The organism is Lysinibacillus sp. NPDC058147 (assembly GCF_042884205.1).
Lineage (GTDB): Bacteria > Bacillota > Bacilli > Bacillales_A > Planococcaceae > Lysinibacillus.
Map to the genome: position 1 here is coordinate 57672 of NZ_JBHVUJ010000008.1, position 57671 is coordinate 115342.

Annotated in this window: 57 protein-coding genes and 1 pseudogene (2 of these 58 cut by a window edge); 35 read left to right on the forward strand and 23 right to left on the reverse strand. The window is 35.8% G+C overall.

The annotated features are described in order from the left end of the window. Positions 1 to 74, forward strand: the 3' end of a protein-coding gene (locus ACFVT8_RS19930) for a hypothetical protein (protein ID WP_142510053.1). Its footprint begins 196 nt before the window's first position; the window shows 74 of its 270 coding nt (coding positions 197-270); the start codon falls outside the window, past its left edge; the stop codon is at positions 72 to 74. A gap of 237 nt (positions 75 to 311) precedes the next feature. Here the strand turns inward: ACFVT8_RS19930 and ACFVT8_RS19935 are convergent, their stop codons facing one another. Then, on the reverse strand, positions 312 to 803 hold the full coding sequence (locus ACFVT8_RS19935) for a hypothetical protein (RefSeq protein ID WP_387084819.1): 492 nt from the start codon (positions 801 to 803) through the stop codon (positions 312 to 314). 270 nt (positions 804 to 1073) lie between these two features. Between ACFVT8_RS19935 and ACFVT8_RS19940 the strand changes: the two genes are divergently transcribed. The 5 genes from ACFVT8_RS19940 to ACFVT8_RS19960 all read left to right on the forward strand — a co-directional run bounded on the left by ACFVT8_RS19940 (position 1074) and on the right by ACFVT8_RS19960 (position 5065). Beyond that, positions 1074 to 1223, forward strand: a complete 150-nt coding sequence (locus ACFVT8_RS19940) for a hypothetical protein (RefSeq protein WP_387084821.1) — start codon at positions 1074 to 1076, stop codon at positions 1221 to 1223. Positions 1224 to 1406: 183 nt separating this feature from the next. After that, positions 1407 to 1724, forward strand: a complete 318-nt coding sequence (locus tag ACFVT8_RS19945; RefSeq protein WP_387084823.1) for a hypothetical protein — start codon at positions 1407 to 1409, stop codon at positions 1722 to 1724. A 6-nt stretch (positions 1725 to 1730) separates the two neighbouring features. After that, complete coding sequence (locus tag ACFVT8_RS19950) at positions 1731 to 2126, forward strand: MerR family transcriptional regulator (RefSeq protein ID WP_387084825.1); 396 nt, start codon at positions 1731 to 1733, stop codon at positions 2124 to 2126. A 214-nt stretch (positions 2127 to 2340) separates the two neighbouring features. Next, on the forward strand, positions 2341 to 2757 hold the full coding sequence (locus ACFVT8_RS19955) for a nucleotidyltransferase domain-containing protein (protein ID WP_387084827.1): 417 nt from the start codon (positions 2341 to 2343) through the stop codon (positions 2755 to 2757). Between the two features lie 826 nt (positions 2758 to 3583). Further along, positions 3584 to 5065, forward strand: a complete 1482-nt coding sequence (locus ACFVT8_RS19960; protein WP_387084829.1) for a malate:quinone oxidoreductase — start codon at positions 3584 to 3586, stop codon at positions 5063 to 5065. A gap of 264 nt (positions 5066 to 5329) precedes the next feature. Here ACFVT8_RS19960 and ACFVT8_RS19965 read toward each other — a convergent pair whose 3' ends face one another. From ACFVT8_RS19965 to ACFVT8_RS20000, 8 genes and pseudogenes are all read right to left on the reverse strand, one after another. Beyond that, positions 5330 to 5611, reverse strand: a complete 282-nt coding sequence (locus tag ACFVT8_RS19965) for a hypothetical protein (protein ID WP_387084831.1) — start codon at positions 5609 to 5611, stop codon at positions 5330 to 5332. Next, complete coding sequence (locus tag ACFVT8_RS19970) at positions 5608 to 6264, reverse strand: hypothetical protein (protein ID WP_387084833.1); 657 nt, start codon at positions 6262 to 6264, stop codon at positions 5608 to 5610. Before ACFVT8_RS19970 ends, ACFVT8_RS19965 begins: the two co-directional genes overlap by 4 nt. Before the next feature lie 162 nt (positions 6265 to 6426). Then, entirely contained in the window at positions 6427 to 6840 is a 414-nt protein-coding gene (locus ACFVT8_RS19975) for a MarR family transcriptional regulator (protein ID WP_387084835.1), read from the reverse strand. 134 nt (positions 6841 to 6974) lie between these two features. Then, positions 6975 to 7130 (reverse strand): annotated as a pseudogene (locus ACFVT8_RS19980) (alpha/beta hydrolase); the annotation flags it as partial. Between the two features lie 51 nt (positions 7131 to 7181). Next, positions 7182 to 7841 carry a hypothetical protein gene (locus ACFVT8_RS19985; RefSeq protein ID WP_387084837.1) on the reverse strand — a complete coding sequence of 220 codons (660 nt, stop codon included), beginning with the start codon at positions 7839 to 7841 and terminating at the stop codon, positions 7182 to 7184. A 3-nt stretch (positions 7842 to 7844) separates the two neighbouring features. Then, entirely contained in the window at positions 7845 to 8252 is a 408-nt protein-coding gene (locus ACFVT8_RS19990; protein WP_370077861.1) for a permease prefix domain 1-containing protein, read from the reverse strand. Next, the gene (locus ACFVT8_RS19995) at positions 8249 to 8578 is read right to left on the reverse strand and encodes a PadR family transcriptional regulator (RefSeq protein WP_053482886.1); all 330 of its coding nucleotides are present in this window, start codon (positions 8576 to 8578) and stop codon (positions 8249 to 8251) included. The genes ACFVT8_RS19990 and ACFVT8_RS19995 overlap by 4 nt, the downstream gene beginning before the upstream one ends. Positions 8579 to 8812: 234 nt before the next feature. Further along, on the reverse strand, positions 8813 to 10003 hold the full coding sequence (locus tag ACFVT8_RS20000; protein ID WP_387084840.1) for a M14 family metallopeptidase: 1191 nt from the start codon (positions 10001 to 10003) through the stop codon (positions 8813 to 8815). Positions 10004 to 10243: 240 nt separating this feature from the next. On the opposite strand from ACFVT8_RS20000, the gene ACFVT8_RS20005 reads away from it, so the two are divergent. Continuing rightward, positions 10244 to 12991 (forward strand): ATP-binding protein, encoded by a 2748-nt coding sequence (locus ACFVT8_RS20005; protein WP_387084842.1) that lies wholly within the window; start codon positions 10244 to 10246, stop codon positions 12989 to 12991. Position 12992: 1 nt separating this feature from the next. Continuing rightward, positions 12993 to 13832 carry a CheR family methyltransferase gene (locus ACFVT8_RS20010; RefSeq protein ID WP_387084844.1) on the forward strand — a complete coding sequence of 280 codons (840 nt, stop codon included), beginning with the start codon at positions 12993 to 12995 and terminating at the stop codon, positions 13830 to 13832. A gap of 58 nt (positions 13833 to 13890) precedes the next feature. On the opposite strand, the gene ACFVT8_RS20015 is transcribed toward ACFVT8_RS20010, so the two are convergent. After that, positions 13891 to 15033, reverse strand: a complete 1143-nt coding sequence (locus ACFVT8_RS20015; protein WP_387084846.1) for a SpoIIE family protein phosphatase — start codon at positions 15031 to 15033, stop codon at positions 13891 to 13893. Positions 15034 to 15213: 180 nt separating this feature from the next. Continuing rightward, positions 15214 to 16209, reverse strand: coding sequence for a hypothetical protein (locus ACFVT8_RS20020; protein WP_387085035.1), 996 nt, complete (start codon positions 16207 to 16209; stop codon positions 15214 to 15216). A 352-nt stretch (positions 16210 to 16561) separates the two neighbouring features. Between ACFVT8_RS20020 and ACFVT8_RS20025 the strand changes: the two genes are divergently transcribed. After that, on the forward strand, positions 16562 to 17818 hold the full coding sequence (locus ACFVT8_RS20025; RefSeq protein ID WP_387084848.1) for a GNAT family N-acetyltransferase: 1257 nt from the start codon (positions 16562 to 16564) through the stop codon (positions 17816 to 17818). A 19-nt stretch (positions 17819 to 17837) separates the two neighbouring features. On the opposite strand, the gene psiE is transcribed toward ACFVT8_RS20025, so the two are convergent. Next, entirely contained in the window at positions 17838 to 18293 is a 456-nt protein-coding gene (gene psiE, locus ACFVT8_RS20030) for a phosphate-starvation-inducible protein PsiE (protein ID WP_387084850.1), read from the reverse strand. A gap of 507 nt (positions 18294 to 18800) precedes the next feature. Between psiE and ACFVT8_RS20035 the strand changes: the two genes are divergently transcribed. Continuing rightward, a complete protein-coding gene (locus tag ACFVT8_RS20035) occupies positions 18801 to 19022 on the forward strand; it encodes a phosphate-starvation-inducible protein PsiE (protein WP_387084852.1) in 222 nt (73 codons plus the stop codon). Positions 19023 to 19176: 154 nt separating this feature from the next. On the opposite strand, the gene ACFVT8_RS20040 is transcribed toward ACFVT8_RS20035, so the two are convergent. From ACFVT8_RS20040 to guaC, 3 genes are read right to left on the reverse strand one after another with little or no spacing between them, the layout of a single operon-like run. Further along, entirely contained in the window at positions 19177 to 20913 is a 1737-nt protein-coding gene (locus ACFVT8_RS20040; protein ID WP_387084854.1) for a methyl-accepting chemotaxis protein, read from the reverse strand. A gap of 59 nt (positions 20914 to 20972) precedes the next feature. Next, positions 20973 to 21488 carry a hypothetical protein gene (locus ACFVT8_RS20045; protein ID WP_387084856.1) on the reverse strand — a complete coding sequence of 172 codons (516 nt, stop codon included), beginning with the start codon at positions 21486 to 21488 and terminating at the stop codon, positions 20973 to 20975. Between the two features lie 35 nt (positions 21489 to 21523). Then, a complete protein-coding gene (gene guaC / locus ACFVT8_RS20050; protein ID WP_387084858.1) occupies positions 21524 to 22507 on the reverse strand; it encodes a GMP reductase in 984 nt (327 codons plus the stop codon). A gap of 353 nt (positions 22508 to 22860) precedes the next feature. On the opposite strand from guaC, the gene ACFVT8_RS20055 reads away from it, so the two are divergent. Next, the gene (locus ACFVT8_RS20055) at positions 22861 to 23280 is read left to right on the forward strand and encodes a VOC family protein (RefSeq protein ID WP_387084860.1); all 420 of its coding nucleotides are present in this window, start codon (positions 22861 to 22863) and stop codon (positions 23278 to 23280) included. Positions 23281 to 23336: 56 nt separating this feature from the next. Here the strand turns inward: ACFVT8_RS20055 and ACFVT8_RS20060 are convergent, their stop codons facing one another. Then, complete coding sequence (locus ACFVT8_RS20060) at positions 23337 to 25286, reverse strand: methyl-accepting chemotaxis protein (protein WP_387084862.1); 1950 nt, start codon at positions 25284 to 25286, stop codon at positions 23337 to 23339. Between the two features lie 349 nt (positions 25287 to 25635). Here ACFVT8_RS20060 and ACFVT8_RS20065 point away from each other — a divergent pair, with 349 nt between their 5' ends. After that, on the forward strand, positions 25636 to 26010 hold the full coding sequence (locus ACFVT8_RS20065; RefSeq protein ID WP_387084864.1) for a VOC family protein: 375 nt from the start codon (positions 25636 to 25638) through the stop codon (positions 26008 to 26010). Positions 26011 to 26093: 83 nt separating this feature from the next. Here ACFVT8_RS20065 and ACFVT8_RS20070 read toward each other — a convergent pair whose 3' ends face one another. Then, positions 26094 to 26840 (reverse strand): hypothetical protein, encoded by a 747-nt coding sequence (locus ACFVT8_RS20070; RefSeq protein ID WP_387084866.1) that lies wholly within the window; start codon positions 26838 to 26840, stop codon positions 26094 to 26096. A 270-nt stretch (positions 26841 to 27110) separates the two neighbouring features. Between ACFVT8_RS20070 and ACFVT8_RS20075 the strand changes: the two genes are divergently transcribed. From ACFVT8_RS20075 to ACFVT8_RS20095, 5 genes are all read left to right on the forward strand, one after another. Next, positions 27111 to 28274, forward strand: coding sequence for an acyl-CoA dehydrogenase family protein (locus ACFVT8_RS20075; RefSeq protein WP_387084868.1), 1164 nt, complete (start codon positions 27111 to 27113; stop codon positions 28272 to 28274). A 13-nt stretch (positions 28275 to 28287) separates the two neighbouring features. Continuing rightward, on the forward strand, positions 28288 to 29157 hold the full coding sequence (locus ACFVT8_RS20080) for a transporter substrate-binding domain-containing protein (protein WP_387084870.1): 870 nt from the start codon (positions 28288 to 28290) through the stop codon (positions 29155 to 29157). Positions 29158 to 29291: 134 nt separating this feature from the next. After that, positions 29292 to 29999, forward strand: coding sequence for an amino acid ABC transporter permease (locus ACFVT8_RS20085; RefSeq protein WP_387084872.1), 708 nt, complete (start codon positions 29292 to 29294; stop codon positions 29997 to 29999). Between the two features lie 12 nt (positions 30000 to 30011). Further along, positions 30012 to 30713, forward strand: a complete 702-nt coding sequence (locus ACFVT8_RS20090) for an amino acid ABC transporter permease (protein ID WP_370043935.1) — start codon at positions 30012 to 30014, stop codon at positions 30711 to 30713. 13 nt (positions 30714 to 30726) lie between these two features. Further along, positions 30727 to 31482, forward strand: coding sequence for an amino acid ABC transporter ATP-binding protein (locus ACFVT8_RS20095; RefSeq protein ID WP_387084875.1), 756 nt, complete (start codon positions 30727 to 30729; stop codon positions 31480 to 31482). Positions 31483 to 31651: 169 nt separating this feature from the next. Here ACFVT8_RS20095 and helD read toward each other — a convergent pair whose 3' ends face one another. Further along, on the reverse strand, positions 31652 to 33958 hold the full coding sequence (helD, locus tag ACFVT8_RS20100) for an RNA polymerase recycling motor HelD (RefSeq protein ID WP_387084877.1): 2307 nt from the start codon (positions 33956 to 33958) through the stop codon (positions 31652 to 31654). A 625-nt stretch (positions 33959 to 34583) separates the two neighbouring features. Here helD and ACFVT8_RS20105 point away from each other — a divergent pair. From ACFVT8_RS20105 to ACFVT8_RS20115, 3 genes are all read left to right on the forward strand, one after another. Beyond that, on the forward strand, positions 34584 to 34721 hold the full coding sequence (locus ACFVT8_RS20105) for an AAA family ATPase (protein ID WP_387084879.1): 138 nt from the start codon (positions 34584 to 34586) through the stop codon (positions 34719 to 34721). Positions 34722 to 35801: 1080 nt separating this feature from the next. After that, positions 35802 to 36887, forward strand: coding sequence for a YHYH domain-containing protein (locus ACFVT8_RS20110; protein ID WP_387084881.1), 1086 nt, complete (start codon positions 35802 to 35804; stop codon positions 36885 to 36887). Continuing rightward, positions 36877 to 37500 carry a hypothetical protein gene (locus ACFVT8_RS20115; RefSeq protein WP_387084883.1) on the forward strand — a complete coding sequence of 208 codons (624 nt, stop codon included), beginning with the start codon at positions 36877 to 36879 and terminating at the stop codon, positions 37498 to 37500. Before ACFVT8_RS20110 ends, ACFVT8_RS20115 begins: the two co-directional genes overlap by 11 nt. 57 nt (positions 37501 to 37557) lie before the next feature. Here the strand turns inward: ACFVT8_RS20115 and ACFVT8_RS20120 are convergent, their stop codons facing one another. Then, positions 37558 to 38748: a coenzyme F420-0:L-glutamate ligase gene (locus ACFVT8_RS20120; RefSeq protein ID WP_387084885.1), complete on the reverse strand. Its 1191-nt coding sequence runs from the start codon at positions 38746 to 38748 to the stop codon at positions 37558 to 37560. Between the two features lie 124 nt (positions 38749 to 38872). Here ACFVT8_RS20120 and ACFVT8_RS20125 point away from each other — a divergent pair, with 124 nt between their 5' ends. Continuing rightward, positions 38873 to 39793: a LysR family transcriptional regulator gene (locus tag ACFVT8_RS20125; RefSeq protein ID WP_387084887.1), complete on the forward strand. Its 921-nt coding sequence runs from the start codon at positions 38873 to 38875 to the stop codon at positions 39791 to 39793. 213 nt (positions 39794 to 40006) lie between these two features. Here ACFVT8_RS20125 and ACFVT8_RS20130 read toward each other — a convergent pair whose 3' ends face one another. Then, positions 40007 to 40894: a LysR family transcriptional regulator gene (locus tag ACFVT8_RS20130; protein WP_387084889.1), complete on the reverse strand. Its 888-nt coding sequence runs from the start codon at positions 40892 to 40894 to the stop codon at positions 40007 to 40009. 113 nt (positions 40895 to 41007) lie between these two features. On the opposite strand from ACFVT8_RS20130, the gene ACFVT8_RS20135 reads away from it, so the two are divergent. Continuing rightward, the gene (locus ACFVT8_RS20135; RefSeq protein WP_387085037.1) at positions 41008 to 42027 is read left to right on the forward strand and encodes a YeiH family protein; all 1020 of its coding nucleotides are present in this window, start codon (positions 41008 to 41010) and stop codon (positions 42025 to 42027) included. Positions 42028 to 42144: 117 nt separating this feature from the next. Here ACFVT8_RS20135 and ACFVT8_RS20140 read toward each other — a convergent pair whose 3' ends face one another. Continuing rightward, positions 42145 to 42480 carry a heme oxygenase gene (locus ACFVT8_RS20140; protein WP_387084891.1) on the reverse strand — a complete coding sequence of 112 codons (336 nt, stop codon included), beginning with the start codon at positions 42478 to 42480 and terminating at the stop codon, positions 42145 to 42147. A gap of 272 nt (positions 42481 to 42752) precedes the next feature. Here ACFVT8_RS20140 and ACFVT8_RS20145 point away from each other — a divergent pair, with 272 nt between their 5' ends. The 13 genes from ACFVT8_RS20145 to ACFVT8_RS20205 all read left to right on the forward strand — a co-directional run bounded on the left by ACFVT8_RS20145 (position 42753) and on the right by ACFVT8_RS20205 (position 55852). After that, positions 42753 to 43439, forward strand: a complete 687-nt coding sequence (locus tag ACFVT8_RS20145) for a response regulator (RefSeq protein ID WP_387084893.1) — start codon at positions 42753 to 42755, stop codon at positions 43437 to 43439. Then, entirely contained in the window at positions 43423 to 44850 is a 1428-nt protein-coding gene (locus tag ACFVT8_RS20150) for a HAMP domain-containing sensor histidine kinase (RefSeq protein ID WP_387084895.1), read from the forward strand. Before ACFVT8_RS20145 ends, ACFVT8_RS20150 begins: the two co-directional genes overlap by 17 nt. A 122-nt stretch (positions 44851 to 44972) precedes the next feature. After that, positions 44973 to 45836: a peptidylprolyl isomerase gene (locus ACFVT8_RS20155; protein ID WP_387084897.1), complete on the forward strand. Its 864-nt coding sequence runs from the start codon at positions 44973 to 44975 to the stop codon at positions 45834 to 45836. A 12-nt stretch (positions 45837 to 45848) separates the two neighbouring features. Beyond that, on the forward strand, positions 45849 to 46550 hold the full coding sequence (locus ACFVT8_RS20160) for a polyphosphate polymerase domain-containing protein (RefSeq protein WP_387084899.1): 702 nt from the start codon (positions 45849 to 45851) through the stop codon (positions 46548 to 46550). A gap of 14 nt (positions 46551 to 46564) precedes the next feature. Next, entirely contained in the window at positions 46565 to 47248 is a 684-nt protein-coding gene (locus tag ACFVT8_RS20165; protein ID WP_387084901.1) for a DUF4956 domain-containing protein, read from the forward strand. Between the two features lie 45 nt (positions 47249 to 47293). Next, positions 47294 to 49120, forward strand: a complete 1827-nt coding sequence (locus ACFVT8_RS20170; RefSeq protein ID WP_387084903.1) for a CotH kinase family protein — start codon at positions 47294 to 47296, stop codon at positions 49118 to 49120. Between the two features lie 86 nt (positions 49121 to 49206). Continuing rightward, positions 49207 to 49809, forward strand: a complete 603-nt coding sequence (locus tag ACFVT8_RS20175; RefSeq protein WP_387084905.1) for a class I SAM-dependent methyltransferase — start codon at positions 49207 to 49209, stop codon at positions 49807 to 49809. Positions 49810 to 50261: 452 nt separating this feature from the next. Further along, positions 50262 to 51485, forward strand: coding sequence for an ABC transporter substrate-binding protein (locus tag ACFVT8_RS20180; protein ID WP_387084907.1), 1224 nt, complete (start codon positions 50262 to 50264; stop codon positions 51483 to 51485). A gap of 374 nt (positions 51486 to 51859) precedes the next feature. Beyond that, entirely contained in the window at positions 51860 to 52735 is an 876-nt protein-coding gene (locus tag ACFVT8_RS20185; protein WP_387084909.1) for a branched-chain amino acid ABC transporter permease, read from the forward strand. Positions 52736 to 52748: 13 nt separating this feature from the next. Then, positions 52749 to 53684: a branched-chain amino acid ABC transporter permease gene (locus ACFVT8_RS20190; protein ID WP_387084911.1), complete on the forward strand. Its 936-nt coding sequence runs from the start codon at positions 52749 to 52751 to the stop codon at positions 53682 to 53684. Then, positions 53684 to 54463 (forward strand): ABC transporter ATP-binding protein, encoded by a 780-nt coding sequence (locus ACFVT8_RS20195; protein WP_387084913.1) that lies wholly within the window; start codon positions 53684 to 53686, stop codon positions 54461 to 54463. Before ACFVT8_RS20190 ends, ACFVT8_RS20195 begins: the two co-directional genes overlap by 1 nt. Then, entirely contained in the window at positions 54463 to 55170 is a 708-nt protein-coding gene (locus ACFVT8_RS20200; protein ID WP_387084915.1) for an ABC transporter ATP-binding protein, read from the forward strand. Before ACFVT8_RS20195 ends, ACFVT8_RS20200 begins: the two co-directional genes overlap by 1 nt. Before the next feature lie 187 nt (positions 55171 to 55357). Further along, positions 55358 to 55852, forward strand: a complete 495-nt coding sequence (locus tag ACFVT8_RS20205) for a cupin domain-containing protein (protein ID WP_387084917.1) — start codon at positions 55358 to 55360, stop codon at positions 55850 to 55852. A gap of 376 nt (positions 55853 to 56228) precedes the next feature. Here the strand turns inward: ACFVT8_RS20205 and ACFVT8_RS20210 are convergent, their stop codons facing one another. Together ACFVT8_RS20210 and rluF are read right to left on the reverse strand one after the other, a co-directional pair. Then, the gene (locus ACFVT8_RS20210; RefSeq protein ID WP_387084919.1) at positions 56229 to 56948 is read right to left on the reverse strand and encodes a DUF6904 family protein; all 720 of its coding nucleotides are present in this window, start codon (positions 56946 to 56948) and stop codon (positions 56229 to 56231) included. Between the two features lie 22 nt (positions 56949 to 56970). Beyond that, positions 56971 to 57671, reverse strand: the 3' portion of a protein-coding gene (rluF, locus tag ACFVT8_RS20215; protein WP_387084921.1) for a 23S rRNA pseudouridine(2604) synthase RluF. It continues 1 nt past the right edge of the window; only the last 701 of its 702 coding nucleotides appear in the window; only part of the start codon is in view: it crosses the right edge, with 2 bases visible at positions 57670 to 57671; the stop codon is at positions 56971 to 56973.

The window sequence follows — 57671 nt, forward strand, 5'->3', positions numbered from 1 at the left end:
ATACAGTCCAACAAAATAAAGAATACTTAGAGCAGATTAAGCAGCAATTACACGAAATGCAAGGTAAACAGTAGATAGAAGAAATAAAAATAATGCTTTAAGCGGTTTAAGCCCTAAATCTAAAGGATTTAAGCCGCTTAATTTTATTCCTTTTGTTTGCTTTTATATAATGCACTGTTGGTCAATTTTTTATGTGAAATGTTCTACAGATGAGGAAACACAATGTTTTGAATAACAGAATGTAATCCGTCGAAAGAGCGTAACGTGGACGATTGAAACCTTTCCTGGGAAATATTTTCTATTGTTTTTAGTTAACACCAAACAATTATTGTATACGGCGTAGTTTGTGCAGGAATGCTTCTTGTAGTAGGGCCATAGATAACAATTAGGTTTCGATTTGCCGGGCTTTTTGAAAAAGGTTGCCCATTTTTAAGCAAGATAGGCGTATAAGTAGAAAGATTTAGTTGTAATTGGCCATCACTATTCACTAATTGGCTATTAAAAAAGTCGACTTTGACATTTTGATAGTTATTTTCCTTTACGACGACGAGTGCTCGATATTGAGGTGGATATATTAAAGGGACAGGCGCATCTCCATCATAATATCCAGTAATCTGATCACCGATTGTTACAATTTCTTGGTTTACAAAATAAGTAGAAGGTGAGATGACAAAATTGACGATGCCACGAGTACTATCTTCTATCGTCATAAGTTTATAACAACCTTCCTTTTCTCCGTTTTGCCCGATTGGAAAATCATCAATCTGGGTGACAATCCCGCGAAACGATTTAAAATTTACCATAGCCATTCCTTTCTTTATAAAATCTAAATTGATCATTGGTGAGACAAAAGCTTTGATAATTGTTTACCCAAAGGAGCTGATTTGAATTTAATTACTAAAAGAAAACCAATTTTATAATATAGTACAGCGTCATTTTAATTTATGTAACATCTCCAATTTGGGTGACAGAGAACGATTTTATTTATCAAAGGTTAGGTTTCTATATGACATGAATCAATATATACTTAATTTGCAAACTATAATGTTCATTTTTCAAAGGAGGGGAGCCTATTGAAGTGGATTTCTAAAAATAAGAAACCCCTTTTGCTATTCATCATCATTATTATTGCTATAGCTGGGATACTCGATATCAAATATGAAGGATTGTTCTTTCAACTATTGCCAGAGTCTATTCAAAACTATTTAGCTGATATTTTTTAAATAAGTAAAATAGTATTCTATTCATAGTTGTAATTGGCTTTTAGCAAACAGCAGTACATTTCTTGTACTAAAGATAAGTAGTAGTTCCAAAAGACTGATTGTGGCCCTTTCGATTTTAATCTGTTGACATGGAGTTAACTCCATCTTTTAAAGTGAAGGTATTAAAAGGATGGGGTGATGTAAATGGACATTATTGCTTATGTATTGATAGGGGTATACGCATTATTAACAGGGATTGCTTGCTTACATCAATGGAAAGAGAATGGCTTTCAATTACGAACATTCTTATTTGTGGTCTTATCTGTCGGTATGCTTGTAACGATATTTTTACCAAACAAAACTCTGGTACTAATGATATTAATCCTTGAATTTGTTCTATTACATGTTTTAGCAATTGCGGAAGGGCTTTTAACAAATAATCAGCTTAGATACAGTCACCATATCGTTCGCTTCATATTCCATTGTATACTGCTATTATTGGTTTATAAATTTATAGTGTAGTAGGTGATGATCATAAAAATTGGTGAATTTGCTACATGTACGGATCTTAGTAAAGATACGATCCGTTATTACGAAAAAATGGGTTTATTACATCCAGAAATAAAAAACAAACATCGTGAGTATAATGAGGATCATATTGAAATCATTAGTACAATTCTTAAACTAAAACAATGTGGTTTTTCACTTCAAGAGATTAAAATGCTTTTTGAATGGTCGCAAGATACTGATGAAAATGATGAATTGACTGAAGCGGAAATTCAAAACGTTCAACAGCTGAAAATATTATTTCAAAATAAGTATAAGCAGATGGTTCAAAGAGAAAAAGAGATTAAACAAATAAAGCAAGTCTTACTACGTGCTGATCATAAAATGGAGCAACTACTAGAAAAAAACAAAGGTTAGATGGGTGTTCTAATAAGAATTTTAAATTCTAAAAACGACGAAAATATTTCCTTATATGCAAAGAGAGCAACAATAAAAAAGATAACATTTTATAATTTAACGCAGCTAATTTGGGCTGTGTTTTTTTATATAAAAAGTTAAAGGTTTTCTTGAATTAATCTTGAATATATTGTGATATTCCAAAGAGATTTTTAAGGAAGGTGATGATAATTTTATGGAAGAATGGAGAACGGCACTAGAAGAGTTTTTAAAAGATTGGAAGAACCGAAATGATGTTGTTGGGACACTTGTTTGCGGGAGCTACATAACGGGAAATCCTTCACAGCGTTCTGATATAGATGTACATATTATTTTATCTAATGATGTTGATTGGCGGGAGAGAGGGAATAGAATTATTAATGGTTTTCTTATAGAATATTTTGCTAATCCACCAAAACAAATTCGCAAATACTTTCAACAAGATTTTCAAATCCAAAGAACAATGTCCATGGTTCAATTTATTACTGGAAAGATTCTATTTGATAACACGGGAATACTTAATGAATTAAAAATCGAAGCTGAACATTGGCTAAAAAATGACTATGAAGAACTAAATAAAACAGTTTTAGAAATAAAAAAATATTCACTATGAGATTCATTAGATAATTTAAAGGATTGTTTTGAACAAAAAAGAGTGGATTTCCCCTTTGTATATTTTAATTCATTAGCTAATTTATTTTCTGAGTACTGTCAGTCTTTACGGTTAGAAAGCATTCCGTACAATCAAGTACACTCGTATCTTATAGATCCAGCATATATAAATAAATATCTAAAAAGTGTTTTTCCTGATTCAATATTTAAAGAAATGTTTTTAAAAGCATTAATTGAAACGGACAAACAAAAGATGATGGAGGCATATGAAGAGTTAGTAAACCATGTATTTAATCAGATAGGCAGTTTTAACTTAGATGGTTGGAAAATAACAAGCCCTGTCGAAAAATAGGATGAGATTTAACTTTATTGGTTAGAATAAAAAGAAATAATTTTAAAATAACACTAGAAAATATTAAGAAAATTCGGTATATTTTTATATGTAGTGGAGCTGGTGTAAAAACAAGACTGGTTCCATATTTTTATGTTATTATATAGATATAATAATTAAAAAACCTCATTATTATATGAAAATGCTAGCCAATTTTAGGTCAATTATTCCATAAAACTTAAATGAAAGTTAGTTTTCATAATGAGGGAATAGGAGGTTTTTCTCTTGATTTATTAAGGGGAAGTCTCGAAAAATGCACATAACTCTCATATAGATAGTTGATATTTTAATCTTAATGTAATTATGATACACTGCAATAAGGTAATAATTGATACAGAAAAGGTGTACTCTTAGGTTACTCCATGGCTTACTGAGATATCTAAGCAGGAGAGCTATACATCCTTTCTGCAAATCTTAATATATAAGGAAGGTAAAAATGAGTAACAGACAAATTAAATCAGATGTTATCTTAATTGGTGCCGGAATCATGAGTGCGACTTTGGGGACAATGCTCAAAGAATTAGCACCAGATTGGAAAATTACAGTGTTTGAGCAGCTTGATAAAGCTGGTGAAGAAAGTTCTCACGAATTAAATAATGCGGGAACTGGACATGCTGCACTTTGTGAGCTTAACTACACTTCAGAGAAAAAAGATGGATCAATCGATATTAGCAAAGCGATTAAAGTTAATGAGCAGTTCCAACTTTCGAAACAATTTTGGTCTTATCTTGTGAACAACAAACTGATCAGTAATCCACAAGACTTTATTATGCCTTTACCTCATATGAGTTTAGTACAAGGGAAAGACAATGTAGAGTTTCTAAAAAAACGTCATGAAACAATGACAAAAAATCCTTTATTCCAAGGCATGGAATTTTCTGATAACCCAGAAAAACTAAAGGAATGGATTCCTCTTATTATGCAAGATCGTCCAGCAGATGAAGCAATCGCTGCGACAAAAATTGACACTGGTACAGACGTTAACTTTGGTGCATTAACACGTATGTTATTCGACAACTTAAAAAATAAAGACGTTGACATCAACTACAATCATAGTGTTGAAAGCATGAAACGTACTAGCGATGGCTCATGGGAAGTACGAGTGCATGACAAAAATGGCTGTAAAATGGAATACCATTCAGCAAAATTTGTCTTCCTTGGTGCTGGTGGAGGAAGCCTAGAATTACTACAAAAATCAGGTATTCCTGAAGGAAAACATATTGGTGGATTCCCAATCAGTGGATTATTCTTAGTATGTAAAAACCAAGAAGTTGCTGAACAACATCATGCGAAAGTATACGGAAAAGCTAAAGTTGGTGCTCCACCAATGTCTGTTCCGCATCTTGATACACGCTATATTGATAACAAAAAATCATTACTATTTGGACCGTTCGCAGGTTTCTCACCTAAGTTCTTAAAAACAGGTTCAAATATGGATTTATTCGCTTCTGTAAAACCGCATAATATTACAACGTTATTAGCGGCAGGAGTTAAAGAAATGGGATTAACAAAATATTTAATCCAACAACTTATGTTATCTAAAGAACAACGTATGGAAGAGCTACGTGATTTCATCCCGAATGCTAAGAGCGATGATTGGGATATTATTGTAGCTGGTCAACGTGTACAAGTTATTAAAGATACAGAAGCTGGTGGTAAAGGAACGCTTCAATTTGGTACGGAAGTTGTAAGTGCTTCTGATGGCTCAATCGCTGCATTACTTGGAGCTTCTCCTGGTGCTTCTACTGCTGTTCACGTTATGCTTGAGGTAATCAATAAATGCTTCCCTCAACATGTTAACGAATGGGAATCTAAAATTAAAGAAATGATTCCATCTTATGGCAAGTCATTAGCAGAAAACCCAGAGCTTCTTAAGGAAGTTAATGAATCAACAGACGAAGCGCTTCGTTTAAAATAAAATCTGATGTAGAAACAAATTTAAGTATTTGTTTCTACAAAATATAATATAGAACCTTCATTCTAATTTAGGGTGGAAGGTTCTATTTTTTTATTTCACAAATGGAGTTGCAGTGAGAATTTTTATCCTTAATATCTAATATATATAAATAGGCATTAATTAATGACAAAACCGCAATGATTTAACGAAAAAATATTTATTTATATAAGAGCAAAATAAATGAAGCACACCTTTTGCTAGCAAACAAAAGGTGTGCTACTAATTTTAAAATTTAAGCTTGGAATAACAAAATTGGATAGAGCGTTTGATATACATTGAACAAAAAAATAGCAACAATGAAACCAAGAGTGCTAGCGGAATGCTGAAAGCGATCGGAAGCTCAATGCCACTCCAAATGCTCATTTGTATTTGTTCCAAGCCGAATGTTCGCAAAATGCCGGCTACTATTGATATTAATGCACTGATAATCAGCCCTGCATAGAGGACAGATAGTACGAGAAGGGCTAATGAGCAAAAAAAGCCTTGAATAATTTTTATGAATGTCATTCCTTTTCCCTCCGTATAATTTGTTGCACCTTGGCGTTTTTAGCAATCGAATAGCTTTTTGTATAATAAAGTGTTTGTATGTGACAATTATCACCTACTGCTACAATATCTCCGTCAACAATTTCTGCATCTGTATAAGAAAGATGTATTTGTTCACCTTTAATACATTTACAATTTAGCTTTTTCTTTAGAAAAGATATAGATAACGTATCTTTTTCTACATTTATCACATCTGCAATAAGCTTTTCAATCTTATTTCCACCAGACATTTTTAATTGAAAATGTTTAGCCTCTATTTCATTCGCTTTAACAAAACCGACTGCATGAAACTGTTCTACTTGTAAGTTTTGTTCAATGGCCAACTTCCCAGAACTATTCAATTTTATTACCCGCCCATTCCGCATATTTAAGCTCCCGGCGCTTTTAACCTCATTAATTTCACAAAAATCTCTTATAGAGCATGATCCTGTACTATTTAAAATCTGCGCTTCAACGCGGGAATGAAAAGAGCTATGACCATGAGTAGAGATTTTTTTTACGCGTATTTCTTGATGTAAAGTAACAGAGCCACGGATATTTAATTGCTCACAGTCTGCTGCTAAGTCTTTAATAGAGCCGTTAGTAAGGGTTACTGTACGTAGTTTTTGAATCACGGATAACCACCTCATTATAATTTAATTAATATATATTTTAATAATTAAAATATATATTAATTAAATTATATGTCGCTTTGTTTTGTCAAGAACAAAAAACTTGTCATGAGCTTTTTATGGATTTTTTAGGCAATAAAAAAAGGATTTCAATTTTATGAAATCCTAAAAAATTTTTTTCATTAACTGATTAACCTCACGCAATATTGTTGCCATGTCTACCAGTTTTTCTTGTGGAAACTTTAAAAATAAATCTTGAACCTTTAATTCACCGCTATTTGTTAAAATCATTTTTACAACACGACGATCTTCTTTCTCTCTAATCCGCTCTACTAATTCCAACTTTTCTAGTTTATCGCACATTGATGTAACGGCTCCAGGTGTTACACTAAAGAACTCAGCAATTTCTGTTGCTTTCATACCACCATTAATCTTTAGCTGAAGTAGGAGGATTAGTTGGTTTTGAGATAATGATTCTCCCTCAGATAAAAGATTTACAAACATTTTCGATGTATGCTGTATTTCAAGCATCTCTTTCATAATGATTTCTACATTTTGCAATTGATCATTTTTTAACATAGTATCACAGCCCGTTAAAATATTTAATGATTAAATTATATAGCAAATAAATAATGTGGGCTACTTTCGATATCCTTAGGGACATTGATTTCTTGTCATTGTAAAACAAAGAAGCGACTAATAGGACCCCCAGCACGTATCATAACTTCATGGTTACTTCCATTTATCTTTACTTGCTCTAATGTACTTACACTGTTATTACCTTTAATATTGGAAGTCCATGTAGGGAATAAAAGCGCTGTTATGAGTAATACGATTGTAATCAATCCGGTATATTTTATAAATTTCATTAATCTTTTTCATCTAATTCCCTCTGCGAACGTGAATTTTAATCAGAATTTTTAGACTCTTTTAGAGAGAGTTGTTGAATTGTACATTTTTCTTTTATAAACATAAAAGTACATGCTTAGAGGCCACCATAGGACTACGAAAATTGGATAAAACGCCCATATTACTCCCGGTGAAGAGACAATGTTTACTGTAATAAAAAAGATACTGATAAGAATTGTAGCGGTAACGGAGAATGCTACAAATGTTTTTCTTTGCGCGTGGTATAAAGCTAAGGGCCACCAAATTACTAAAAATGCTGGATAGATCGCCCAAGGGTATGGATGGGACAAAATAATATTTAATAAGGAGTAATAAATAATGGTACTTGCACAGCCTATTAGTGCGATTTTTAATGTTTTTGCTTTTTCTTCTAAATACATAAGAATTGGCCACCAGATGATTGGATAAATCGCATAAATGAACCATATATACTCGGGTGAGTATAAATAATTTTCAATGATAAGAAAAGCAATAATCATGGCACTGCAAACAAGAGAATATTGTTTATACATTCTTTTAGACATAAAGAATAACGTAATTGGCCATAGAAAAACTAGGAAGCAGGGGTATATAAACCAAATCGTCTGAGGTGATGTCGTATAATTGACGATTCCTAAAAAAATCATTGTCATTATACTGCCAACAATCGAAAAGCTAATAAAGTTCTTCATGTTTTATTCACTCCATTTCTTACGTGACCAAACGAAGTACATAGATAATGGCCACCATAATATTGCGAAGATCGGATAGATTGCCCAAATTGTATTTGGTGTATAGTAAAGATTAATAAAAATAAAAAATGCAATAATTAAGCCACTACCCCATATAGAGAATTCTAAATTTAATTTAGACATGTTTTTCTTTTCGGGCTCCTTAACGCCTAATTCCTTTTTTAAATCCTCAATATCTCCAAACTCCACGATGGCTTTGTTGATGGCATCCTCTTGTTCTTTCCCTTGATCCATCAAATAAAATACTTTTTCTTCAAGGTTTTGAATGATTTCTTGCTTTACCATCTCTGTTTCTTTATTACGAGGAATGTCTTTAAAAAGCTCATCAATATGATTTTTTATTTTTTTCATTCTAAGCCCTCCATAAATAAGTCGATAATTTCTTTTACTTCCGACCACTCTTTTACTAGCTCATTTAAATAAGCTTTACCTAATGGGGTAATACGGTAATACTTTCTTTTGCCTCCGTGTGAAACATCACCATAATAGGCTTCAATAATTTCCTTTTTCTCAAGACGCTGAAAAACTGCGTATAAAGTTGCTTCTTTAATTTGAAAACGATTATTTGTGCGGATACTTATTTCCTGAGAAATTTCATAACCATAACGATCTTTCTCTAAAATTAACCTTAAAATAATGGAATCCAAGTGTCCGCGGATGATGTCACTTCGAACCATAAGTCACCTACTTATTTTTTATTGCTCTATCTGTTAGAGTAATATTAGCAAATATTACTCTACCTGTCAAAGTAATTTTTCCAAATACGTCCAGATTATTGGCCGTGGCGTAAATATAAGGGTTAAAAAATCCCCATTCACTTCAGAAGTAAAAGGGGATTGGGGATATTTATTTAGCATTGAATTAGGATGAAAAATCCTCAAGGAGAACTATTCTTAGATTATCGATTTCGATTACATATACAATGCTGCAAGGAATATACCTAGTGTCTCTTCATAGATGTCGTCGAATTGGCTGAGTGGAAGTGGATTGGTACCACTACCTAACTCAACTGTAAAGCCAGGTCTACGCCAATCTTGAATGAACCAATCTTTATAGCCCGCATAACTGCCTGCCGAATTGATGGGCTCGTAGCCGCTGACCCGGCTAAACTCATTAACAAGGATTTCTGACTCTGGCGGTTCGAGATTTTCGAAGCCCCAATAAATCACTCTACCTTGTGTATGAAATGCAAGAACTCTGGCAAAACCGCGTTTCTTTGTTAAGTCAGCCATAGCAATGGCCTCTGGCTCGGACAAAGGTCGTTGTCCACCAAAATCTCTTGGTCCAGGTGTTTTTGGATTTCGTGCATTTTCGAGTTCCCATTTTGCAGGAAACTGATCGTTCAAATCGACACCATTTATATTAGCCTTCCAACCCGAGAAATCGGTGCTATCGTTATTCAAACTAATAAGCTGATTTCTTAATACTTCGTCATTAGGTGGTCCTTGTAATACTAAATCGACGCCATCGGGATTGACCATCGGAACTATAGAAAGGATTGTTTGCTGGTAAAGTGGAAATGGAGATAAACCGCGAATTGTACTTTGATTGGTGAGAGAAAGTAGATAGTCGTTTATAAAAGTTAAAATAATTGGAGTTGTAATCCATTCATTCGCATGAAAGGAGCCGTTATAATGGACACGCTTAGTTCCGTTCCCGATTAGAAGTTCTGGAATTTCATGCTGTAAAACAGAGTGTCCAATCGTAGAGCTTTGTAGAAATGGATAAGCATCGAGTAGTTTTTTGATATCATTCATCATGATAGCGTAAGTATAATTTTGTTTACCATTGACGAGTCTCCATGTGATCCGTTGGGGAATACGAATTGTCTGTCCAATTTGTAATTGATTTGGATTAAGACCGGGGTTAACAAGCAAAATGGCTCCTAATGGGAGATTTCTGCTTTGGGCTATTTGCCAAAGGGTATCTCCTAGTTTTATTTGATAATTGATTGTCACAAATCCCGGAATTCGGATGCGCTGTCCAACCCGTAAAAATGAAGGTTTAATATTTCGGTTCGAATCTATAATTAGTTGAAGAGGTATTTTAAACACTTCACTAAAATGCCAAAGAGAATCCCCTGGTCTTACGTAAATGTCCACAATTGTTCTCTCCTTATTATCAATTATGCCTCTGCAAAATTGGCCAATATAATATATATGAAAAGAATATGGGGTTTATTAACTTTTAAGGCCCATTATCAAAAGTTGTGGATGTGAACGTTGTTAAGTATTTCTCGGAAAGAGATTACTCTCATAACTTATGAGGGAGAATATTAGTTACTTTTTGATGTACAATAATACTAGTTATAGAGTTTATGACAGATAAAGGTAGGAAAACAAATGTTAAATAAATTAAAGATAGGTATACGAACGAAAATTACGTTAGGCTATGTTGTTATCATACTTTGTTTACTTGCATCAGTGATCATCTTAAATAATCAAATTACCTCTCTACAAAAAGAAAGAAATTATATTATCCAAAATGACTCAAATATACATGCTCTAAGCAATCGCATTGAAAAAAACATTTTAGATATGGAATCGAGCCTTAGGGGTTTTATTATTACAGATGAATCAAGCTATTTAGAGACTTATAACAAAGCTTGTGAAAGTTGGGAATCCGATTTTAATGAACTTTATCAGCTTTTAGAAAATAAACCAAAACAACAAAAGAAGTTAAATGAGATAAAGACGACGATCGAGCATTGGATTACAACGTCAGGTGACCCTTCCATTAAATTAAAAAAAGAGAACAATGCAGACGCGTTATGGGAACTCTATAAAGTAGATATAGGTCGTAAAGACATGGAAACAGTACGAGAGCAGTTTGAAACCCTCCGTTCAGAGGTAATTACAACTAGGCAAGCCAAAGTAAACGGATTGGACACAAGGAATGGTATTGTAACACTTACACTGCTTGGCATACTTGTATTTATCTCAGTTGTTGCGATTACTATTGCAGGTAGTATTTCTCGTTCAATCGTAAAAACGTTAACAGAGGTTACAGGAACGATTCAAGAAATAGCTGCTTCCAAGAGCAGTCAAAAAGGAAGGATTCATGTTAGAACAAATGATGAGATCAATGATCTGGCAGCTGCTACAAATGAATTGTTGGATACGCTTGAGAGAAGAGAATGGCTACAGTTGAATATCGCAGAAATTGTCACAAAATATCAAGGCATTTCTGCCATCACCAAATTAGCTGAAACTTTCCTTTCAGAAATAGCGAAAAAAACGCAGTCTTCCCTTGGTGCCTTTTATGTTCGTGAAACTACTGATAATAACATACAGTTTGTAAAAAAAGCTGCTTTTGCAGATGCAAGGGATGATGTAGGAATCGAGAGCTTTAAACTGGGGCAGGGCCTAATTGGGCAATGTGCTTTAGAAAAAAAGATTTTAATTGATAACGATATTCCAGAAGATTTCCGTTTAATAGGGACTGGTTTAGGGGAGGTATCACCAAAAGGTATTTTTATCGTCCCCATTATATTTGAAAATGACGTAATAGCTGTCGTTGAATTAGCTACAATAACTGGCTTTAATGAGCTACAGCAGGAATTAGTGAAACAAGTTATCGAAACCTTTGGCTTAACGATCAATAGTGTCCTAGGGCGTATGGAAATTGTCCGTTTATTGAATGAATCAAGAGCTTTGACAGAGGAATTACAAGTACAGTCTGAAGAGCTTCAGGCACAATCGGAAGAATTGCAAATACAAACAGAGGAACTGACAATGACTAATGAACAATTGGAAGAAAGAACAAAAGAGGCAGAGTTAAAGTCGAGAGAATTAGAACAAGCTAAAAAAGAATTAGAGGAAAGTGCGGAGCAGCTGTTACTAAATTCAAAGTATAAATCTGAGTTTTTAGCCAATATGTCACATGAATTGCGTACACCACTGAATAGCATATTAATTTTATCTGAAATGTTAGCCGAAAATAGCCAAAGCAATTTATCAGAAGAGGAAGCTGAATTTGCAAAGGTTATCCATTCTTCTGGAGAAGATTTGCTTGCATTAATTAACGATATTTTAGATTTATCAAAAGTTGAGGCAGGCAAGCTGGATATTAGTTTTGGTGAGATGAATATGAGTGAGATTCCTGTACAAATCGAGCAAACCTTTGCACCTGTAGCAACGAAACAAAATCTACAATTCCATATTTCGAAAGACAAAAATGTAGTAGATGTTTTCTATACGGACGAAAAAAGATTCCAGCAAATATTAAAAAATTTATTATCAAATGCCTTTAAATTTACAGAGCAAGGCTCAGTTAATCTTGATATTAAACAGCTTGGCCGAGAACAGTTAACAAATAATATGCAGGATGTTAGTCCCGACTGGTTAGAAATCACTGTTTCAGATACGGGTATAGGTATTCCAAAGGACAAGCATCAGCTTATTTTTGAATCATTCCAACAGGCTGATGGGGCAACTGTGCGAAAATATGGTGGAACAGGTCTTGGCTTGTCCATTTGTAAGGAGCTTGCGAGATTACTTGGTGGCTGGGTTTCTTTACAAAGTGAAGAGGGGCAAGGGAGTACATTTACACTGACAATCCCAAGCTTGCCAAATGGAATCAAGGAGCAAGAATACCTTGAACTTGCTATTCTAGAGATAGGGGCTACTAATGAAGTACATCAGTTAGAAGAGGAAGAGCAGCTATCAGAAGTTCAGGAATTCTCTCAACATGAGGTAGAAGTTTTTCAAGGGAAAAATATTTTAATTGTAGACGATGATTATCGGAATATCTATGCATTAAAAAATGCACTCGAAAAACGAGGCATGAATATCTTAGTTGCAAAAGATGGAGTAGAGTGTTTAGATATTTTGCAAGCTAATGATGAAATTGATCTTATACTGATGGATATTATGATGCCAAATTTGGATGGTTATGAAACGATGTCGATTATACGAAAACAAATGAAGATTACAGATCTACCGATTATCGCTTTAACAGCGAAGGCCATGATAAATGACCGAGACAAATCATTAGATGCTGGTGCTTCAGATTATATAAGTAAGCCATTAAATTTAGATCAATTAATATCCGTTTTAAGAGTATGGCTAGTTTCTAAAGGGAGTTCATAAGATGGATCAATTTCCGTTGCAGCATAAAACGCAGACAGATTTAGAAATTGATTTATTACTCGAGGCCATCTATCGTTTATCAGGATTTGATTTTCGACAATATAATCGTTCTTCTATATCGCGAAGAATTGTTAATAGGATGAGGATGAATGATATCCCAACGATTTCTCGAGTACTTGAAAAAGTAATTCACGAAGACAGTTTTTTAGAGCAATTATTAAACGATTTTTCTATAAATGTTACTGAAATGTTCCGTGACCCTAGTTTTTTTAAAGCTTTTCGCCAAGAGGTTGTACCGTATTTAAGAGATTACCCTGAAATTCGGATCTGGCACGCAGGATGTGCCACGGGTGAGGAAGTATACTCCATGGCTATTTTGCTACAGGAAGAAGGGTTAATGGATAAAGCAGTAATTTACGCAACGGATATGAACGAGCAAGTATTGGAAAAGGCAAAAAAAGGAGTATTTCCGATTAAAAAAATGCAGGCATATACTAAAAACTATATGCTTGCAGGTGGTATTCATGCTTTTTCCGAATACTATAAAACAGATAATCAATATGCTTATTTCCAGCCGTCACTGTTAAAAAACATTATATTTGCACAGCATAATTTAGTAACGGATCAATCGTTTAATGAATTTCATGTCATTATGTGCCGAAATGTTTTAATTTATTTTTCATCAGAGTTACAAAATCAGGTTCATTATTTATTTTCCGAAAGCATAAGTAATAATGGTTTTTTATGCTTAGGAGATAAGGAAACAATACGATTTGAAGATATTATTCCAAAATATAAAGAAATCGTAGGTAATGAAAAAATATATCAGAAGATAAAGTAAGATAAAAAATGGGCTGTTGCCTAAGTTTCTCTCTAGATGCTTAGACAACAGCCCTATCTTATGTAGCCTGTGCTTGAATCATTAATACACACATATCATCTGGTTGATTCTCTTGTTTTTCCTTAGGCAGTAAGTTGTCGATTAGACGTTGAGAATAATCCCATTTCGTAGATAGTAGCGTTTGTAAATGCTTCTCTGACTCTATTTCATCCGGTCCCATTGCCTCTAAAACACCATCCGTATATAAAACAATTTGCACATCCTCATTGTATTGAATGAATTGCTTTTGTACGTCGATCTCATCGAAAAAGCCGATTGCACAGCTTCCTCTATTGAATGGTACGAGCGTTTTCCCATCAACTAAAGCATAACCAGAAGGATGACCAGCATTTACATATTCAATTGTTTTTTGTTCTGTATCCATCACTAAATAAATAGCTGTGAAATAAAAAAGATTGTCCTCTTTCCCATTTCGCAATAGTGTCATATAACGGTTTAACTCTTTTATAACTAATTCAGGATCTACTAATTGTTTAACGGCTTCTCTTAGGACAGAGGAGATAAACATACAAACAAGTGCTGCAGGGATACCATGTCCCATCATATCAAGCAAAATGATGGCATAGCGGTGATCATCTATTTTATGCCAATAATACATATCCCCTGCTAAATTAGAAGAAGGAAGATAAGATACTTCTATTTGAATATTAGTGTCGTTTAAAGGAGCGTTTAAAAGACTCCTTTGTACGTGTGTTGCTAAATCTAATTCGTATTGTATTTTCTTTTCTTGCTGAGTATGCCAATCTAATTCAGCTTTCAATCGTAATGCAACTCGAATTCTAGCAAGAAGCTCGGTTTTATTAATCGGCTTTGTAATATAATCTACTCCTCCGACATCAAGTGCTTCTGCGAGTTTGTTTTTATCTTCTAGAGCTGTGACAAAGATAATTTGAATATCTTTTAATCGCTCATTTTGCTTAATACGTTTGCAGGCCTCAATACCGTCGATTTCAGGCATCATTATATCTAATAAAATTAAATCCACTGAATTTCCTGTTGGATTTGGTGCGTCTAACTGTAAATAATCAAAAAGCTCATAGGCAGATGTTAGAGAAACACAGTTATCATAACCTGCATTTTTTAATACTTTTTCAATTACAAATAGATTGACCTGATTGTCATCTACAAGAAGAATAGTCATAATTATTTCCCCTTATTCTGTTTGCATTAGTGCAGATTATTTATGAATGTATTTCAACTATATTATTATACAAAACATTAGAGAATAACGGTATTTTATGAGGTATCTTAGTAGGTGATAAATACATGAATAAGTAAAGAGCCAACAGGAAAGAGTCAGCTCTCAAAACTAAATTTCTTTTCAAATTTTAGCCTTTTTAAAGCCACTATATATATCAAAAGCATTTGCGATGATGGCAATAGCAATGCTTACAAATAATATTCGGTCTATAGCAAACAAAATCTTAGCTGAGGTCGTTTCAGTTATAGCCGCGATATAAGGTACAGCGGGACTGTGTATGAGATCTGGGTGAATAGCCATGAGGATAAAAACAATGACCCCTGTGCATTGAAGGAGTGCATTAGCTACGGCGATTAACATTGTCCATTGACCAGTCTTTAATTTCCAACATGTTAAAGCTACACTTAAAATGATACAAACTAAAATGATTGGCGCAAAGGACAGTAAAACATTCTGATTGAATATAGGCATAACAAATTTTAAGCCGCCTTTATTGTGAGACGTATAGATGCCTAAAAGGCGATTAGCATTGAAATAGACAAAGGTGAAAATAGCAATGCCTAAGAAGCTAAAAATATTATCATTCAGTGAAATAGTTTTTTCTTTAGGGATTATTTTAATTTTTGCTAAATCATCAGGTGTCCATTTTGGATGTCCCTTTATAAGGGGGATTCGAATATTTCCTTCAGAACGTTCAATGACAATGAAAGCAACTGTAATCCAGAACAGTACGTATATAATTACGGAAATAATATTAGCGATAGTTAGAGAAATAGTTTTAATAATTGCAGTCAGGAGTGCACCTTCTCCGTTATAAAGCACAATACTTTCTATCATCTGTACAATAATTGTAATTAAAATTGCCCAGGGAATAACTAATTTTATTGTCCTAATATAAATGTCAAACGTTTTTGGGCCGATTAAAAATCGTGGTGTATCTTGATACCTTGCCGCAACTTCTACAGGATTTCCAAGCTTTTTAAGCACATCTTTTATATCTGATTCTGAATAATCTTCAGGTAACATATCTTCAATAGTAGATTTTAGTTCTAGACTGGTTTTATCACGCTTATCTCTGCTTATCCTTTTGGTTACTTCATGAATATATGCATCCATCAGATTCACGCTTTCCGTCTCCCTTCAATAATTCATGCACTCCATTCCTCTTTGAGCCATATGTGTGCTCAAATACATCATATTTTCGAGCGCTACCTTTAGTTGTATCTCCCTTTGTAATAACCTCCTGATGCCCTAATCAACGAGCCAACGAGAATAGTGTACTAAGTTACTGCACGACTTGCTCGAGAAGCAGAATAAGGGTATAAGGAACCTAGCTCAGGTTTTAACACTGACAACATACAGCATCATTTGTACGTGGTAATATATGTTATTATCAAGAGCTGAAAATAATGTAAAAAAAATTATGTAGTGAAGCTTAAAATAAATTTAGTGTAGGAGGGGGATGGATATGAAAGTTGTTGAAAAAATATTGAAAGAAGAAGATTTTATACATTTTGTTGATATTGTGGTTGGTGCTTATCCAGGAAGGATGGGTAGTTTACAGCCCACAAAAGAGCAACTAAAGGTACTTTTTATGCATAATCAAAACAATGACACCTCCATTCATTACTATGGCCTTTGGGAAGAAAACAAACTAGTTGGTGGCATGCGACTTCATGATTTTAGAATGAATCTTTTCTCTAAGATGATTCCAATCGGGGGAGTCGGGCTAGTTGCAGTTGATTTGCTCCATAAAAAAGAAAAAGTCGCCAAAGAATTAATAGATCATTTTATTAAGGTTTTTTTAGAAAAAAATGTTCATTTTGTTGCTTTATATCCGTTTAGACCTGACTTTTATAAAAAAATGGGCTTTGGATATGGTCCGAAAATGCATCAATATTTAGTGGAACCATCTAGCTTTCCGAAGGGGCCAACAAAAAAACATCTTACTTTTTTAACAGCGCAGGATCAGCATAAATTAGCAGATTGCTATAAAAGAGTTGCGTCGAGAAAGCATGGTATGTTTTTGAAAACAGAATCGGAACTTTCATCAATTTTTAAAAACCTTCAAAACTATATTATTGCTGTTGAAAAGGGAGATTCCATACAAGGTTATATGGTATTTTCTTTTAATAAGCAAAGTGAAACGAATTTTTTACTCAATAATTTAGTCATTAAAGAATGGATCTATGAAACACCAGAGGCTTTATTAGAGTTCAGTACATTTTTAAATAGTCAGGTGGATCAAGTGAACCGTATTGAATGGAACACACAGGAAGAAAATATTCACTTCTTTTTAGGAGATGTTCGAAATGGAACGAATCATTTAATCCCAAGTGTCTATCATGCAAGTGCTGTTTCAGGTGTTGGCTTATTGTATCGCATTATTAATGTTCAAGGTTTTTTTGAGGAACTCACAACACACAACTTTAGTGGTCAAACACTAACCTTTATGTTAACCGTGAAAGATTCGTTATTAGCTGAAAATAATCTACAAATCGTTATCGAGGCTATCGATGGTAATATAAAAATTTCAAATAATACTCACTATGATGTGGAAATGGTGATTGATATCGCAGAGCTTTCTTCTCTTGTCATGGGAGTTGTGACAGTACAAGAATTATTTATGCTCAGCAAGGTGAAGATTAGTGATGAACAATACGTACAGTTATTGCATCATTTTTTCTTTGTCCTTGAGAAACCAACTTGCATTTCAGCATTTTAGGAAGGTTAATAGTATAAAGCTATTGTTCTTTTTTTATAAAAAATGATGAACGAACAGGTCGTTCCAGCGGCGTAATGTTAATAATAAAATAGCTTATAATTAATATTAAAATAATAAGTGAATAAATTAAGGTGTTAATGGGATGGTCATGTTCTACGATAATTAATCGAACCATGGCCGTAATTCCTATATATATAAAGTACCGTAGTGGAAAATGATAATTCTCTTTAAAATACTTAATAATCATAGTGATAAATTCAAAATACAAAAAGAAAATAAGAATATTAGCGAGGAAAAGCTTATAGTCTCCGCCATCGTTGTTGAATATTAGAATTTTAAGGAATTGGATAAGTTCTTTGCAAAGCAAGAAGGATAAAATGAGCGCTAGAAGTACAAGACAAATATTTAGAAACAATTGTAAAAATTGCGGTACAGCCCTTATTAATTGTAAATAAGTCGAGTTCTTTTGATTCATCGAATTCCCCCCAATCTTATAAATCGTTCTAAGTGAATATGAATAACTAAATAACACATAATCATATGTTTGAACGTCTTCGTTTTATGATTTGAATATAACATTTTATCGTAAATGTATTAGGTTTAATTTGTAAATTCTTAGTATATATTGGATTGTCGCCAAAAGCTGTGGATGATATTTGTTAAAACGTATGTTATGTATATAGGTTGACTGGAGTAAAGGCCGGGTGACTCCTTGGGGCTCATCGGACGCCCCAAGGAAGCTCTGCTCTGCGCGAAAGCGAAGCGCCAGCGGCAAATGTTTTCAGTACGAAAGCGAAGCGTCAGCGGCAAATGTTTTCAGTGCGAAAGCGAAGCGACAGCTACAAAGCGCCCAGTCGGAACGGAAATCAACCACACGTTATGGTGATGGGCCTATATATTCGCGAAAGAAAGTTTTCAAAATAAATTAGCTGTATGCTAAAATAGATGTGCATGAATATAAAATTCAAAAGGGGTTTTTAAAATGGCTAAAGCAGCAAAAACAGGGAAAATTACACCGGAGCGTTTAGAGGAAGCATTAAACGTACGTGATCGTCTTATTATCGAGTTACTAGTACAAGTTCTTGATGAAAAGCTTGTAATTGAACGTCCAGTATTACGTGAGCGTGTTGCAAACCTTGTAGACCTTTCTGATCATGATGCAGAATTAAAAGAAACAATCCACGCTGTTATTAACAAGCTATAATTTTAAGGGAAATGCTACGCTTAATTGGTAGCATTTTTTCTTTTATTGAAAAGGTACATATTGAATACATTCATACTTATAAAAATATAAAGATCCCTTATAATTGGCTGTAAACTATTTTATAAGGGATCTTAAATTTTTGGTAAAGAGGACATCACGTAAAACGATCGACTAAATCATGCATGCGCTCTGCTTCTGTATGTAGCTCTACCGAGGAATGCATAATAGATGTTACTGCCGATTTTTGTTCATCAATCGAAGCATTAATTTGTTCAGTGGCTGCTGCTGATTGTGTCGCCACGCTAGCTATTTCATTAATGGCATTAATAACGATTAAACGATTTTCATCCATTTCATGCATACCTTGATCGAGGGAAACAAGGTGCTCTGTAATATCTTGTATAGAATCTGCTAATATAGTAAATGCATGTTTTACTTCGTTAATTGAAATAGCCTGTCCCTGCGAGAGCTGGAGCGTGTGCATCATCTTTGAATCTGAATTGGCAGCATCTATTTCGATACGCTTTAATAAGTTCCTCACACGGCTAGTAGCTTCATTTGTATCCTCCGATAGATTACGTACTTCTTCTGCTACTACAGCAAAGCCTTTCCCATGTTCTCCTGCACGTGCGGCTTCAATACTTGCATTTAAAGCTAGAAGATTAGTCTGTTCAGAAATGGACGTGATTGTTTGTACAACATGATGAATTTCTTCCATTTGGCCGGTTAAACTTGAGAAATTTGTTCTCAGCTCTTCGATTACATTCGTAAATTCATTCGAGTTTTGCTGTAATACTTCTACTTTTTGTCTACCATTTTCCTGAGATATATGAATAGCATTCATATTTTCAGTAATATCTTCGTATTTTTCAGTTGCATTTGAGATGAGTGACGACAATTTTTCAACCATACTACTCGCCATTTCAGCTTCTTCAGCTTGAATAACGGCTCCTTTAGATATTTCTGTAATAGCTTGGTGAATTTCATCCGCTGAAGCTGTCGTTTCTTCTGTAATGGCGCTAAGCATTTCTGAAGAAATTCTCATTTGAGTAGCACTTTCTTTCGTATTATGAACCATTTCATGTAAGCTATGTTTCATATTATTTACATTGCTAGCGAGTACCCCTAATTCATCTTTTGTCGTAATCGGAATGTCTTCACCAGTTAATTTTCCTTTTGCAATATCTGAAGTCATCACCATAATTCGGCGTATGTATGAAGTCATCTTACCTGAGAAGAACCAATATAGTGTTACACCAATGATTGTTGCAAAAGCAGTCATAGCGAGTGAGTAGTAAAGGACCTTTTTAGTGCCTGCATTAAAATCCATTTCATAGGTACCAGCAGCTATAATCCATCCCCAATGCTTGTCCTTGGCTACATAGGTAATTTTAGGAGCTACAACATCAGGGTTTGACGGTAACGCCCAATCATATCGGACATATCCACCGTCTGCATTTGCTTCATCGATCATTTCGCGTACAAAATAACGACCGTCACTGGTTTGTAAGTCGGAGATATTTTGTCCTTCAAGGGATGGGTGAGTTTCCACTGTTCCGTCATCTTTAAATGCATAAAAGTAGAAGTTTTCACCGTATTTAACTGGGTTATCAATGGATCTTTTATTATCTTTAAGTTTATGCCCAACTATCTGTGTTCGGGCGCGTTCCTGGGCTTCTTCTAGCGTAAGTTTCCCCTGTTGAACCTCCTCATCCAATTGAGCAATTAATTCAATAATGCCTAATGTACCGTTTCTAAGACTTTGTCGACCGACCTCATCAATTTCATTTTTTGCCAAAAAGTAATTGACTGTTCCGACCAGTGCTGTTGGAATCAAAATGACAATAATAGCTAGAAGGACAAGTTTGTTGCGGACTGATGATTTGATCATAGGCAAAACCTCCGTTCTTTCTTGCTTACAAAAGTATTGTAAACTTATTAATAGTTTAATTATAATATAAAGTTTTCTAATAAAATAGAAAATTCTGAAAATAAATAGGAAATATGTCCAGATTGTTGAATGGCTTGGTTGTAGTTGGTTAGAGGTGGGGATACGCCGATTGGAGAAGAGTGAACCTGCTCGGAAAGCATGAAGAAGTGATCGGGTAAGAGCCGAATTTGATCGGGTAGCGTGAAGAAGTGATCGGGTGAGAGCCGAACTTGATCGGGTAGCGTGAAGAAGTGATCGGGTGAGAGCCAAATTTGATCGGGTAGGATGAAGAAGTGATCAGGTGAGAGTCGAATTTGATCGGGTAGGATGAAGAAGTGATCGAGTGAGAGCCGAATTTGATCGGGTAGGATGAAGAAGTGATCGGGTGAGAGCCGAATTTGATCGGGTAAGAGTCGAAACTGCTCGGGTACCCCAAAGAATTGCTCCACGAACCGCCAATATTCGATCCTCTCGATCCTACATAACACCCAAATTGCATGTGGAAAAACGGAATCAATTAAATAAGACCCAAACAAGAATTTCTCCATTCTTGTTTGGGTTTCACTAGTTTTTAATATACTTTATCTCCATTAAAAATAGAGTTTTTTACAATTACATAATCTACATTTCGAATGGCATCTAGTTTATTGCCACCTGCATAGGAAATAGATGATTGAAGGTCTTGCTGCATTTCGATTAAAGTATCTTTGATGCTGCCTTTATGTTCAACATACATCTTTTTACCTTCAACATTTTTACGTTCGCCTTTTTGGAATTCAGAAGCAGATCCGAAATATTCCTTCACAGTTTTGCCGTCGACTTCGATTGTATTGCCAGGTGACTCTTCATGGCCTGCAAATAATGAACCAATCATCACCATTGAAGCACCAAAGCGAACAGATTTTGCAATATCACCATGTGTTCGAATACCACCATCAGCGATAATTGGCTTCGTTGCAGCTTTTGCACACCAACGTAGTGCAGCTAGTTGCCAACCACCTGTACCAAAACCAGTTTTGATTTTAGTAATACATACTTTACCTGGCCCAATACCGACTTTTGTTGCATCGGCACCAGCGTTCTCAAGTTCACGTACTGCCTCAGGTGTACCCACATTACCAGCAATAACAAAGCTATTTGGTAAGTATTTTTTAATATGTTGAATCATACGAATGACAGCATTTGAATGACCATGTGCAATATCTATTGTAATAAAATCAGGTACTAAATTTGCAGCTGCTAATTCTTCAATAAATGTGTATTCTTCATCTTTTACACCAACGCTAATTGATGCGATTAATCCACGGCCTTGTAGATCTTTGATGAAATCGATACGTGTCTCAGGCTTAAAACGGTGCATGATATAAAAGTAACCGTTTTCAGCAAGTTTCACAGCAAGACTTTCGTCGATAATTGTTTGCATGTTTGCCGGTACTACAGGAAGTTTGAATGTACGACCGCCTAAAGTTACAGAAGTATCACATTCTGAGCGACTTTCTACAATACATTTTGCGGGAATTAGTTGAATATCCTCATAGTCAAATACGTTATCCATTATAAACACTCCTAAAATACGAATATTTTTTAAGTTTTGATTTAAATCGTTCGTCATTTGGTAATTTACATTATTTTTGAGTAAATGTCAAAGCTTTTATCCAAATAAATAAAAAAATAGCAGGAAAGAACAGGAATTAAGCGAAATATAAAGATATACCATTTTTCCAAAACATAGGATTTAGCTATTGTTAAAAAGATAAAAGCTAAAATCTAGCAAACTCTATGGAGAAATAAGCTATTATTAATAAAAGAGGAAAAGTAATTTTTGATCGGTTTATCTAAGATTTGTATTATTATTTGTTATCCATGTAAAATAGAATTGTTTCGAAAATGACAAAGGGAGTGTTGGAAATGGCAGTAGAGGTTTACTTAATTTTAAATGGAAATTGTCGAGAGGCCGTATCTTTTTATGAGAAAGTTTTTAATACGGAAAAGCCTGAAATTATGACATTTGGAGATTCACCACAAAATCCAAGTTATCAATTACCGGAGGAAGCAAAAGATCTTGTGATGCATACGCGACTTTCGATTTTTGGCAGCACTGTAATGTTCTCTGATACATTCCCAGGTAACCCATTCACGATTGGAAACAATATTACTTTAGCTGTAGTCTCAGACGACGAGGCCCAGATGCGAAAAGCTTTTGACGGCCTTAAAGACGGTGGCGAGGTTAAAATGGAGCTTCAAGAAACGTTTTGGAGTAAATGTTATGGCTCCCTTACTGATAAATTCGGTATCGAATGGCAGTTTAGTTATGAGGAAAATAAATAAAGATAATATTGAAGCACGATGTTTGGAAAATCTCCATTAACATCGTGCTTTTCTTTTTAGTATTTAAAACGATTCACATAGCTTTGTAATTCATCAGCCATATCGAGAAGTACTTTTGCGGCTGTAGCCATTTCCTGCATCGAGTTTAATGTTTGTTCAGTTGAAGCGGCAACTTCCTCTGACGCTGCTGCATTTAATTTAGCATGATCAGTTAACTCGATAGCAGTTGCAGAAACTTCTTCGACTACTGCTGACATCTCCTGAGCGGATGCGGATATATCCTCCATTTTGGGAGCAATATCGTGTAGACTCTTAATAATGTTTGCGAATTTTTTACTTGTATCTTCTGTTAGCTGTAAACCATCCTGGACATCAGCTGAAGCCTTAATCATTGTTTGAACAGATTTAGCCGTATCTTGTTGAATACCAGTAATCAGTGCAGAAATTTGCTCTGCTGATTGATGGGATTGCTCTGCTAACTTTCGCACTTCATCGGCAACTACTGCAAAGCCTTTTCCGTGCTCTCCAGCTCTCGCTGCCTCAATAGCAGCATTAAGGGCAAGCAGATTTGTTTGATCTGAAATAGCACTAATAATTTCTAAAATAGAACCGATTTCTTTTGTTCGATCATAAAGTGATTTAATCATCGTATCTGATTGTGTCACAGATTCATGAATAGAGATCATTTGATTAACAGTTTGTTCAACTGCTTGGCCACCCTCTTCGGCCAATTTTATAGCATGGCTAGATAAATCTGAAACCTGCATAGAGCTATCAGCGACCTCGACGACTCCTTTTGCGATTTCCTCAATAGAACCAGCATTTTGGTCAATGCCAGTTGTTTGTTTTTCTGTACTGATAGCAACTTGTTGCATAGCGTTAGTAACTTGTTCTGAAGCTGCTATATTTTGATCGGCGTTCGCTGATAATCCATGCGCGGAAGTCTGTACGTGTTGGGAACTTTGATCAACGTTACGAATAAGATTTTTTAAGTTAACCTTCATTGCTATAAAGGCTTCTCCGAGCTGTCCAATCTCGTCTTTAGAATGAATGTCAATAAACGCTGTTAAATCACCATCGCTAATTTTTATAGCGCTTTGTTTAAGTCGATTGATTGGATTAACGATCGATTTTATCATGAATAGCATAAAAATAATGCCAACAATAATAGAAATAGCAATGATTATTAAGTTGATATTAAAGGTTGAAGCAGCAGCTTTTGCAGCCTCGGCTGTAAACATTGTGCCAACAACTTTCCAACCTGTTAGCTTATTTGTAACAAATTGTAGCTGACGATCTTTTTCTATAATGCTACCACTATCTTGTTCATAGATTTTAGTAATATAGCTTTCTGTTGCTTCAGCACCGCTTTCTTTATCTGGTTGGGCAATATAAATTTTATTACTATCTAAAAGCGAAGCAAAGCCAGTTTCTCCAATGTGTATATCATTCGTGATAGTACTAAGTGTAGAGATATTTAAATCTAACCCTATTACTCCAGAGCCATCTGGTAAAGCCTGAGTAATCGTAAGAACGATATCACCTGTAGACTGTGTAATGTATGGAGCTGTAATAGATATTTGGTTTTTGTTATCTAAAGCTTGCTTATACCAAGGTCTCGTACGAGGGTCAAACCCACTAGGGTATTTTTGAGCAGGCTCATCCAGTAGTCTACCATCAGAGGTTCCGATATAAATTAATTCTACCTCTGGATGCATGTTCATGTATTCGTGGAAAAGAGATTTAAGTTCTGTAATTTTACCTTCTTGTAAATAAGATTGATTGAGCTTTTTTGAAAAATATTGAATGTCCTTCACTTTTGGCTCAATCGTGTTAGTAATATTCGTATTAAGCATGCGCACGCTTTCAGTTGCACTTGCTTGTTGTTCTGCTGAAATTTGCTTTCCAGTACTTTGGTAAGACACAATTCCAATTAACAGTGTTGGGATGAGAAGCATTGCTAAAAATGAAAAAATGAGCTTTTTCCTTAAACTTAGTTGTTTCACTTGAATTATCCTCACTATAATTTAGTATTTGATACTTTGTCCTATCACCGAAGATAGGATGTAATAACACCCTCAAGACCAACCTCCTATTGTCCTAAGAGGTTCATCGGATAATTGACACCCTATGTATGGTGAAAAGTATATACTTTACCGATTAAGGCAAATAATAGACGACTAGGCTCATTTTATCAAAAATAAAATAAAAGTTAAGTATTTTGTAATAACTGTTCATTAATTGTAGATATCAACAACTAATACGTTGAAATTCTCCAAAAACAATAACCATTAGATGACATACAAAGCTACCTTTTGATGTATACTAATGCTCAAAAGAGGAGGGAATTATTTCATGATTCAACAAATTGGACAGGTAATGTTATATGTAAATGATCAGGATACTGCCGTGAAGTTTTGGACAGAGAAAGTTGGATTTGTAGTAGTTGCTGACCAGGAAGAGGACGGAGTACGCTGGATTGAAATTGCTCCAACTAAAGAAGCTCAAACTACCTTTGTTCTTCACAATAAAGAAATCATTGCAAAAATGCAGCCGGAGTTAAATTTAGGAACACCTTCTATTATGTTTTATGCCGATCATATAGAAAATTTATATCAGGATTTTCAAGCAAAAGGCGTTAAAGTAGGAGATTTAGTAATGATGCCAATGGGTAGGGTTTTTAATTTCGCTGATCACGAAAATAATTATTTTGCATTAGTAGAGAAATAAACCTTTTCCTATCAGTATTAAAAGCAAATTCGAATCTGTCCGATTTCGATTGTTCTATGCGAAAATCGGGCAGATTTTTCAATTTACTTTAAATCTTCTCCAAAAATCCCTACAGTTTGACGGTCAACTTTAAATTCATGGCCATCCCATTTCAAAATATTTTCTACATAACCTAATCCATCGGCATGAAATCTTCCCGCTATAGCCTGATAAGCTAAAATCTCATATATTCCATCACGTTCATAGTCTACTGGATATAATCCGCTGATTGGATCCACCCATCCTTCAATAGGCTGCTTTAGTGTACCGTCTGGATTATAAATTTCCGCTAAATAATCCGGACCCTTGTATTGTAAATCGATGATATATTGCTTTTTTGGATTCATACTTCGAACGGCTACTTTATATTGATTTTGATAATTAACACTGTACTTTAGTTTATTATTAAACGATTCTGCATCAAAAATTGAGCGTATTTTGCCGTTTATTGAGGCAAATATTTCACCGTTAATAATACCTCCACTACCTCCTGTGTCAGAAATGGCTAAAATATCTTCTTGATGATTGCCGGTAAAGTCACCTAAAAATATTGTTGGGTTGTAGCCGACGCTTTGTTTTAACATTATTTTTTCGAATTGGTGCGATTGTCCGTAAAAAATAGCAAGCGTTAGGTTTTTCCACAAAGGGCTATCTGGAGTTTTAGTCCCCATCAGAAGAACAGTTTCAAGTAAGCCATCTCCATTAATATCTCCAAATTTCGTTTGAATAACCTGAGGGGTCATAGGTGAAATAGCCATATTATTCAAAGATGGATTCATATTATTAGTCATACCATGCACCTCTTTCTTTAGTTTTAGCATATGCTATAAACATGGCTAGGTGAAAAGAAGGCGTGTTAGTAATGAATATAAAACTTATAAAAAAACTTGTAATTAACCCATTGACATTTTTAAATGCGAAAAGTATCATAAATGTCAACGAATCAGAAAATTCAGTACCAATCATCATCTCTCTACTAAAAAGTAGGTAGAGATCTTTTTACAACATTAATTCTTAGTAAATATATATGTTTTATACATTTTAGGAAGAAGGAGATTTTCTTGAAAAATTTATTTATTAAAACAAAGCAGCAGCAGTATTGGCTAGATCAGCTAGCATCTATTTCTGAGCCAATCAAGGTTGAAGCTAAGGAGGTAGATGAACAATCTCGTTTTCCATTCGAAGCACATAAACTACTTTTGCAAATTGGTTATCCAAAACTAACTTTACCGAAAGAATATGGCGGTGAAGGATTATCAGTCTATGATATGGTACTCGTTCAAGAAACGTTAGCAAGCTATGACGAGAATGCTTCACTCTCACTAGGATGGACATTAGGGGTTGTTGGGGAACTATATGAGGAAAAGCTATGGGCAGACGATATGCTAAGTTCTTTTGCCCGGGAAATAATGAACGGTGCCATTATAAATAGGGCTGTAAGTGAAGCGGCAACTGGGAGTCCAACGCGTGGAGGGCGACCAGGAACAAATGCTGTTACAAAAGAGGAAGGATGGCTCTTAAACGGACGCAAAATCTTTACGACAGCCTCACCGGTGCTTGATTACTTTTTAACATCAGCGTGGATTGAGGAAAAAAATCAAATTGGTTTCTTCCTTATTCATAAAGATGCTCAAGGGCTTTCCATTGAAGAAAACTGGGAAATGTCTGCAATGCGAGGCACAAGTAGCCACGACCTAGTTTTAAAGGATGTAGTTGTCCCTTCAAATCATTTAGTAGAGTTACCGAGTCACCCAAGTGGTGGCAAGATAAATGGTTGGATTCTACATATACCAGCAACATACTTAGGTATTGCGCAGGCAGCTCGTGATTATGCATTGCATTTTGCGAATCATCATCAACCTAATAGCTTGAATGCTCCTATTAGTACATTACCGAATGTGCAGCAGCTTCTAGGCGATATTGAATTGAAGTTACATCAAGCACGCTTTGTACTGTATGGGGTAGCCGAGGCTTATGATGACCCGGCTAGACGTAAACTTTTAGCAAATGAAATAGCTGTTGCTAAGCATACCGTAACAAACTTAGCTATCGAAATCGTCGATAAAGCAATGCGTGTAGTTGGTGCGAAAAGTCTACAATTAACAAATCCATTGCAGCGCTACTATCGAAATGTTCGCGCAGGGCTTCATAATCCACCAATGGATGATATGACAATTATTAAATTGGCAAATGCCGCAATTGAACAGCAAAAATCGCATGAATAAGGGGAAATGATATATGTTTAAACAAAAGAAAAAGATTTTCCAACTAGCAGCAATCGGGTTGGCTTCACTTGCTATTTTAGCAGGCTGTAATTCAGGTGAAGCTTCAGATAAAGACTCAGAAGATGGCGTAAAAGTACGTACAGTGAAGGTTGCATTTGATCAGGCGTCTAAGCCTATTAGTTATATTGATGATAACGGAAACCCAACAGGCTACGATGTGGAAGTTATGAAGCTAGTGGATGAGATGTTACCTGAATATAAGTTTGAATTTGTAGGGACAACTAGTGATGATTTACTAATTGGTGTTGAGCAAGGGAAATATCAAGTAGGAATAAAAAATGCCTTCTTTACGCAAGAACGTACAGAAAAGTTTATTTTCCCTAAAGAATTTTTAGGCTTAAGTAGTGCTGGTTTAGTATTACGTAAAGAAGATGAAGGTGTAAAAACATTAGCTGACTTTGCGAAAAAAGGTTATTCATTAGCACCAATCGCTGCGAATAATGCTCAATACACAATTATTGATGAATACAATAAAGCCAACCCAGACAATCAAGTGAAATTACAGGCTGGAGATGCGTTCACTGTCGATGTCGTGCAATGGGTAAATGAAAAACGCGTCGATGGCGGTATTATGATTGAAGGTCCATTTAAACAACAAGTTTTAGCAGAAGATGGCCCATATCATAATTTAAAGGATGACGTAGTTTACAACGAATTTGCCGTTATTAAAACATGGCCGTTGTTCAATAAAAAGGAACAAGAATTTGCAGATGCTTACGATAAAGCTGTAGCAAAAATTAAAGAGCAAAAGAAAACAAATGAATTAAGTACTAAGTTTTACGGTCGAGATTTATTTGAAGTGTTAGATTCTGTGAAGCGCTAATAGGCGGTAGCTGATCAAAGAAGACTCCTCTTTAGAAGAGAAAGTGCTAGCAGCTACTACTAAATGAAAGGCTGTTGAGTCAGTATACTCAGCAGTCTTTATTAATACTTATTTAAATAAAAGTTGGTGAAGAAATGGAGAAGTATTTTGATGCATCATACATTTGGAACTCAATTCCTGTATTATTGCCGTTTTTAAAAGTGACCTTCTTAATTGCAGGGTCTTCCATTGTACTAGGCACATTATTTGGCTTACTATTAGCGGCTGCCAAGTTAAGTTCAATAACATTGCTGCGAAAATTGGCGAATTTATATACTACGATTATGCGCTGTACACCATCTATCGTCTTATTATTCCTCGTATATTATGGTGTCCCAGCGTTAGCGGAAAACTTTGGCATAAATCTCCATTCAATTGATACGGCCATTTTCGTAGTCGTAACATTCACCTTACAGTTTGCGGCGATTATGTCAGAGGTTATTCGTTCTGCCTATTTAGCCATTAATAAAGGGCAATTTGAAGCGGCTGTTAGTGTGGGATTAACGCCATTTCAGGCCTATCGACGTATTATTTTCCCACAGGCACTCGTTATCGCTTTACCGAACTTTGGGAATGGAATGATCGCCTTATTACAAGAAGGAGCGCTCGCTTATACAATAGGCTTAATTGATATTGTCGGAAAGGCAAATTTAATTATTGCAAGTAATATTAATGCACATGCATTAGAAATATATATTGCTTTAGCCATTGTTTATTGGGTGCTGTCGATTATTATTGAAAAATTCTTCGCTATGCTAGAAAAGTTCTTTGGTAAGGGGAAAAAGACATTAGAAACAACGTAAGGAGGCGAAACCATGAATTATCAATTTTTAGTTGAAACATTTTTTGTTGCATTATCAGGTGTACCTATCGCACTCCTTGTGACAATTGTTGCTATGCTTGTTGCTCTACCACTCGGCTTTCTACTAGCACTAACACGGGTTAATAAAATCCCAGTAATCCATCATATAGCAAAAATTTATGTCTCCTTTGTCCGAGGTACACCTATAATCATTCAAATCTTTATTATTTATAGTAGTATCCCATTACTACTTAAAATGATTTTTGAAAAATATAATATTGCCTATGATATTTATAAGATCAATCCGATTTGGTATGCATTTATCGTCTTCGCATTTAGTACGACGGCAATTTTAATAGAGGTATTTCGTTCTGCTTTAAGTACGATTGAAAAGGGCCAGTTAGAGGCTGCCCATGCAGTAGGCTTATCAACATTTCAAGCTTATCGCCGTATTATTATTCCACAGGCTTTAGTAGTAGCTATGCCAAATATTTGTACGGCTACAGTCAATCTCATTAAAGCGACGTCTTTAGGCTATGCAATGTCTTTACCTGAAATTACATTAAAGGCTAAGGTAGCCGCAAATGTTGGCTACAATTACGTAGAAGCATATATTGATATTTTCATTGTGTACTTAATTTTATGTAGTACGGTTGAATACATTTTTAAACGATATGAAAAACATTTAAGTAAATTCAAAGTGGCAAAAGCCTAAGGGGTGAACGAGTATGTTAGAAATTAAAAATATCCATAAATCATTTGGTGACAATGAAATTTTAAAGGGTGTCGATTTAGCTATTGATAAAGGTGATGTTGTTGTTATTTTAGGTCCCAGTGGCTCAGGAAAAACAACATTATTACGTTGCATTAACTTTTTAGAGAAAGCGGACCAAGGACATGCGACATTTGGCGATATCCAAGTAGATTTTCAAAATGTGAAAAAGAAGGACGTACATTCGATTCGTCAGCGAGTAGCCTTTGTATTCCAAAACTACAATCTTTTCACGAATAAAACAGCGCTAGAAAATGTTACAGAAGGGCTTATTATAGGACGTAAAATTCCGAAGGCAGAAGCGATTGAAATTGGTAAAAAAGCGCTTGATAAAGTAGGCTTATCAGAAAAATATGATGCCTATCCAAGTCAATTGTCTGGAGGTCAGCAGCAGCGAGTTGGTATTGCACGAGCAGTAGCGTTAAATCCTGATATTATTTTATTTGATGAGCCGACTTCTGCACTCGACCCTGAACTAGTAGGAGAGGTGCTTCAGGTTATGAAGAACATTGCAGCAGAAGGGACAACGATGCTTGTGGTCACACATGAAATGGGCTTTGCAAAAGACGTAGCAAACCGTGTGATTTTTATGGACGGTGGTGTCGTTGTAGAAGAAGGAAGTCCTCATGATATATTTGTAAATCCGAAAGAAGAGCGCACGAAGAAATTTTTAAAACGTGTTATTCCAGAGGATTATACGTACTACATTTAACTTCTTGCAGAAGTTAAAGCCTCCGGCGGATGTCACGGATTCCGCAAGGAGTTCTTTGTGCAAACACAAAGCCGAATCCGGACGCAATTATGCCGAGGCATAATTGATAGAACAAAAGAAGAGAATCTGCAAGCTTTCATATTGAAGCATGCGGATTCTCTCTTTGTAATTAAAGCTTTAAAAAATGTGTTAATTCGTTAATGGAATAGATATGCAATTCGTGCATCGCTCGTGTACAAGCTGTGTAGAAATAATTGCGTTCTGTTTCTCTAAAGTAATTAGTTGCGGAGGCATTGTATAGCAAGACCGCATCGAACTCAATTCCTTTTGCCATATAAGCTGGTAACAGTAAAATACCTTTTTTAAATTGTTTTGTATGATGGGTAATGAGTTGAATATCTACTTGGTCTCTCATTTTTTCAAAAACCTTCGTACACTCTTGCTCTGTTTTGCAGATGACTGCGATTGTTTCGAAATTTAGGGACAAGCTGTTAATCTTTTCGACAAGCTGTTCAATTAAATCTATTTCGTTCGGGACAATCGTGATAGTCGGATCGGGACCAGTTCTATTAAAGGCTTCTACTTTGGCGTCCTCATGTAAAATCTTCGAGGTAAGGTGAATAATTTGTTTTGTTGAGCGATAACTTTTCGTTAATATCATTTTTTCTGCTTGTTCACCATACAATTGTGGTGTCAGCAGTGAAGGGTTTTTAAAGGTATGAGGATGGATAGTTTGATGGCCATCGCCCAATATAGTCATACGTGCACGTGGGAATAATTGTTGTAAAACAAATAGCTGAAATGGAGAATAGTCTTGTGCTTCATCAATTAAAACATGACGAATCATTGTATTTGTCCGTTGACCTTCTATTTTGTCCTGTAAGTATAAAAATGGAGCAGCATCTTCGTACGAAATAATGCGCTTTGCTAAATTAGGGAGTGTATGTTGACAAATTTCTTCCCACTGATCGGGTAAAAAGTTCTGTAATTGCTGATGAATAGATTTGTTCATGTCAAACAATTGACGATAAATGCCTAACATATGAACGAACTTTAATTGTTTCACAGATTGACGAAGTGGCTTGAACTGATTTTTGACAATTTGGATAGCTATTTTCTTACGCTCTTGCTCAAAATCATCAAAGCTGTTTTCTGAAAAACGACCTTCACGTAAAAGCTCGCTATAGGTTTTTGTATACTCTTCAATGTCTAAAAGTTCACTAGCTTCTTCTACCCATTCTTTCGCTCGTTCTGCTTTTTCGATTGTCGATAATTGTTGTAATAACCATTCTTTCACTAATTGCAGTCGATTTGGGATGGGAATTGTAGAATTGAATGAATAAAAGTAATTAGCAATTTCTTGAGCGGTAATAATTCTTTCTCCGCGAAAAACAATATTTTTAAACAGCAAACCTTCATTTGCAAGGTACTCAATATATTTGTCCATCAATTCTCGATATTGGAGGCTAGCTTTAAAAGAAATAATCGTAAGCTTCGTTTGGTAGAGTGAGTCATCTTTCTCTGCTAAAAGTGACTCCAACTGTTCATAAGGGTATTCCAATTGGAACTGTCGACCTAAACGTTTTGTTGCATATTCGGAGAAGGTCAATTGCTGCATATTATCTTCACCTAAATCCGGTAAAACAGTATTAACATATTGATTAAAAAGCTGATTAGGTGTAATCAATAAAATTTGATCAGCGGTAATTTGGTCTCGATAATGATACAACAAATAAGCAACACGTTGGAGAGCAACAGCTGTTTTTCCACTACCTGCGACGCCCTCTACGATTAGATAAGGCGTGTTGACATGTCGAATAATTTGATTTTGCTCGGCTTGAATCGTTGCTACGATGCTACGGATATGTTCGTTTGCATTTTGAGCGAGGATATCGAGTAATAAATCATCACCAATAGTTAAACCTGTATTGAACATCGATTGTAATTGACCGTTTTTAATGATAAATTGCCGTTTTAAAAGCATCTCACCTTGAATTTCGTCAGTCGCTGTTTCATAAGTAGCTGGACCAGGCGTGTAATCATAATACATACTTGCTATAGGAGCTCGCCAATCATAAATTAATATGTTTTCATTCTCTTCATCCATCAATGTAGCGACACCGATATAAATCTTTAAAGGTTCATTATGATCATCCTGTAAAAAATCAATGCGGGCGAAATAGGGTGATTGCTGTAAACGGTCATAAATTTTTACATCCTTAATGACGCGCTGCTGAGCATGCTGAGAATCGGATAAAAGCTCTGCCTGTTGTTTAATAGCATAATAGGTCTCGTCTATATCCTCTGGCGTATCTAGATTCACTCTAACGTCATCCCAAAAGGTTTTCTTTAACGTTAACACATTATCTTTAACATATTTTTCCTTTTGTAGTAGCTCCTCTTTTTTGTGACCAACTGTGTTTATACAAAGTACAAGATACTGTTTTTCTTCTGTCCATTCATATTGTTTTTCCAATGTTACTCACATTCCTTTCAATATGGATTTAGAATCGGGAAATTTATCATACAGCTAGTTCAGAAAGAAGTATAGTCTAGTAATTTTGGCAAATTTATGATATAATAAAGGTATAAGAAAAAATCATTTTTTTAATATAAAAGGGCGGTTCCACAAAAGTTGGAACGGCCCTTTTTTTGTAGCCTGATTTCCGATTTCTTCCTTCTTGAGCGTGTGACTTTTTTTATTATAATGTGAGGTTGATTTCCTTTACGACTGGACGCTTGGGCCAACAGATGTTTTTTTCGCGAAAGCGAAGCGGCAGCAACGTATTTTGTCTGTGCGAAAACGTAGCAACAGCACGCTGTTGGTTACGAAGGTGTTATCCTATTTGCTCGCTCTAAGGTCTCATCTGTAACGCTGATCGATCCCCAAGGAGTCGCCCAGTCGGAACGAAGAACAACTTATATTCATGGTATACGTTTTAATAAATGTCATACCTAACTTACATCATTTTAACCCTCGAACTTCAAAAATTAATCTCAGTACTTTAAAACTAAGCTGATGATTAATTTTTGATAAGTAAGAAGAGTGGCGGTTAATCGTTAACAATAAATGATATAGACGCTTGAAAGGGAGATAAGAAATGACGGTGATATTTACAGTTGAGTTGCCCAGGAGTGGCAAGAGCACGATTGTTAAGAATCTGGCAAAAAAGCGAAATGCGCTTATTCTTTCAAGTGATGCCATTCGTCAAGAATTATTTGGTGACGCTACAAGGTAGAAATTGCGAATGTATTCCGTGTTTTGTGTGAGTGTTTGAATGTGGCTGAAGGTCAATTTATTATTGTTGGGCGACAAATGTTGAACAGGAGTGTAGGGTATTTGAGATAGGTAAAATGTTGTGTTATGCGAAAGTTATATATTATTATTTTGATATCATATTTTTGTGTTGTATATCAAAATAATAACAAAGAAAGAGAAGAGTTCCGAAAGTAATAGTGGGGAAAATGAGGGGGATATAGAGTTTCCGATATTGAGGGAGGGGGTTAAAGAGGTTCATAATGAACATGAAGTAGGATGTATGAAATCTCAAAAAAGCAATTTATTTCACTAATCCAGAGCCGGCCCAAATATAAGGAGCTTTTTATTATATATATGTATAAAAACAGTCCGTTATGCAGATGAACTAGGGAATGAAACGGTACCTGTATTATATCGAGAAAATAAGGAAGATGTTTTACAGGGAAATCACTTCTAGGGGGTGGGCAGGGGGTTATTAGAAACGTGGCTTCCCCCATAATGATGATTTCCGATATAATCTAGAGGGATTTGAGAGACAGAATCATGTTCGAATAAGCGAACATTGGTTAAATGAAGAAGTAATCCCTATTCAGTTGAAATAAGTATGATTTGAAAAGGGAGAGTACACCTACTATAAAACAAAAGGACTGAGGTAATTTCTTTAACATGAAATTAATCATATATAATGAATATGAGGAAGTAATTAGCGACAGCGTGACCCTTTATAAAATAGGGGTCTACAGGTTCGTTTCCAATCATCCCCATATGAAATGACATTAATAGAATTTGTTCCCTCTAAGTAGACAATGTAAAAAGGATACTTAGGGGGTTTTTTTATGAACAGGATAAAATAACCCCCCTGCTTCATAGGTAATTTTAAATAATTTAGTCTATCTATCATATTTTAGGCTTTTTCCTTGAAAACTAGACGCACTCCAGTTTCTCACTTTTATTATTTCATATTTTTAGAACGAAATGGAGAATATCAAAATCGTACTATACGTCAAGGGGAGTATGATATAAGATAAAATATAGTAATTATTATATATTGGAGGTAAAAATGGTGAGAAATGGTTACTTGTCGATGATTAGTGTTTTAGCATGTTGTTTTTTACTTTTGTTACCGTGTACAGCAAGTGCCCATCCAGGCAGAACTGATAGTAATGGAGGGCATACCTGTCGAACTAACTGCGCAAAATGGGGATTAAAAAATGGAGAGTATCATTATCATAATGGTGGTAGTACATCCAACAGTAGTAGTGGTACATCCAGTAGTAACAGTAGTACATCAAAACCCTCCCCAACAAAATCTGTAACCTCAATACCAGAGCCAAAAGTGGATGAGGATCAAGTGAAGGCGGAAAACTACTACACAACAGCAACGGATTTATATAATAGTGGAGATTATAAGAAAGCTATTACTGAACTTGAAAAGATTTATGAATTGAATAAAAGTAGTAGTAAGACAGATAGCCTTGTTCAAAAATCTTTGAATGCTATTCATCAGTTGGCTGAATCTAAGGGCAATGCAGGGGATTATTCAATAGCTAAAGATTACGCAATTTACATAAAAGAAAATCGACATTCTAGCAACGAGATTAAGCTAAAGGCTAATGGTTTATTAAAACGAATAGAAGAGAATGAAAAAATAAACGAATTGCTTTATAAAGCAACAAATGCTAGAGATGAAAAAGATTACGAAAAAACTTTCGGCTTTATCCAAGAGGCTCAGAATATAAAAGATTTAGATAAAATTAAATCTATTTATAATGAAACAGTAGAGTCTTTAACGAGTGATGCAGAAGAAGCATTTCACCAAAAGCAGTATGGGGATGCTAAAAAGCTTTATAAACTATTGGTCAAAAAAATAGAAACGCCAACATTAATCTCACAATATCAGAAGAAACTCCAGCGAATACAAGGAGAACAATTACTACAAAAAAGTTTTGATATTAAGACAACTGATTTTGAAGGGATGTCTCTTTTTAATCATTTAATGGAAGACGAAAACAACGCACTATATGATGAAAATATTATAAATATACTAAAAGAATCCATAAATGAGGGGAAAGACAATGCTAGGAAATTTATATTTAATGTTAACATTGAAGAATTGTTAAAAGGGGGAAAGGGAGATGCTGCATAAATCAGAGTTAAAACTTAGAACCCCGATTTTTAAAACAGCTTGGTTTATGTGGTTTTGGTTAATCATTTTTCCCCCTTTAGGTGTATTTCTTATGTGGAAACAGGGACGGCTTACTAAAATGAAACGAACTATAGCTACCGTAATAGCTGGTGTCTACTTTGTCTCTCCGATGATAATTGTAATTGCAACAACGCTGCCTCTTTATAATAACCAAGAAGAATTTATAGAGGCATTCAATAAAGAAGTAAAAAAGCTAGACTTCTCATATTCTCTTGAAAATATAAAAAAAGAAGAAGAAACAATTACTTCGAAGTTGGGTGAGGCTATTACTTTAATTGAAAATATTGATGAAAAAGGCGCAGTGCATGAGTTGGTTATGGTGGGGCAAGGCGAAGGAATGGATATCATACTCTCTATGGGATTGTTAATTGGTATGACAAACCCCGGCTTAAACCAAAACGAGATTGGCGCTATTTTGAAGGATTTACGTTTGTTTGACGAAAGTTATGAATATCAAAAGAATGAAACAACTGTTGAGAAAAATACGATTCGTTATAATTTAAAATATGATCAAGCTGCTGGTGTAATATTTAGTGTTTCAAAAGTGAATTAATATATATAGCTAATGCATAGAAAAAGTGCGAGCAACCAGCTCGCACTTTGTTGAAAATTACTTTGTATAGTTATCGAAGTAACCTTGAATATAAATCATCGGTGTTCCTTTGTCACCTGAACCTGAAGTTAAGTCTGAAAGAGAGCCAATTAAGTCTGTTAAACGACGAGGTGTTGTACCTTGAGCAGCCATTTTCCCAGTTAAATCTTCATCTTTGTTTTGGATATACTCAGAAATTGCTGCTTTTAATTCTTCGCCGCGGAGATCCGCAAAATCGTTATCTGCTAAGTATTTTAGTTTTACTTCGTTTGGTGTGCCATCTAATCCAGCGGTGAAAGCTGGTGAAACAACCGGGTCAGCTAACTCCCAAATTTTACCCACAGGATCTTTGAATGCACCATCACCATAAACCATTACTTCAACTGTTTTACCAGTAGCTTCTTTGATTTTTGCTTGGATGCCATCAACAATCGGTTGGCAAGTATGTGGGAATAATTTTACGCTATCTTCAGTAGCTTTATTGGAACCAAGTAGACCATACTCCTCATTAAAACCAGAACCATTATTAGATACAGATAAAATATTATCAAGACTGTATACTTTTTCAGCGCCATTTGCCGTTAAAATACGTTTCGTACGTAAGCGTGTATGTATATCACAAGTTAATACACTCTTCGTAAAGTCTAAAATTGTTTTTGGGTTATTTGAAAAGATAACTTCACAAGAAGCACCTTCAGCTTCGATTAGCTCTTTATAATATTCGATATAATCTACACCTGTAAATGTATGTTTTTTATAGCCGAAATGCTCACGGAATTCAACCTCAGTTAAAGTATCTGTCCAAGGATTAATCCCTTTGACATCTAGCTCATCGATATCAACTAGGTGATTCCCAACCTCATCAGATGGATAGCTAAGCATAAGAACAACCTTTTTTACGCCTTTTGCAATACCACGTAAGCAGTTAGCAAAACGATTACGGCTTAGAATTGGAAAAATAACACCAACAGTATCATCACCAAATTTAGCAGCCACGTCAGCTGCGATATCATCAATGGATGCATAGTTACCCTGTGCACGCGCTACGACAGATTCCGTTACTGTGATAATGTCACGATCTTCAATGGAATAGCCTTCAATCTTTGCTGCATTTAATACTGTATCAACAACGATTTGCTCAATATTATCGCCTTCGTTAATAATTGGACCACGAAGACCTCTTACTACTGTACCAACTACACGTTCCAAAATAATCTCTCCTTATTAAATAGGTAAATGTATGTTAAATAAAACCAATATAGTTTTACTATACGCCCCTTTAGTGATATAAGTAAAATTAATAGTTCGTATAATAGCTATAAGAGGTGCTTATATGATAGGGAAATTAGATTTATATCGCGTTTTTAGTATTGTTGCTAAAAATAATAGCTTTTCAAGTGCGGCTAAAGATTTATATATGACTCAACCAGCTGTTAGCCAAGCCATGATGCAATTAGAAAAGGAGCTAGGTACACGTCTCTTTAACCGCACACCTAAAGGGGTAACGTTAACAACTGAGGGTAAACTTTTATATGAGTATACAAATTCAGCGTTAGGCCTTTTAGATGCTGGTGAGGAGAAACTGCTAGAATTCAAAAATTTAACAACAGGTCAGTTGAAAATTGGGGTGGGAGACACTATTTCTCGGTTCTTTTTAATGCCTTATCTAGAGACGTTTCATACAATGTATCCAAATATAAAATTACAAATGTTAAATGGAACGACTTCGGAAATTTGTAATTTTATTAAATCTGGTGAGGTTGATATAGGACTTTGTAATTTCCCGATTGAAGATCAGACATTACAGTTAACTGCTTGCACCGAGGTTCAAGATATTTTTGTATGCGGCGAGAAGTACAAAACGTTGGCATCAAAAAGCTTAAACTTTGAGGAACTGTTAAAGTTTCCGCTTATTTTTTTAGAGAAAAAATCAAATTCAAGAAAGTATGTAGAAGATTATTTATTTGCAAAAGGGATCTTCATTGAACCTGAGTTTGAGCTTGGTTCACATGATCTAGTGTTAGAATTTGCACGCAGTAATTTAGGGATTGCTTGTGTAACGAAAGAATTTTCTAATGATTATTTGCAACGAGGATATTTATATGAGCTAACATTAACAGAAAGTATACCGACACGAAGCATTGGCATGTGTTATTTGAAAAGCGTACCTTTATCTCGAGCAGCGTTGAAATTTGTAGAAATTATTGAGCAAAAGCAGGAACGTAAACGTCTAAATCCAAGAATTATAAAGTGAGCTTAGCGAGTAGTGTTGAAAACCAAAATGGTGAAGGGAATCTATGTCACTTTAAATAAAGTATGGCTCTTCTGCAAAACGAGAGGTTGATTTTCGTTCCTCTATCGCTGATCCCCAAAGAGTCGCCCAGTCTCCACTCCAATCAACCACTTCACATAGTATATATCTTCTGACACATAATAGCTTTTCAACAACATGAAGCTTAGCGAATTACTAGTCGCTAAGCTTTTTTAATAGTGCCTCTATAAGAATGTCAACATTGCGTTTATTTTTCATTGTAGGCGAGCACAAATAAGAAAATGTTCGTATAAAATGCTGTTCCTCGAGAGGTAAGATTTTTATATCGCCATTTTTTAATTCACGCTCAATGACACTAGCGGACAGTAATGAAAGTCCTAGCCCTTGAATAACGCTTTCTTTCACACCTTGATTACTACTAATAGTAAGAAGCGAACCTACTTGGAGCCCATTTGCTCTAAATAAATGATCTAAATAATAACGTGTGCCAGAGCCTTCTTCACGTGCGACCCAATTTTGCTGCTGTAAGTCCGCAACCGTAATAGTTGATGCCCTTGTAAGAGGATGATTACTCGCACTGACAATAAATAATTCATCTTGCATAAACGGTTTAACAATAAGTTCATGGTCGTGTGCCTGTCCTTCAATAAGACCGATATCGACTTGTAACAATTTTGTATATTGAATGATTTCTTTCGTATTGCCAATAATAACTTGAAGCTCTAGCTGAGGAAATTGCTGCTGCAAGTTCGCTATGATAGGAGGCAATATATATTCGCCAATTGTAAAGCTAGCCCCAATTACAAGTGTACCTTGAATTTCGTGATGATAGGTTAAAATATCCTCCTTTGCCGCCTCTGCGATTGCCATCATTTGCTTAGCTCGTTTATATAAAATTTCCCCAGTTGGTGTGATTTGTACAGATTTTGGTGAACGGATAAATAAAGTAGTTTGAAATTCTTGCTCTAAGTTTTTAATGTGTAAACTGACACTTGGCTGTGAAATATGAAGTATTTCGGAGGCTTTCGTAAAATTATTGACCTCCACAAGTGTGATGAACGTTTTTAAAGCATCATACTGCATATTACCACTCCTATTATTAGAAATATTAATAATTACGATTATATATATGTATTTTACTGATGATTAACTTTTTAATAAAGTAATAATTATCAAGGATGAAAGAAGTGAACAACATGGATAATGGTCAGCAGAGGTTAAAAAGTTTCCTAACCCCAGCGTTTATGAAGGGGATATTGTTGACACTCATTATTGCTTTAGTAGCAAAATATATTTCGACATTTCCTTTCTTCTCAATATTAGGGCAGCTTGTCATTGCAATTATATTAGGTATGGCTTGGAGAGCAGCCTTTAAGGTGCAGGATTCTTGGCAAACAGGCATAACATTTTCAAGTAAAAAATTATTACGCCTCGGTATTATTTTTCTAGGTATGCGTTTGAATTTAGCGGATATTTACAATGCTGGAGCGAGTGTCTTTCTTATTGCGTTTGTTAATCTGGTATTTGCTTTACTGGTTGTATATGGTTTAACGAAGGTATTTCATATTGATAAGAAACTAGGCATATTAACGGCTTGTGGCACAGCCATTTGTGGAGCAGCTGCTGTTGTTGCCATTGCTCCTCAAATTAAAGCAAATGAAAAAGAAACGGCAGTGGGCGCAGCGATAGTTGCATTACTAGGGACTGTATTCACATTAGTCTACACAGTTTTGTACTCAGTATTTAACTTAACTCCTACTGAATATGGTATTTTTTCGGGAGGCACTCTACATGAAATTGCTCATGTTATTGCAGCAGCCTCAGCTGGTGGAAATGAAGCGATTGATATGGCAGTTATTGTGAAGCTAACACGTGTTGCATTGCTTGTACCCGTAGCTATTGTCATCGGTATTTTATATCGGAGAAATGAAAAGGGTCAGGAAAAAGAAGGATTTTCTCTGTCGATCATTCCGTGGTTTATTCTTGGCTTTTTAGCGATGAGTGCTATTAATTCGTTAGGGATTGTACCAGCTAATGTAGCGCAAGCATTTGTAAATATCGCTTATATTTTAATTGGGATGGCGATGGCTGGACTAGGTTTAAATGTAGACATAAAAACCTTTAAACAATTAGGCGTAAAGGCATTTATTGCAGGACTTATCGGTTCAGTTTGTTTATCAATACTTGGCTATGTTTTAGTTATATTCATGCAATAACTCAAAAAAATCCTGCATTTTTAAAAATGCAGGATTTTTTTAGATAGAATCAGAAGATGTTATAGTTTTTATCCCACTACCCTAAAAATAGTGGAGTTATGGTATACAAATTGAAAATTAGCGTGATGCTTCAATTGAAGAAGCTAATTCAGCTATAACTATTTTGCTACCAATCATTGGACTGTTTTCGGGTTTTCCTCCCTCAGAGCCTTGTCCAGGACGGTGATGAGCTGCAGCAAATGCATCGCTGTTACGCCAAGCTTGAAAATGCTCCTTAGATTCCCAGTACATATTGACGCTCATTTCGTCATAAGTAGGATCATCAGTTGATACTAATACCTCCACTTTATGGAAGCCTTCAAACTGCTGTAGAGGTCCTGGCTTTGTAAAGTTCGGTGCCATTTTTGCACCAAAGCCAGGTTTTACTTGAATACGATTTGTAACAATAATCATGCTTTCCCCCCTAATCATTTTTTAGTTAACTATATGAATGAATTATCAATGATTATCATTCGCAATCAATGATAATTCGCCTAGGAAGACATTGTCAATAGAAGAGCAATGTAAATTGCAAATAGCTCGAATTTAAAGTGTATGAACCAAGACCTAAATAAAGGATATACGCCACTATAAGGATGAACGGGCTCATTAGGCCCTGACATTTAACTGACATAATCCGATGATATAATGGAAATACGAATGAACTGGTGACGAGGTGAAAGAGCATGGCAAAAATATTAGTAGTAGAAGACGAATATGCAATAAGCCAGGTTTTGAAGGCATATTTGAGAAAAGTAGGCTATGATGTTATGCAATGTTTTAATGGCAGTCAGGCATTGGATATATTTCAAGAAGTTCAGCCAGATTTAGTATTACTTGATATTATGTTACCAGAAAAAAACGGTTGGTTAATTTTAAAGGAAATTAGGGGAATTAGTTCTTGTCCAGTTATTATGCTAACGGCATTAGGCGATGTAAATTATCGATTAGAGGGTTTCAATCAAGGAGCAGACGATTATATTGCAAAGCCATTTATAGCTGATGAGGTAGTGGCAAGAGTAAAGGCAGTTTTAAGGCGCGCTAAAGGGAGAAGTGAATCTTCAGAAATAAAACGCTTTGGTGGGCTAGAAATTGATATGAAAGCCCATCGAGTGTTACTTAAGGGAGAAGAAATAATCTTGACGCCTAGAGATTTATCTGTACTCTTATTTTTGGCCGAACATCCAAACCAAACATTTACACGTGATCAACTTATAGATCAAGTTTGGGGCTGGGAGTATGAAGGTAGTGATAGAGCAGTGGATTTAGCGGTGAAGAGATTGAGAAAGGTACTTAAGGAATGGGATGAGGAAGAGGGGGAAATAAAGACACTACGTGGATTGGGGTATCAGCTAAGTGTTCAAAAAAAATAAGAGAATATCTTTACGTAACTATTGGACAAGTCGCTATTTATTAACTCTCTTTGTAGGTCTAGCTATTATCTCTTTTATTTCTGCAGCATGGATTCGACATACGACGTTTCAAAATCGACTAGAGATGATAGAATTTATAGCAGACGAGACGGTATTTCGCCTAACAGATACTTCTGGACAAAATAATGTACCTATACTGGGTATTCCGGGGTTTATTGGCAACCGAGAGCGATCTACTATGCGAGAAATTGATCCCGTTTTATATGTTGTAGATACGGCAGGTAATATAGTAAATAGCAATCGGCCGATGCCTCCAGGGAGTGAAACAAATGTTGCCAGCTTACTGGACGGTGAAGAAGGGACAAAGAAGATAACTTTAACGAGTGAGGGGCAAGAGTTAGTTCAATATGTCGTAAAAAGAAAAATTGAAAGGGACAATAAGGATGTTGGCTGGGTGCTTTTCTTGGAGAAAAAGGAGAATTTAACGAAGGTTAACCAAGCATACGGGCTACTGGCATTACTTATTGGGGCACTTGCCGTATTAGGGTGGGGTGCTATTTATTTTTTATCAAAACGTTTAGCGCACCCAATAAAACAAGTTGCCGAAGCCGCAAAGCAAGTGCAAGAAGGAAACTATACATTTGATTTGCCTCAAAATATTAAGGAAGAAGAAATTTATGAGCTTGTTACTTCTTTTAAGGAAATGGCGAATAAGCTAGACCAATTAGAAAAGACTCGAACAGAATTATTAGCGGGCGTCACCCACGAGCTAAAAACACCGGTTACGTCAATTAGTGGATTATTGCAGGCGGTGAAAGATGGAGTAGTTACAGGACAGGATGCTAGTGAATTTATTCAAATGGCATTAGTTGAAACGACGAAAATGAAAACGATGGTCGGTGATTTGCTAGCTTTTAATCATTTTGCGGTAGACGCAATTCCGGTAAAGATTGAAACATTGAATGTTAATCAGTTAGTACGTGATGCTGTAGCACAATGGGAAGTAATGCAGGATGACGAAAATGTAAAAATACAAATGGATTTCCTTGCACAATCCGTTGATGTTCAGGCAGATGTTGTACGTATTCAGCAAATAGTTACTAATTTATTGACGAATGCAAAGCAGGCGATGCAAGAAGGGATCGTTATCATTGAGCTGGTGGAAAAAGAGGAAGCTGTCCTCATTACTGTAAAGGACGCAGGACAAGGTATTCCTCAGGAAGATCAGGCATTTATCTTTGAACGTTTTTATAGAGGAGAAAATAAAAAATATGCGGTCCATGGCTTAGGCTTAGGATTATCACTTAGTAAAATGATGGCGCAATCTATAGGCGGTGATTTACGACTACTTGACAGTAATTCATCAGGAACATGCTTTGAAATAACACTAAAAAAGGCTACTACGCTCTAATGCGTGGTAGCTTTTTTGTAAAGATTTTTTGAAGGAAATGTAAAGCTGACATCTGACTGACACATTAGGTCTTTATAGTAAGCAATGTAAACGATAAACCAAAAGAAAGGACGGGATCAAGGATGGCCGAAAACAAAAGGTTTTTCCAAATGGCGACCTTACCTGCAGCATTATTAATACTACTATTCGGTTGTAGTGCGAGTAGTGATTATGTGGCGAAGGTTGATGGTGAAAAGATTTTACAAACAGAACTAGATGACGCATTGCGTGAACAATACGGTACAGAGGTGCTAGATACACTAATTACCAATAAAATAGTTGAGCTAGAGGCGAAAAAAGAGGATGTTTCTGTATCCGATGACGCTATTCAGGAAGAGTATAAAGAGTTAGCGGAGTCATCTGGTGGGGAGGAATCGTTACAAGAAGCACTAAAAGCAAATGGACTAACAGAGCAGAGTGTGAAGGATAATATTCGCATGTATCAGCTTACCAAAAATGTCATTGCTAAAAGCATTGACATTTCAGATGAGGAAGTAGCTCAATATTTTGAAAACAATAAGGATAGCTATGGACAAAAGGAACAGATTGTAGCTAGTCATATTTTATTGGAGGATGAGGCAACAGCAAAGGATGTGCTAGCAAAAATAAAAGCTGGTGAGGACTTTTCGGAGCTAGCAAAAACATATTCAACCGATTCATCAACGAATGAGGCTGGTGGGGAAATTGGCTATATCAGTCGAGGACAAATGGATGAGAAATTTGAAGAAGCCGCGTTTGGCCTTGAAAAAGGTAGCATCAGTGACATTGTCCAAACGTCAGAAGGTTATCACATTATTAAAGTAACCGAAAAAGTACCCGCAGAAGAGGCTAAATTCGAGGATGTAAAAGATGAAGTTTATGCGACTGTGCTAGAAGATCGCATAAATGAGGAATACTCATCTTGGTTAGCTGAAAAACAAGAGCAATACAAAATTGAAAAAATGTAAGGAGTGAACTATATGCCTATTCTTACCTCGTTTAATCCTAACGGTCGAAAGGAGATAAAACAGGCTATCTCCTATCCGGACTATGCATTACTAAAAACAAAGCTACAGCATGTAATGCAGTTAGACAAGAATGCCGGAATAAATGGTAAGTATTTAATTCGCAGCACATACTTTGATAATTTTGAAAACAAAGTTCTAAATGAAAAAAAAGAGGGTTATATCAACCGAGATAAATATCGAGTAAGAATTTACGGTAAATCCACTACTACTATAAATTTGGAGAGAAAAAGTAAACGAAATAATTTAACGTTTAAAACGAAGTGTGCCATATCTCAAAAAGAATATGAAAAAATGCGTGGAGGGGATATTGCTTGGATGGAGGAAGACAAACGAGCGTTAATTCGAGATTTATATAAGGACATGAAATATAACCAATTCAAACCAATGACAGTTGTCGATTACGAGCGTGAGGCTTACATCTATCCCTTTGGAAATGTGCGTGTCACATTTGATAGTAAAGTACAGTCGAGCCTACGTAATACAGATATGTTCAATCCGAAGCTGCCGATGGTTGATGTGCTTGAGCCAAACTTAGTTATTTTAGAAGTGAAATATGATGAGTACTTGCCGGATATTATTAAGTACTTATTACAATCAGTAGATACACGTGCTGAGGCATATTCAAAATATCAGCTTAGTCGTATGTACGTATAAAGGAGAATTAAACAATGGATACTATAAAATTTAACGATATTTTTAAATCCAGCTTTTTAGAGAAAACAACATCATTTTCATTAATAGATTCACTTTTAGGGTTAGTTGTAGCGTTCTTTGTGGGGCTGTTTATTTACGCTGTTTACAAGAAAACTTTTAACGGAGTGATTTACTCTCATTCCTTCAATATTTCATTGCTCATTATGACAATGGCAACAGCACTAGTGATTATGGGAATAAGTTCAAATGTGCTGTTATCGCTAGGTATGGTTGGTGCGCTATCAATCGTGCGTTTCCGTACACCTATTAAAGATCCTATGGATTTAGTATATATTTTCTGGGCAATAGTTTCTGGGATTCTTTGTGGTGCAGGATTTATTCCGCTTGTTATTATTGGCGCAGTTTTAATTGGTCTTGTATTACTAGTATTTGTAAACAAAATTACTGTGGAAAATCCATATCTTTTAATTGTGAAATTTGAAGAAGAGTTTGCTTGTGAAGAAGTGGAGCGTATTATTGCGACACAGTCTAAAAAATTCGCTTTAAAATCAAAATCTATTATGTCAGATATTGAAATTGAAACAACTTATGAAATTCGTGTTAAACAAAATGATACAAAACTGATGGACAATCTTACAAAAGTACCTGGAGTAAAATCAGCAGTAATGCTAAGTTATGATGGTAATTTCACAGCTTAGTACCACTCTAGAGGAGTTTTCTTACTATGAAGAGAGGTGCAGATAATGATTAAAACACGGGTTGTCTATATTTGTATGGCAATTCTGCTACTCCTCTTTGTTGTTGTGTCTGCAGTGCTTCCAAACACAGGAATTGAAACAAAAAATACCGAGTTTTCCTATGAGTCTATTGTGTTTAATAAAAATAAGGTAACAACGGTAGATATTGAATTAGCCGAGGAAGATTGGGCAGACATGCTAGAAAGTGCAGCAGAAAAGGAGTTGAAGCAAGCTAATATCACAGTAGATGGCAAGAGAATAGAGAATGTAGCTATTCGTACAAAAGGAAGTTCATCACTGAACTCGGTTGCAAATAGCGACTCGGATCGATATAGCTTAAAAATAGATTTCGATTATTACGATGATACACAAAGTTTATACGGCTTGAAAAAATTAAATTTAAACAATAATTTCAGTGATTCAACATTAATGCGAGAATATATTTCTTATGAGCTCATGGAACAAATGGGATTACCTACACCTGCTCATTCATATATGTATGTCACAGTGAATGGTGAGGATCGAGGTTTATTTTTAGGGGTAGAAGCGGTGGATGAAACATTCCTAGCAAATAACTACGGTTCTAATGATGGATTTTTATTTAAGCCAGATGGGACAGGCAGTGATTTAAAATATATTAGTGATGATATTGCTGATTATACGGGAATTGGCTTAAAAACGAACGAAGGTAATGTCGATCAATCAAAATTCATTGAAATGGTTAAAGCCATCAATAATGGCGGCAATATCGAAAAGTATATTGATGTCGATGAAATGTTGCGTTACTTTGCTATGAACACGGCACTTGTAAATCTTGATAGTTATCAGAGCAATATGAAACACAATTACTATTTGTATGAGAAGAATGGTGTCTTTTCTATCATACCTTGGGATTTTAATATGTCCTTTGGTGGCTTCGCTGGCTTTGGTGGAGGTGGTAGAATGGGTGGCAATAATCAAATGCCAGCCGATGCCAATATGAAAGCATCAGAAGATGCACAGACGAATGAGCAATTAGATAAACCAGACATGAAGTTTCCGAATAATGGTGTTCAACAACAGCAAGGAGAACCTCCTAATGGTGAACTCAATAAGGGTGGAATCAATATGGGGATGGGTATATCCGGCGAACTTATGTCAGATAGCGCTATAAACTTTAGTGTGACTACCCCAGTATCTGGAACAACATTAGAGGATAGCCCGCTATTAAATGCCCTACTTTCAAATGAAGAGTATCGTGCTAAATATGAAGGCTATTTAGAAGAGATAGCGACTAATTACTTAACAGAAGATAACATACAAAACATTACCAAAAAATTAGCATTGCTATTAACAACGTATGTGGAAGCAGATCCTACGAAATTCTCTACAACAGAACAGTTTATAGAAGCGGTAGAAGGGGAAAAAAGTCTCCCTGAATTTGCAAAGCAGCGCTCCGAATCTATTTTAAAGCAGTTGTCTGGGGAACTTGTTGTGGAAGCAACAACAGAAGGGAATATGACAATGCCTAAACCAGGCGAAATGGGTGACATGGATAATCCGATGCAAAGACCAGATGGTTTTGATCCGAGTCAAGTGCCAGAGGATTTTGATCCTTCACAAGCCCCTCCATTTAATCAAAATGGCGATAAGCAGGGAGAAAGACCAAATGGCGGTGGCCAAATGCAACGACCTGACAAAAATGGAGGACCTATGTGGCCAAACCAAGGCGATGAGCAACTAAAGAAAGGAACTGTTATCGATAAAAATACAGTTTTTACAGCCATTGTTTGTTTTGCCTTGTTAATAGTTGCACTGCTCTTTGTTTTAAAATTTAACCGAAGAGGTCGTTAAAAAATAACCATATCCAAAACTTTTGGGTATGGTTTTTGCTTTTTATCGTGCTAAAATTAATCATTCTTTTTTTTAGGAGTAATAGTATGAATGAACATCAATTTGATAAATATTTACATATTAACACAGTAGGCGAACAATATGGTTTCCCTAAGCTAGCTCATTACCATCGCTATGAACCAACACCGTATGTTGGCTTAGAACAATTATTTTCGGAGTATGAAATGCCTGATAATGCAGTGTTTATCGATATGGGATGTGGAAAAGGGAGAGTCCCTATTTATGTACATGATAAATTTCATATTCCGACAATAGGGGTAGAAATGGATGCAGGTTTTTATGCAGAGGCTGAGAATAATAAAAGGAGCTATCTTCAAAAAAAGAGTGCTCAAGCTCCGATCTCCTTTATTCATTCAATAGCGGAGGACTATGCTATTCAGTCAAGTGACACGGTTTTCTTTTTTTTCAATCCGTTTTCAATCCACATTTTCCGTACAGTCATTCATAATATATGGCAGTCTTATGAACAGCATATGCGTGAAATTCATATTATTTTATATTATCCACCGTATGATTATTTACAGTTTTTGCATCATGGGACACCTTTTGAATTAATCCATGAGGTTCATCTTGAAAATGAAACAAATATTAACGAACGCCTCTGCGTGTTTGCGTTGAAAAAAGCTTAGAGCTGTAGAAATAATCCAGCTCTAAGCTTTTTTTATAAGATAAAATAATCGGTGTTACTTTATTTCCCTGGTAATAAATAGTTATTGGTGATTCCAAGTTAATACTTCCTAAGAACGTTTTATTGCCTCCTAGAACTAGCAATTTTTGAAAAAAGGACTTCTTGTAACGAGACTTTATCGTAAAAAAATAATCGAAAATGATAGTTTTATATTAATATTTATTTTAAATTAACGGATAATTCTTAAATTACTAATTATACTGAAAAATCACTCTAGACTAAATATAAAGAATGTTTTACAATGGGAAAGGTTTAATTGAATAATATATTGATTTAGTTATAGATAGTTATAAATTATATTTTTGGTTATTTTTGTTATTGAGGAAATGCCGTTGATTGTTTATAATTATCTGAAATATCTAATATTTGAAAAAACTCGGGGGGAATAAAATTATGAGAGAGAACAAAAAGCTTAAAAAGTTTGGCTCACTTCTAGTTGCATCTTCACTACTTGCAGGCATTCTTGCTGGCTGTGGTAACGGAGATAGTTCAAGTTCAGGAGGAGGATCATCATCAGGCGGTGGCGGTTCTTCTGACGGTGATACTATTAAAATCGGTGCAAACTTAGAGCTATCAGGCAACGTAGCTTCTTATGGCTCTTCGATTGGTGTAGGTGCAGACCTTGCAGTGAAGGAAATTAATGATAATGGCGGAATCGACGGTAAAAAAATTGAGCTGATTAAAGTAGATAACAAGTCTGAAAACTCAGAGGCTACTGCAGCAGCTCTTAAACTAGCAACACAAGATAAAGTAGTAGCAATGCTAGCGCCGGCAACTTCTGGTAATACAGTTGCAACAGTTCAAATTGCAAACAGCAATAAAATTCCAATCGTTACGGGCTCTGGTACAGCTCCAAACATTACAGTAAATGATGATGGTAGCGTTAATGAGTATGCATTCCGTACTTGTTTCATCGATCCATTCCAAGGGATTGTAGCAGCAAACTTCGCTTCTAATGAATTGAAAGCTAAAAATGTCGCTATTTTTGCGGACAACGCATCCGATTATGCAAAAGGTTTAGCAAAATCATTTAAAGAAACAATAACAAAAAATGGCGGGAAAGTTGTAAAGGAAGAAGCGTATGTAGCGAAGGATACTGATTTCCGTACACAATTAACAAATATTAAAGGAGAGAAGCCAGACTTTATTTTTATACCAGGATACTATGAAGAGGTCGGTTTAATTGTTAAACAAGCGCGTGATTTGGGTATCGATGTACCACTGATGGGGGCTGACGGCTGGGATTCACCAACATTAGTAGAGCTAGCTGGTGCGAAAGCGCTAAATAACACGTACATCACCAACCACTACTCTGCAGAAGATCCAGATCAAAAAATCCAAGACTTCGTAAAGGCGTTTAAAGCAGCGAACAATGATAAAGCACCAGATGCATTCAATGCACTTGGCTATGACACAATTTACTACATTGCTGATGCTATTAAGCGCGCAGGCTCTACGGATGGGGAAGCTATTAAAAATGCTTTAGCTGACACAAAAGATCTTTCTTTAGTAACAGGTACTTTCTCGGTTGACAAAAATCATAACCCAATTAAAACAGCAACAGTTCTTGAATTTAAAGACGGTAAACAAGTGTTCAACTCTAAAGTTAATCCTTAATGTTTTCTAGGCAAGGGGAGGCGGGTAAACACGCCTTCCCTTTTATGTTTTATCTTCATTCAGAGAAAACCCCACCATTTAAGGTGAGATGAATACGGATATGGTTCCTTTACAGTGTCCAAACACCTACTGAAATAGAGGAACTCAGTCTAAGAACGCCACGTCCTGTGGCATTACCGAAATGACCGACATCGTGTCGGCCCTCGTGCAGGCCTGAGCACAATTTAAAATCCGGACGCAATTACGCCAAGGCGAAATTGATAGACCATGAAAAAATTTTTTAAGAGGACACAATTTACTCTATTTTCAATAATAATATGTAGTAGTAAGTCCTATTTTTGCATTTTTCAAAAAATAAAAAGGAGTGAACGCTCATGGAATGGATACAGCAGCTTGTGAATGGTATTTCACTAGGTAGTATCTACGCATTAATAGCGCTGGGATATACGATGGTATACGGGATTATTAAGCTGATTAACTTTGCCCACGGCGATGTCTTCATGATTGGGGCATTTATTGGCTTTTATGCAATTGCTAAATGGGAGCTTGGCTTCTTTCCAGCACTGTTATTGGCGATGGCGGTTTGTGCAATCTTTGGTGTTTTAATTGAACGTATTGCTTATAAGCGTTTGCGAAATGCCACACGTATTGCGGCTTTAATTACTGCAATAGGTGTATCACTATTAATCGAATATACTACTATTTTCTTCAGAGGTGCGCAACCGGCGGCATACCCTGATGTCATTACTAATAAATCATTTATTGTTTTCGGTGTTCAAATCAGTAGTACATCAATATTAATTTTATCTGTCGCAATTGTACTGATGGTTCTTTTACAATTCATCGTACATAAAACAAAAATCGGGAAAGCGATGCGTGCAGTTTCTCATGATGCCGATGCAGCACGTTTAATGGGCATTAATGTAGATAATACAATTTCAGCAACATTCGCAATTGGCTCTGCTCTAGCTGGTGCAGCAGGTGTTATCTTTGGAGTTTACTATACAAAAATAGATCCATTAATGGGTGTTATTCCAGGGGTGAAAGCATTCATCGCGGCTGTACTTGGCGGTATTGGTATTATTCCTGGGGCAATGGTAGGCGGTATGTTGCTCGGTGTTGTGGAATCATTAGTAAGTGCACTTGGATTCTCGTTATGGCGTGATGCAGCGGCATTCGTTATTTTAATTTTAATTTTAATCTTCAGACCATCGGGTATCTTCGGTAAAAATGCCCGTGAGAAAGTGTAGGTGAGCGGTGATTATGAAAAAGTCTAAAGTTTTCTGGGGCTATGCCGTATTAGCGCTAGTCATCTATGCAGTTGTTCAGGTGCTTATTTCAACGAATATTCTCGATATTTACTATCAAAATATGTTGATTACAATGTGTATTAACATCATGCTTGCGGTCAGCTTGCATATTGTTATTGGGATTACTGGTCAGTTCTCGATTGGGCATGCCGGCTTCCTAGCGGTAGGGGCATATGTTTCTGCCATTATTACAACTAAATTAATGCTTCCGTTCCCATTAGCAATTTTCTTAGGGGCACTTGCAGCAGCATTAGCAGGTTTAATAGTAGGAATTCCAACATTACGCTTAAAAGGTGACTACTTAGCAATTGCAACGCTAGGTTTTGCGGAAATAATCCGTATTGTCTTTTTAAATACGGATTATGTAGGTGGCGCAGCAGGGATGCAGGTTAAATATTTATCGAATTGGACTTATGCGTTCATAGGTGTAGTTTTAACAATTCTGGTAATCTCTAACTTTACAAATTCGCGTCATGGACGTGCATGTATCTCGATTCGTGAGGATGAAATTGCGGCAGATGCAATGGGTATTAATACAACCTACTATAAAGTTGTAGCTTTCGCGATTGGTTCCTTCTTTGCTGGTCTTGCAGGGGCCATTTTTGCACATAACTTTTACATTATTCAACCGACAACTTTCGGTTTCTTAAAATCATTTGATATTTTAATCTATGTAGTTCTTGGTGGCTTAGGAAGTCTTTCTGGATCTGTCATAGCTGCTATTTTCTTAACAGTAGTCTCAGCATATCTAGCAAACTTCCCGGAAACACGTATGATTATTTACAGTTTAGTATTAATAGTCGTAATGCTGTACCGTCCAACAGGCTTGATGGGAACTAAAGAAGTTACGGATTTATTTAAGTTTGGTAAAAAAGGAGGTACAAAATAATGACTGGAAACCTTCTTATCAATGTTGAAAACATGGGCATTCAATTTGGTGGTTTAAAGGCGGTACAGGGTGTTAATATGTACCTAAATCAAGGAGAACTAATTGGTCTTATAGGGCCTAATGGTGCTGGTAAAACAACAAGTTTCAACATGCTTACCGGAGTGTATAAGCCAACTGAAGGTACGATTACATTTGACGGTACAAAGTTGAACGGACTTGCACCATACCAAGTAACACAAAAAGGTATTAGCCGTACATTCCAAAATATTCGTTTATTTAAAGAGCTTTCTGTGTTAGATAATGTTAAGGTAGCAAACCATTCACTTGCAAAGCATTCCATGTGGTCTTCTATTTTCCGCTTACCGAAACATTTTAAAGGCGAGGCAGAAATGGAGCATCAATCTATTGAATTCCTAAAAATCTTTGGCTTAGATGTTTATAAGGATGAGCTTGCGAAAAATTTACCTTATGGGATGCAACGCCGATTAGAAATTGCACGTGCCCTGGCTGCGAAACCTAAGCTGCTTTTATTAGATGAGCCAGCAGCAGGGATGAACCCGCAGGAGACGCATGATTTAATGGAATTAATAGCGTTTATTCGTAAAGAATTTGGCTTAACAATTCTTCTAATTGAGCATGATATGAGCTTAGTTATGGGAATTTGTGAACGTATATACGTGCTCGATCACGGTCAATTAATCGCTGATGGCACACCAGAAGAAATTCGCAACAATCCAAAGGTAATTGAAGCTTACCTTGGCGAGGAGGTTATCAGCTAATGCTAAAAGTACAAAATATAGATGTATTTTACGGTAACATTCAAGCATTAAAGGGCCTCTCTTTAGAAGTAAATGAGGGTGAAATCGTAACGTTAATCGGTGCAAATGGTGCTGGTAAAAGTACATTATTAAAAACATTGTCAGGTTTATTAAAGCCAAAAGGTGGCATCATTGAATATGAAGGCTTCTCTATCGCAGGGAAGGCAGCGCAGACAATTGTAAAATCAGGCATTTCACATGTTCCAGAGGGGCGCCGTGTTTTTGCCAATATGTCCGTTGAAGAAAACTTAGAGCTAGGGGCATATCTTCGTAATGATAAAGCTGGCATCAAAAAAGATCTGGATCATGTGTATGAATTATTCCCACGTCTTTTGGAGCGTCGTAAACAGCAATCAGGTACATTATCTGGTGGCGAGCAACAGATGCTAGCGATGGGGCGAGCATTAATGGCAAAACCGAAATTGCTATTAATGGATGAACCTTCAATGGGGCTTGCGCCACTCATGGTAAAAAATATTTTTAATATTATTGAGCAAGTCAACAAAGAGGGTACAACCGTATTGCTTGTTGAGCAAAATGCGAATATGGCCTTATCAGTAGCAAATCGTGCGTACGTACTTGAAACAGGACGTATAGTATTATCAGGTACAGCACAAGAGCTTCAAGAGAGTGAACAAGTAAAGGCAGCATATTTAGGTGGTTTATAGATAGAGGGAAAAGACGTCTCAATCTTTGAGGCGTCTTTTTTTATGAGAGAAGGGAGTGAACAGACGGATAGACCAGCCAAATTGACGGAAAGAAGGTGCAAAACGACGGAAAGAAGTCAAAGCGACGAAATAGCAGTAGCATTCGCCGTTTATTATTTGGTAATGTGGACGAAAGGAGTGATATTTGATGAAGTATTCAGCACAATATTTTGTTGAGAAATTAAATTTAGCAGAGCATCCCGAGGGAGGGTATTATATATCCTCGTTTCGGGCATCTGAGGATATGGCTGTAAGGGACGTACAAAGACCAATTTATACGAGTATTTATTTCTTACTTCGTTCACAGGATATATCGCATTTACATCGTTTGCAATCGGACGAGCTGTGGTATTATCATGCTGGCAGTCCGTTAACAGTTCATATGATTTTCTCAGATGGTACATATGAGGCGAAGAAACTTGGGTTAAATGTTGAGGCAGGAGAAGTACCACAAATAGCAGTACCGAAAAATACTATATTTGGCTCATCTGTAGAGGATGCAGATACATTTAGTTTAGTAGGCTGTATGGTTGCACCAGGCTTTGATTTTGAAGACTTCGAATTATTTACACAAGATGAGCTTTTAGCTGACTATCCACAGCACGAGGAAGTTATTCGAAAAATGGCTTACACAACAATTTAAAAGAAGAAAGAAGCTGTTTCAAAGTTAGTTGAGACGGCTCATAGTGTTGAAAAATAAAATGATTAAGGGAATATTGTTAATCTAGATGAGGGTAGTTTTCGTTCCAGGCTACTCGCTTTCGCAAAGAAAATATCTGTTGTTGCTGTATCTCCGCTTTCGCACATAAAAAACAGCGTTGAAGTTTCGTTTTATCATATAGAGTGACATCAGAAGATACTTGCTATGTGAAGTGGTTGATTGGAGTGGAGACTGAGCGACTCATCGGACGCCCCCAGGAAAGCGCTCAGTCGGAACGGAAATCAACCACTCGATTTGCCCAAGCCTATACTTTATTTATAAGAGCCGTCTCAAAATTATTTGAGACGGCTCTTTTTATTCACCATAAAATAGTTTCAGGATATTTAGCTTTAATTTCGATTTCATGTAACGATTTTTTTGTAGCACTCGCCGCTTCCATGAGTTGTGATTTTAGCAGTACATATTCATCGTCTTCTAACATTAATCGGAGAGCATATGATGCTAAATGAGCTTTACGCTCTTCTAAACTGAGTTGAATATACTCTAAGTTCAGAACATCTACATACTGTGTTGCATAACGGAATGTTAATGGACTTTTAGTGTGCAGCATTCTTAAAAATACTAAGTATTCTTCCTCATTAAGTTCCTGCTCTAAACAATCAGCAACCGCTGCCTGGAATTTACGAATGGCGGCAACGTCAATATTCCAATCAGAAGAATCAATTAGCTCTTGATGCAGGCGAATGAAATCGTTTAAAGCGATAGAAGTAAAGATCAGTTCTGGCCAAAGAACCTCTGCTGCGAAATAAACATTTTTGTTTGGGAAAATTAGTTTATGCTGTGTCAGAACACTTTTATTGAGCCCATTGCTAACAAACTCAAGTTGATGCTCGCCTCTGGTAGCTTGACGTAGATTATAACAAACATTAAGAATGCGAAGGCGTGCCCCTTGATAATCATAATACTTGTTTTCATCACCAGTTATTTTGCAAATGGCATTAATAAGCTCATCTATATCCCAAAAATCACCGCTAATACGTGCGCCTGTTAACTGCTCAGTACTTTGAATTGACAGCATAATTCTATCCCCTTAAAGTGCTTTATTTTGGTGTGTAATTAAGTAGTCTGAATAGTTCTGTTCGTTCTTTATCTGTTAAGTCGCGCCATTGCCCAATTTTTAAATTGCCAAGCTTAATATTCATAATACGAATGCGTTGTAGACGCTTAACGGAGTAGCCGAGCGCTGAACACATACGACGTATTTGACGATTTAAACCTTGCTCTAAAATGATTTTAAAGACTCTATCCGATATTTTTTCAACATGACAAGGTAGGGTTGTAGTATCTAAAATATCTACACCCGCTCCCATTTTTTTGATGAATTGCTCCGTAATAGGTTTATCGACTTGTACGATATATTCTTTTTCGTGATGGTTTTCAGCACGTAAAATTTTATTGACGATGTCACCATCATTTGTCAGTAATAATAGCCCTTCTGACTCTTTATCTAGTCGTCCAATATGAAAAATACGAAGAGGGTGATTGACAAAATCAACGACATTTCCTTTTATATGACGTTCAGTTGTACTTGTAATTCCTACTGGTTTGTTTAAGGCAATATATACGAGTTGTTCTTCTTTTTTTACCTCTTTTCCATCAACACAAACCAGATCACCAGTTTCAACTTGACTGCCGACTGTAGCAAGTTCACCATTAATTGTTACTTTACCTTCTTCTACCCATTTATCCGCACCGCGACGAGATACGATGCCTGTTTCACTCAAATATTTATTAATGCGCA

Excerpts from the sequence above, each read along its gene's own strand:
- guaC (WP_387084858.1), bottom strand. The coding sequence starts at position 22,507 with ATGGATAACGTATTTGACTATGAGGATATTCAACTAATTCCCGCAAAA.
- ACFVT8_RS20085 (WP_387084872.1), top strand. The coding sequence starts at position 29,292 with ATGGAGAAGTATTTTGATGCATCATACATTTGGAACTCAATTCCTGTA.
- ACFVT8_RS20015 (WP_387084846.1), bottom strand. The coding sequence starts at position 15,033 with ATGACTATTCTTCTTGTAGATGACAATCAGGTCAATCTATTTGTAATT.
- ACFVT8_RS20200 (WP_387084915.1), top strand. The coding sequence starts at position 54,463 with ATGCTAAAAGTACAAAATATAGATGTATTTTACGGTAACATTCAAGCA.
- ACFVT8_RS20140 (WP_387084891.1), bottom strand. The coding sequence starts at position 42,480 with ATGATTATTGTTACAAATCGTATTCAAGTAAAACCTGGCTTTGGTGCA.
- ACFVT8_RS20010 (WP_387084844.1), top strand. The coding sequence starts at position 12,993 with ATGGATCAATTTCCGTTGCAGCATAAAACGCAGACAGATTTAGAAATT.
- ACFVT8_RS20175 (WP_387084905.1), top strand. The coding sequence starts at position 49,207 with ATGAATGAACATCAATTTGATAAATATTTACATATTAACACAGTAGGC.
- ACFVT8_RS20105 (WP_387084879.1), top strand. The coding sequence starts at position 34,584 with ATGACGGTGATATTTACAGTTGAGTTGCCCAGGAGTGGCAAGAGCACG.
- ACFVT8_RS19990 (WP_370077861.1), bottom strand. The coding sequence starts at position 8,252 with ATGAAAAAAATAAAAAATCATATTGATGAGCTTTTTAAAGACATTCCT.
- ACFVT8_RS20170 (WP_387084903.1), top strand. The coding sequence starts at position 47,294 with ATGATTAAAACACGGGTTGTCTATATTTGTATGGCAATTCTGCTACTC.
- ACFVT8_RS20020 (WP_387085035.1), bottom strand. The coding sequence starts at position 16,209 with ATGGATGCATATATTCATGAAGTAACCAAAAGGATAAGCAGAGATAAG.
- ACFVT8_RS19985 (WP_387084837.1), bottom strand. The coding sequence starts at position 7,841 with ATGAAGAACTTTATTAGCTTTTCGATTGTTGGCAGTATAATGACAATG.
- ACFVT8_RS20040 (WP_387084854.1), bottom strand. The coding sequence starts at position 20,913 with ATGATCAAATCATCAGTCCGCAACAAACTTGTCCTTCTAGCTATTATT.
- ACFVT8_RS20180 (WP_387084907.1), top strand. The coding sequence starts at position 50,262 with ATGAGAGAGAACAAAAAGCTTAAAAAGTTTGGCTCACTTCTAGTTGCA.
- ACFVT8_RS19960 (WP_387084829.1), top strand. The coding sequence starts at position 3,584 with ATGAGTAACAGACAAATTAAATCAGATGTTATCTTAATTGGTGCCGGA.
- ACFVT8_RS20130 (WP_387084889.1), bottom strand. The coding sequence starts at position 40,894 with ATGCAGTATGATGCTTTAAAAACGTTCATCACACTTGTGGAGGTCAAT.
- ACFVT8_RS20165 (WP_387084901.1), top strand. The coding sequence starts at position 46,565 with ATGGATACTATAAAATTTAACGATATTTTTAAATCCAGCTTTTTAGAG.
- ACFVT8_RS19965 (WP_387084831.1), bottom strand. The coding sequence starts at position 5,611 with ATGACATTCATAAAAATTATTCAAGGCTTTTTTTGCTCATTAGCCCTT.
- ACFVT8_RS20070 (WP_387084866.1), bottom strand. The coding sequence starts at position 26,840 with ATGACTAATAATATGAATCCATCTTTGAATAATATGGCTATTTCACCT.
- ACFVT8_RS20055 (WP_387084860.1), top strand. The coding sequence starts at position 22,861 with ATGGCAGTAGAGGTTTACTTAATTTTAAATGGAAATTGTCGAGAGGCC.
- ACFVT8_RS19935 (WP_387084819.1), bottom strand. The coding sequence starts at position 803 with ATGGTAAATTTTAAATCGTTTCGCGGGATTGTCACCCAGATTGATGAT.
- ACFVT8_RS20195 (WP_387084913.1), top strand. The coding sequence starts at position 53,684 with ATGACTGGAAACCTTCTTATCAATGTTGAAAACATGGGCATTCAATTT.
- ACFVT8_RS20125 (WP_387084887.1), top strand. The coding sequence starts at position 38,873 with ATGATAGGGAAATTAGATTTATATCGCGTTTTTAGTATTGTTGCTAAA.
- ACFVT8_RS20065 (WP_387084864.1), top strand. The coding sequence starts at position 25,636 with ATGATTCAACAAATTGGACAGGTAATGTTATATGTAAATGATCAGGAT.
- ACFVT8_RS20025 (WP_387084848.1), top strand. The coding sequence starts at position 16,562 with ATGAAAGTTGTTGAAAAAATATTGAAAGAAGAAGATTTTATACATTTT.
- ACFVT8_RS19950 (WP_387084825.1), top strand. The coding sequence starts at position 1,731 with ATGATCATAAAAATTGGTGAATTTGCTACATGTACGGATCTTAGTAAA.
- ACFVT8_RS20090 (WP_370043935.1), top strand. The coding sequence starts at position 30,012 with ATGAATTATCAATTTTTAGTTGAAACATTTTTTGTTGCATTATCAGGT.
- ACFVT8_RS20155 (WP_387084897.1), top strand. The coding sequence starts at position 44,973 with ATGGCCGAAAACAAAAGGTTTTTCCAAATGGCGACCTTACCTGCAGCA.
- ACFVT8_RS20080 (WP_387084870.1), top strand. The coding sequence starts at position 28,288 with ATGTTTAAACAAAAGAAAAAGATTTTCCAACTAGCAGCAATCGGGTTG.
- ACFVT8_RS20110 (WP_387084881.1), top strand. The coding sequence starts at position 35,802 with ATGGTGAGAAATGGTTACTTGTCGATGATTAGTGTTTTAGCATGTTGT.
- ACFVT8_RS20190 (WP_387084911.1), top strand. The coding sequence starts at position 52,749 with ATGAAAAAGTCTAAAGTTTTCTGGGGCTATGCCGTATTAGCGCTAGTC.
- ACFVT8_RS20095 (WP_387084875.1), top strand. The coding sequence starts at position 30,727 with ATGTTAGAAATTAAAAATATCCATAAATCATTTGGTGACAATGAAATT.
- ACFVT8_RS20160 (WP_387084899.1), top strand. The coding sequence starts at position 45,849 with ATGCCTATTCTTACCTCGTTTAATCCTAACGGTCGAAAGGAGATAAAA.
- ACFVT8_RS19975 (WP_387084835.1), bottom strand. The coding sequence starts at position 6,840 with ATGTTAAAAAATGATCAATTGCAAAATGTAGAAATCATTATGAAAGAG.
- ACFVT8_RS20210 (WP_387084919.1), bottom strand. The coding sequence starts at position 56,948 with ATGCTGTCAATTCAAAGTACTGAGCAGTTAACAGGCGCACGTATTAGC.
- ACFVT8_RS20115 (WP_387084883.1), top strand. The coding sequence starts at position 36,877 with ATGCTGCATAAATCAGAGTTAAAACTTAGAACCCCGATTTTTAAAACA.
- ACFVT8_RS19955 (WP_387084827.1), top strand. The coding sequence starts at position 2,341 with ATGGAAGAATGGAGAACGGCACTAGAAGAGTTTTTAAAAGATTGGAAG.
- ACFVT8_RS20135 (WP_387085037.1), top strand. The coding sequence starts at position 41,008 with ATGGATAATGGTCAGCAGAGGTTAAAAAGTTTCCTAACCCCAGCGTTT.
- ACFVT8_RS20145 (WP_387084893.1), top strand. The coding sequence starts at position 42,753 with ATGGCAAAAATATTAGTAGTAGAAGACGAATATGCAATAAGCCAGGTT.
- ACFVT8_RS20185 (WP_387084909.1), top strand. The coding sequence starts at position 51,860 with ATGGAATGGATACAGCAGCTTGTGAATGGTATTTCACTAGGTAGTATC.
- ACFVT8_RS19995 (WP_053482886.1), bottom strand. The coding sequence starts at position 8,578 with ATGGTTCGAAGTGACATCATCCGCGGACACTTGGATTCCATTATTTTA.
- ACFVT8_RS20035 (WP_387084852.1), top strand. The coding sequence starts at position 18,801 with ATGGCTAAAGCAGCAAAAACAGGGAAAATTACACCGGAGCGTTTAGAG.
- psiE (WP_387084850.1), bottom strand. The coding sequence starts at position 18,293 with ATGAATCAAAAGAACTCGACTTATTTACAATTAATAAGGGCTGTACCG.
- ACFVT8_RS20005 (WP_387084842.1), top strand. The coding sequence starts at position 10,244 with ATGTTAAATAAATTAAAGATAGGTATACGAACGAAAATTACGTTAGGC.
- ACFVT8_RS19945 (WP_387084823.1), top strand. The coding sequence starts at position 1,407 with ATGGACATTATTGCTTATGTATTGATAGGGGTATACGCATTATTAACA.
- ACFVT8_RS20205 (WP_387084917.1), top strand. The coding sequence starts at position 55,358 with ATGAAGTATTCAGCACAATATTTTGTTGAGAAATTAAATTTAGCAGAG.